Origin of the sequence: Pseudomonas sp. ACN5 (assembly GCF_002303975.1) — a bacterium.
Lineage (GTDB): Bacteria > Pseudomonadota > Gammaproteobacteria > Pseudomonadales > Pseudomonadaceae > Aquipseudomonas > Aquipseudomonas laurylsulfatiphila.
The window spans coordinates 1-56,473 of the sequence record NZ_MRCP01000007.1 but is presented as its reverse complement, the minus strand read 5'-3'; the positions used below and the strand labels follow the sequence as shown (position 1 = coordinate 56,473).

Genomic DNA, 56,473 nt, shown 5'->3' with positions numbered 1-56,473 from the left:
ACGTCGCCATTGTCGTCTTTAGGCTTGAGTTCGGATGGAATCGCATCCTTGGCGTCCTGGAACTGCTTCTGTACGTCCTGATTGGCGCGGGTTTCGCCTGGTGGCAGCGGCGGACGGGATTCGATCAGGCCCAGGGTCGCCTTGCTCAGCCACGAACGGTTGTCGGCTTCGGCCACGGTCGGCACGAACTGGCCGTCTACCAGCGTCGGGTGGTTCGGGTAGTTGAGCTTCAGGGTTTCCAGGCTGGTGGCAGCCAGTTCGTCCAGGTGCAGGCGCTGATAGGCCTCGGTCATCACCGCCAGGCCGTCGCCGACCGAAGGGGTTTCCTGGAAGTTTTCCACCACGTAACGACCGCGGTTTGCCGCCGCGACATAGGCCTGACGGGTCAGGTAGTAGTCGGCTACGTGAATTTCGTAGGCCGCCAGCAGGTTGCGCAGATAGATCATGCGCTGCTTGGCATCCGGTGCGTAACGGCTGTTCGGGAAGCGGCTGGTCAGCTGGGCGAACTCGTTATAGGAGTCGCGGGCGGCGCCCGGGTCACGCTTGGTCATGTCCAGCGGCAGGAAACGCGCCAGCAGGCCGACGTCCTGGTCGAAAGAAGTCAGACCCTTGAGGTAGTAGGCATAATCGACGTTCGGATGCTGTGGGTGCAGACGAATGAAGCGCTCAGCCGCGGACTTGGCCGCTTCCGGCTCGGTGTTCTTGTAGTTGGCGTAGATGAGCTCGAGTTGCGCCTGGTCGGCATAGCGACCGAACGGATAACGCGACTCCAGAGCCTTCAGCTTGGCGATGGCGGAGGTGTAGCTACTGTTGTCCAGGTCATTTTGAGCCTGTTGGTACAGCTCGACTTCACTGAGGTTTTCGTCTACGACTTCCTTCGATGAGCAAGCAGCGGTCAATGCGAGGATGGCGATCAGCAGCAGGTGTTTCACTTGCATGGCGGCTTGCGTCCCTATGACGGCCGCTGTCTTGGGCGTGGCCGTCCTGTTATGATGAGCGCCCCGTTGAAAAGCCTCGGGGCAAAAGACGCCGTATTTAACCACAAGCGCGCAGCCGAAACCAAAGGCTGTGCCGACGCCTAGTCTGAGCATGTCCGATAAAATTGAACTTCGCGCAGAGGTGCCGTCCGAATTGGGCGGCCAACGCCTCGATCAAGTCGCCGCACAATTATTCGCTGAGCACTCGCGCTCGCGCCTTTCCGCCTGGATCAAAGACGGCCGCCTGACTGTGGATGGGGCGGTTATCCGCCCGCGAGACATCGTCCACGGTGGCGCCATCCTTGAGTTGACTGCCGAGCAGGAAGCTCAGGGCGAATGGGTCGCTCAAGACATAGCCCTGGACATCGTCTACGAAGACGACGACATCCTGGTGATCAACAAGCCTGCGGGCCTGGTGGTGCACCCGGCTGCCGGTCATGCCGACGGCACCTTGCTCAACGCCTTGCTGCACCACGTGCCGGACATCATCAATGTGCCCCGCGCCGGTATCGTGCATCGTCTGGACAAGGACACCACCGGTCTGATGGTGGTGGCCAAGACCATTCAGGCGCAGACGCAGCTGGTGACACAGTTGCAGAGTCGCAGCGTCAGCCGGATCTACGAGTGCATCGTGATCGGTGTGGTGACAGCCGGCGGCAAGATCAACGCGCCGATCGGTCGTCACGGCCAGCAACGCCAGCGCATGGCCGTGATGGAAGGTGGCAAGCAAGCCGTCAGCCATTACCGCGTGCTCGAGCGCTTCCGCTCCCACACTCACGTGCGGGTGAAGCTGGAAACCGGTCGTACGCACCAGATTCGCGTGCACATGGCGCACATCAACTACCCGTTGGTCGGAGATCCGGCCTACGGCGGTCGTTTCCGTATTCCGCCGGCCGCCAACCCGACCATGGTCGAGTCGCTGAAGAATTTCCCGCGTCAGGCGCTGCATGCGCGTTTCCTGGAACTGGATCATCCGACCACCGGTAAGCGCATGAGCTGGGAATCGCCGTTGCCGGAAGACTTCGTCTGGCTGTTGACCCTGCTCAAGCAAGACCGCGAGGCGTTCATCGGATGAGTGACTGGCTGATTCCTGACTGGCCCGCGCCGGCCGGGGTCAAAGCCTGTGTGACCACCCGTGCGGGCGGCGTCAGTGTGGCGCCGTTCGACAGCCTCAACCTCGGCGATCACGTCGACGACAGCCCCGAAGCGGTTGCCGAGAATCGCCGTCGTTTGACCGATCATTTCTCCATTCAACCGGCCTGGCTGCAGCAGGTCCACGGCATTGTCGTGGCTCATGCCGATCCGGGGCGGGTGGACATGGCTGATGCCAGCTGGACTTCAACGCCGGGTGTCGCCTGCGCAGCGATGACTGCGGACTGCCTGCCCGCGCTGTTTTGCGACCGTGCCGGTACGCGTGTCGCGGCAGCCCATGCCGGTTGGCGCGGGTTGGCGGCAGGTGTGCTGGAAGCGACTCTCGACAGCCTCAATGTGCCATCCGCCGAAGTACTGGTCTGGCTCGGTCCGGCCATTGGCCCGCAGGCCTTTGAAGTCGGCCCGGAAGTGCGCGAGACCTTCGTTCAGCAGTTGCCGCAAGCCGCTGAGGCTTTTGTGCCGAGTCAGAACCCCGGCAAGTTCATGGCCGACATCTATAGGCTGGCACGTCTGCGGCTCGCGGCTCGCGGTGTCACGGCTGTCTATGGGGGTGGTCTCTGCACCGTAACCGACCCTCGCTTCTTTTCTTACCGCCGCAGTCCTCGCACTGGTCGGTTTGCCTCCTTGGTTTGGCTCGAACGCTAGACTTGTCTGATCTGCATCAACGTCACGACGCTTGAAACTCCCAGAATCGACCACATCTATTGTGGTATCTGGCAGGTTTCTTCATTCAGGATGTTTTATAGGTCCGGCCTGCTCAAAAGGAAGGTGACCCATGCGTATAGACCGTTTAACCAGCAAATTGCAGTTAGCGTTGTCCGATGCCCAATCCCTGGCTGTCGGCCACGATCATCCGGCCATTGAACCGGCGCACTTGATGCAAGCCTTGCTCGAGCAGCAGGGCGGCTCGATCAAGCCCCTGTTGATGCAGGTGGGCTTCGACGTCAATAGCCTGCGTAAAGAGCTGACCAAAGAGCTCGACCAGCTACCTAAAATCCAGAACCCGACCGGCGATGTGAATATGTCGCAGGATCTGGCGCGCCTGCTCAACCAGGCCGATCGTCTGGCCCAGCAGAAAGGCGACCAGTTCATCTCCAGCGAGCTTGTGCTGCTTGCCGCCATGGACGAGAACAGCAAGCTCGGCAAGCTGTTGCTCGGTCAGGGCGTGAGCAAGAAAGCCCTGGAAAACGCGATCAACAACCTGCGTGGTGGTGAGGCCGTCAACGATCCGAACCACGAGGAAGCACGCCAGGCCCTGGACAAGTACACCGTCGACCTGACCAAGCGCGCCGAAGACGGCAAGCTCGATCCGGTGATCGGCCGTGACGATGAAATTCGCCGGACCATCCAGGTGCTGCAACGTCGTACCAAGAACAACCCGGTGCTGATCGGTGAGCCTGGCGTGGGTAAAACCGCCATCGCCGAAGGCCTGGCCCAGCGCATCATCAATGGCGAAGTGCCGGATGGCCTCAAGGGCAAGCGTCTGTTGTCCCTGGACATGGGGGCGCTGATTGCCGGTGCCAAGTATCGTGGTGAGTTCGAAGAGCGCCTGAAATCCCTGCTCAATGAACTGTCGAAGCAGGAAGGGCAGATCATCCTGTTCATCGACGAACTGCACACCATGGTCGGCGCCGGTAAAGGTGAAGGCTCGATGGATGCGGGCAACATGCTCAAGCCGGCCCTGGCCCGCGGTGAGTTGCACTGTGTGGGCGCCACCACGCTGAACGAATACCGCCAATACATAGAGAAGGACGCCGCTCTCGAGCGACGTTTCCAGAAGGTGCTGGTGGACGAGCCGAGCGAAGAAGACACCATCGCCATCCTGCGTGGCCTCAAAGAGCGTTATGAGGTTCACCACAAGGTGGCCATCACTGACGGCGCGATCATTGCGGCGGCCAAGCTCAGTCATCGCTACATCACTGACCGGCAGTTGCCGGACAAGGCCATTGACCTGATCGACGAAGCCGCCAGCCGCATCCGCATGGAGATCGACTCCAAGCCCGAAGTGCTGGACCGTCTGGAGCGTCGCCTGATTCAGCTGAAGGTGGAATCCCAGGCGCTGAAGAAAGAAAGCGACGACGCGGCGAAGAAGCGTCTGGAAAAATTGCAGGAAGAAATCGCTCGTCATGAGCGTGAGTACTCCGATCTCGAAGAAATCTGGAACTCGGAGAAAGCCGAAGTCCAGGGTTCTGCGCAGATCCAGCAGAAAATCGAACAGTCCCGTCAGGAACTGGAGGCAGCCCGCCGCAAAGGCGACCTGAACCGCATGGCCGAGTTGCAGTACGGGGTGATCCCGGATCTGGAGCGCAGCCTGCAAATGGTCGATCAGCATGGCAAAGCCGAAAACCAGTTGCTGCGCAGCAAGGTGACTGAAGAAGAGATCGCCGAAGTCGTGTCGAAGTGGACCGGTATTCCGGTGTCGAAAATGCTCGAAGGCGAGCGCGACAAGCTGATGAAGATGGAAAGCCTGTTGCACCAGCGTGTGATCGGCCAGGATGAAGCGGTGGTGGCCGTTTCCAACGCGGTGCGGCGTTCCCGTGCCGGGTTGTCCGACCCGAATCGCCCGAGCGGCTCGTTCATGTTCCTCGGCCCGACCGGTGTCGGTAAAACCGAGCTGTGCAAGGCGTTGGCCGAATTCCTCTTTGATACCGAAGAGGCGATGGTGCGGATCGACATGTCCGAGTTCATGGAGAAACACTCCGTGGCTCGCCTGATCGGTGCGCCACCGGGCTACGTGGGGTATGAAGAGGGCGGTTACCTGACCGAGGCCGTACGTCGCAAGCCGTATTCGGTGATCCTCATGGACGAAGTCGAGAAGGCGCACCCGGATGTGTTCAACATCTTGCTGCAAGTGCTCGAAGACGGCCGTTTGACCGACAGCCATGGCCGCACGGTGGATTTCAAGAACACCGTGATTGTCATGACCTCCAACCTGGGGTCAGTGCAGATCCAGGAACTGGTTGGTGACCGTGAGGCGCAGCGCGCGGCGGTGATGGATGCGATTTCCAGCCACTTCCGGCCGGAGTTCATCAACCGGGTCGACGAAGTGGTGATTTTCGAGCCGTTGGCGCGGGATCAGATCGCCGGCATTACCGAGATCCAGTTGGGTCGTCTGCGTAGCCGCCTGACCGAGCGCGAGCTGAAGCTTGAGCTCAGCCCTGAAGCCATGGACAAGCTGATCGCGGTCGGTTACGACCCGGTGTACGGCGCACGGCCGCTCAAGCGTGCTATCCAGCGCTGGATCGAGAACCCGCTGGCGCAGCTGATTCTGTCCGGACGGTTCATGCCGGGCGATACCGCTCACGGTGTGGTGGAAAACGACGAAATCGTCTTCGTCTGATCCTTAACGGCAACAAAATCGAAAAGGCCTCGCATAACGAGGCCTTTTTTTCGTTAGGCTGTTGAACTCAAAGGAAAAGGCTTGTAAAGTGCGCCCCGCAGTCAGTCACCCGCCAGGGTTTCCGCTCCCCAAGCAGGAATCCAAAATAAGTTGCAAATCATTAACTTGAAAGCAATTTAGGGGGTTGACAGAGGTGCTGAAGATTGTAGAATAGCGCGCCTCAGACACACGAACGCAGCGATGCGAACGGGTCGAAGAGAACGCAGTAAAGCTTCAAAGTTGTAAATTGAAATGTGTAGTTCCGTGATAGCTCAGTCGGTAGAGCAAATGACTGTTAATCATTGGGTCCCAGGTTCGAGTCCTGGTCACGGAGCCAATTTCAAACCGGGGTATAGCGCAGTCCGGTAGCGCGCCTGCTTTGGGAGCAGGATGTCAGGAGTTCGAATCCCCTTACCCCGACCATATTTGGGTCGTTAGCTCAGTTGGTAGAGCAGTTGGCTTTTAACCAATTGGTCGTAGGTTCGAATCCCACACGACCCACCATTTTTGAAACCAGTTAACGCTGGAATCGAATCTTAAGATCAGACGCCAAAAGCTCTGTTCGCAGAAGGCGCCTTTCAAAGGTGCCTTTTTTTTACCGGGGTATAGCGCAGTCCGGTAGCGCGCCTGCTTTGGGAGCAGGATGTCAGGAGTTCGAATCCCCTTACCCCGACCATATTAAAAATCCTCGTATCGAAAGATACGGGGATTTTTTTTGTCTGCGAGAAACCCGTAACACCGCAAAACCAATGTGGGAGCGGGCTTGCTCGCGAAGGCAGTGTGTCAGTCGACATAAGAGTTGAATGACACGGCCTCTTCGCGAGCAAGCCCGCTCCCACAGGGGGTGTTTTAGTGAAGCTTCAGGCGTGGCTCAGTGCCGCGACCGATCTTGCTGCCCAACATCAGCATCGCCGTACGGAACGGCCCGTACAGCGCCATCTGGTGCATGCGGTACAGCGACACGTAGAACATCCGCGCCAGCCAGCCTTCGAGCATCACGCTGCCGGTGAGGTTGCCCATCAGGTTACCCACAGCCGAAAAACGCGACAGTGAGATCAGCGAGCCGTAGTCGGTGTACTTGTACTCCGGCAGGGGCTTGCCTTCGATGCGCAGCTTCAGCGATTTGGCCAGCAACGAAGCCTGTTGGTGAGCAGCCTGGGCGCGTGGTGGCACATTGCGGTCGCTGCCTGGTTGCGGGCAGGCGGCGCAGTCGCCGAAGGCGAAGATGTTCTCGTCGCGGGTGGTTTGCAGGGTCGGCAGCACTTGCAGCTGATTGATGCGGTTGGTTTCCAGGCCATCGATGTCCTTGAGGAAACCCGGCGCGCGAATCCCCGCGGCCCAGACTTTCAGGCTGGCCTTGATTTCGTTGCCGTCGGCGGTGATCAGGCTGTCGGCCGTCACTTCGCTGACCGCGGCATTGGTCATGACGTTGACCCCGAGTTTCTCCAGGGTTTTATGCACAGGCCCGCCAATCCGCTCCGGCAGCGCCGGCAGTACCCGTGGACCGGCTTCGATCAGGGTGATGTGCATGTTTTCCGGTTTGATCCGGTCCAGGCCATAGGCCGCCAGTTCGTGGGCGGCGTTGTGCAGCTCGGCGGCCAGTTCGACCCCGGTGGCACCGGCGCCGACGATCGCCACGCTGATTTGTTCGACTGCGTCGGTCTGACCGGCGTGTGCGCGCAAATAGTGATTGAGCAGTTGCTGGTGGAAGCGCTCGGCCTGTTTGCGGGTGTCGAGGAACAGGCAGTGTTGCGCTGCGCCCTGGGTGCCGAAATCGTTGGTGGTGCTGCCAACGGAGATCACCAGCGAGTCGTAGGGCACTTCGCGGGCCGGCACCAGTTCCAGACCGGCCTCGTCGTAGGTGGCGGCCAGCTGGATTTTTTTATTCGCGCGATCGAGCCCGCTCATGCGCCCCAGCTGGAACTCGAAGTGGTTCCATTTGGCCTGGGCGACATAGTTGAGTTCGTCTTCGGAAGAGTTCAGGGACCCGGCCGCCACTTCGTGCAACAAGGGTTTCCAGATGTGGGTCAGGTTCGCGTCGACCAGCATCACGCTGGCCGTACCGCGCTTGCCCAGAGTCTTACCCAGACGGGTAGCCAACTCCAGACCGCCGGCGCCGCCGCCGACAATGACAATACGATGGGACATGGGGATAACTCGCAAGGCTAAAAGAAATCGGTGCAATTACCCGAGCGAGCGCAAGGCAGCTCATAGCGTCAGGTAACTGATAAGTCGGCTCAACAGGCCAAGACCAATGGTCACTGCCAATACCAGTACAAGGAGCATCCACGGCCGGAAAGGCCGGCGCTCGACTTGGTGCTGGGACAACTGCAGGTACTCTTCGACATGCTTTTGGTCGTCGGGGTTCAGGCGGCTGGTCATATCGGGCCTCGTCAAAGGTAGACGTTGCTGAATGTGTGGAAGCTACAGTGTTTTTACCCAGGGTTGAACGCAGCATAGCCGCTGTCTGGAACGGGTTCGACGCTGACGATATCGTCCAGGCGAATGATTCCACTTTTTAACACCCGGGCAGTGATTCCGCCATGTCCGCGCACGGCCTGAAAGGTGCCGATGCCCAGGTTGCTTTCAAGGCGCGCGCAGGGTTGGCACCAGCCAGTGGTTTCGAACGTTGCCTGGCCAATCCGGAAGCGGCGGCCCTTGAGGCTGAACAGGTTGATGCCACTGATAACGAGATTGCGCCGCAGATCTTCAGGCCGGACCGGATGATCCTGTGCACGCCCCATCAGCGAACTGATCACCGCCAGGTGCTCCCACTGAATCAGCGTGACCTGCCGCGCATTGCGCACGCCGGGGCGGGCGTGGTCGCCGGTCAGGCCGGCCTCCAGGCGCGCTTCCACGGCATCGAGCTCAAGCATTGTCGAACGTGATTGCGGGCGCACGCCGATCCAGCGTACACGACCTTGTTGTGGCACCTCGGCGATCAGCTCCTGCAGCGGGCTCACAGGCTGATCCCGACGTCAAAGACAATGCTGCGCCCCAGGTTGCTGCGCAAGAAGTCCGGTGCATCCGGGTGGGCGAACAGCACGCGGGCGAATGTCGGCCCGACCAGGGACAGCGAACGCCAGCCCTGGCGCAGGTACTCGGTCGGCGGCGGGAAATGGCTGTTGAGGTCCAGCACTTCGCGTTTGAGGCTGGCGAAGGCAATGATGTCCAGTTCACCCAGATCCATGCCGCGCTCTTTGTAGTTGTGTGCTTTTTTGCGCAAGGTCGGCGCCAATCGCAACAAGAACTCGTTGGCGGGGATGCGTCGTGGCTTGGCCTCGCGGCGTACCAGTTGACTCAGGGAAAACGCGCTGCGTCGGCGCTGCAGTTCGTCGCGCCATTCATCGTTGAGGCGCCGGCCTTCGTCGAGCACGAAGAACACCTCGAAACTGGCATCGCGAAACAACACGTCCGGCGGCTCCCCGGCGGGGGCGAATTCATCGGCGCGATAGGGAATGTTCAAACCTTGCAACAGGCGCTGGCACACCCAACGCTCCCGCTCCCATTTGCGGGCATTGGACAGAAACGCGTTGGCTTGCTCGGCCGCGATGGTCAGCAGGCGTAAATAATCTGAGTCATCCATAGGCCCAAGCTTAGCGTTCAAATGTGATCGCAAAGAAGACAATTTGTCGGAGAGGCTCATAAGCCTTCCGTTCCCATGCCCGTTTCAGGGCCCTGCACAAAACGGATAGTGATCTGCGCGCACTGGCTATTGCCACGTGGCGGGCGGCTCTACCCTCGGCTGTACGGACGTAAGCCGTGTTACCGCCGCTCTAAAAAACAACAACAAGAGATAGATGCCATGCGCAAGATCGACGTACATGAGGTTATCGACAACGCTCGTTTCAACCGCTTTCACTGGATGGTGCTGTTCTGGTGTGCCCTGATCATCATCTTCGACGGTTACGATCTGGTGATCTACGGCGTGGTCTTGCCGATGCTGATGAAAGAGTGGGGGCTCAGTCCTCTGCAAGCCGGTGCACTGGGCAGCTATGCACTGTTCGGCATGATGTTCGGCGCGCTGTTCTTCGGTCCGCTGTCGGACAGGATCGGCCGCAAAAAAGCCATCACGATCTGCGTGATGCTCTTCAGTGGCTTCACCGTGCTCAATGGTTTCGCCCGCAACCCCACCGAGTTCGGCCTCTGTCGCTTCATTGCCGGGCTCGGAATTGGCGGCGTGATGCCTAACGTCGTCGCACTGATGAACGAGTACGCGCCGAAAAAAATCCGCAGCACGCTGGTCGCGATCATGTTCAGCGGTTACTCGGTGGGCGGCATGCTGTCTGCCGGGTTGGGCATTGTGCTGATCCCGAGTTTCGGCTGGCAGTCGGTGTTTTACGTGGCGGTCCTGCCGTTGCTGTTGTTGCCGCTGATCATGTATTTCCTGCCCGAATCGGTGGGCTTCATGTTGCGTCAGGGGCGTCATGAAGAGGCGCGCAATATTCTTCAGCGCATTGATCCGGCCTACGTCGCGCAAACCTCCGATCAACTGCACATGGCCGAGGTAAAAGGCACGGGCACCCCGGTGTTGCAGCTGTTCCGTGAAGGCCGGGCGCTGCGCACGCTGATGCTGTGGCTGGCGTTTTTCTGCTGCCTGTTGATGGTGTACGCGCTGAGTTCCTGGCTGCCGAAACTGATGGCCAACGCCGGTTACAGCCTGGGTTCGAGCCTGTCGTTCCTGCTGGTGTTGAATTTCGGGGCGATCTTCGGTGCGGTCGGTGGCGGGGTGCTGGGCGACAAACTCAATCTGCCGCGGGTGCTGGCGGTGTTTTTCGCCATGGCGGCGGTGTCGATAACCCTGTTGGGCTTCAACAGCCCGATGCCGGTGTTGTACCTGCTGATCGCCATTGCGGGTGCCACCACCATTGGCTCGCAGATTCTCTTGTATGCCTGCGCCGCGCAATTTTATTCCATGACGATTCGTTCTACCGGTCTGGGCTGGGCGTCGGGCATTGGGCGCAACGGGGCCATCGTCGGTCCGCTGCTGGGCGGCGCCTTGCTCGGGATCAGCCTGCCCCTGCAACTGAACTTCATGGCGTTTGCCGTGCCCGGTGCGGTGGCGGCCCTGGCCATGACCGTGTTCGCCATCAGCAGCCGACGCAGCGCTGCAGGTCTGAACCCTGCATTGTCAGCGACCGGTGCCTGAATCATGAAAGCGTTTTTCCAGGACTTCTCGTTGTCAGCCGCTGTGGCTGGATTCATTGCCACGGTGATTTCCTATGCCGGTCCATTGGTGATCATCTTTCAGGCGGCAGAAGCGGCACATCTTTCGCGGGAAATGCTGTCGTCCTGGATCTGGGCGATCTCCATTGGCAGTGCCGTGCTCGGTATCGGTTTGAGCCTGCGCTACCGCGTTCCGGTGATCATCGCCTGGTCGGCACCGGGCTCGGCGTTGCTGGTGACGCTGTTGCCGGACATCTCCATGGCAGAGGCGGTGGGGGCTTATCTGGTCAGCAGTCTGGTCATTTTCCTGGTTGGCATCTCGGGGGCTTTCGACCGGATCATCAGCAAACTGCCCGCTGCCATTGCGGCGGCGATGCTGGCGGGGATCCTGTTCAGTTTCGGCACCGGGTTGTTCGTGTCGATGCAGCACAAGCCGGTGCTGGTCCTGGCGATGTTTGCCTGCTACCTGATCTGCAAGCGAGTGATGCCGCGTTATGCGGTGATGATGGTGCTGCTGGTGGGCTGCTCGATTGCCGCGTTCACCGGTGATTTGCATCGTGAAGCGCTGGTGATCGGCCTGGCCACGCCGGTGTGGATCACGCCCGAGTTCAGCCTGGGCGCGATCCTGAACATCGCCTTGCCGCTGGTGATGGTGGCGCTGACCGGTCAGTTCGTGCCCGGCATGGCGGTGCTGCGCGCCAGCGGTTATCCGACGCCGGCGAGCCCGATCATCGCCAGCAGCGCGCTGGGCACGGCACTGCTGGCGCCCTTTGGTTGCCATGGGCTGAACCTGGCGGCGATCACTGCGGCGATCTGCACCGGTCGCGAAGCCCACGAAGATCCTCGCAAACGCTACGTGGCCGGGGTCGTCGGCGGCCTGTGCTACCTGCTGTTGGGAATCTTCGGCGCCACGCTGGTCTCGCTGTTTTCAGCGTTCCCCAAAGAGTTGATCGCGGCGCTGGCCGGGCTGGCCCTGTTCGCCGCCATTGCTGGCGCGTTGACGGGCGCGATGGCGGTGCCGAGCGATCGTGAAGCCGCGCTGGTGACCTTTCTGGTCACGGCTTCGGGCATGTCGTTGTTCGGTTTGTCCGCGGCATTCTGGGGGCTGATTTTCGGCATGGTCACCCATGTGCTGTTGAGCGTCCGTCGCCCCGTTCCCCGTCGCCAATCCACTGCAACTGAAGTCCTACAACCAGTCGATCAATAACAATAAGAGAAAAACGATGAAACAGATTCTCCCAACAACCGGTTCGGCGTTGTCCCTGGCTGTCGTCTCGAGTTTTTCCACGGGCGCGATGGCGGCGCAAACCGGCTTTGTCGAAGACACCACCGCGACGTTGCAGGCGCGCAATTACTACTTCAGCCGCGACTATTCCGACATCGTCGGCGCCAACCAGCAATCGAAGGCGCAAGAGTGGGCCCAGGGTTTCATCCTCAACGTGAAGTCCGGATACACCCAGGGCACCGTCGGGTTTGGGGTGGACGTCATTGGCTTGCTCGGCCTCAAGCTCGACAGCGCTCCGGACCGGACCAATACCGGTTTGCTGCCGGTGCAGGACGACGGCCGCGCGGCGGACAACTACAGCCGCCTGGAAGGCGCGTTGAAGATGCGCTACTCCAAAACCGAGCTGAAAGTCGGTGAGTTGCAACCCAATCTGCCGGTGTTGGCATTCAGCGATATCCGCCTGCTGCCACCGAGTTATCAGGGCGCAAGCATCACCTCCAGCGAGATCAATGGCTTGACGGTGCAGGGTGGTCACTTGAGTTCAACCAGCCTGCGCAACGAGGCTGGCGACGAAAAGATGCAAGCGATGCTGGGTCACGTGCCGCAGCGCCAGGTCAGCAGTGACGGTTTCAATTTTGCCGGCGCTGATTATGCCTTCAACGACAAGCGCAGCTCGGTCAGCGCCTGGTACGGACAACTGGAAGATATCTACAACCAGCGTTTTCTGGGTTTAAAGCACAGTGAACCGGTGGGTGACTGGACCCTCGGCGCCAACCTCGGTTACTACGATTCGCGCGAGGACGGCAAAAAACTGCTGGGCAACATCGACAACCAGGCGTTCTTCTCGTTGCTGTCGGCCAAGCGTGGCGGTCATACGTTTTACGTCGGCTATCAGGGCATGTTCGGCGACAGCGCGTTTCCACGGGTGTTTGCCAACATCTCGCCGCTGGGCAACGAAGTGCCGACCTACGAGTTCGCCTCCACCGATGAACGTTCCTGGCAGGCGCGCTACGACTATGACTTCGCGGCGCTCGGCGTACCGGGGCTGACCAGTACCGTGCGCTACATCAGCGGCAATAACGTCGATACCGGCAAGGGCTATGAAGGCAAGGATCGCGAGCGTGACCTGGACATCGGCTATGTGTTGCAGAGCGGCAGCCTCAAAGGTCTTGGCATCCGAGTGCGCAACGCGATGGCGCGTTCAAACTACCGCAGTGATATCGACGAGAACCGCTTGATCCTCAGCTATACATGGACCTTGCGGTGAGCCCATTGATCACAGGTTGCTGGTGCAATCACCCATGACGTTATAGGTCACGCGGTGGGTCTGGCCCTGATGATCGACATACTCCATGGTCGCCGGTACAACCCCGCACGCGGTCGCAGTGTCGGACACAGAAACCACCTTGGCGATGTCCAGTGGCTGCGCCGGGTTGTACAGGACTGCGAGCGGCTCGTTGTCAGCGGCCATGGCCGAGCTGGCGATGACGGTCAGCAACAGGCTGATCAACGTTTTCATGTTGGCGTGCTCCGTGTTGTTGGTGATGTTTGAATTTTAGTCTTTGCCACCCACGGATAAAGGGGCGAAAGGTGGATGCAGCCTTACATAAACCGTAACAGTCATCGCCCGAGGGGGGCTTATGGATGTGCTTAACAACTTGCGCGTGTTCATCCGGGTGGTGGATTGCGCCAGTTTCACCGGGGCTGCCGATGCGCTGGATCTGTCGACCGCGCAGGTATCCCGATTGGTGGCGGATCTGGAGGAACATGTACAGGCGCGCCTGCTGCAACGCACCACGCGGCGCTTGAGCCTGACCGACGCCGGCGAGCGCTTCCTGCTGCGCAGCCGGCAAATCGTCGAGGCCATGGATGAGGCGACAGCCGAGGCCCGTGGCGCTCATATCAATCCGGCCGGACGCTTGCGGGTGCACAGCATGAACGGCCTGGGTGTGCTGCTCACGCCGTTGATCGCCCGCTACAGCGAGCTGTATCCCGATGTGGTGTTCGAGCTGACCTTGTCGCAGCTCAATCCCGATCCGCTGGAGGAGGGGCACGATGTGGTGATTTCGATAGCTCCCGAACTGGCCGACTCGCAAAGGGTTGCGCAGGCCGTCGGGCAGATCTACAGCGTGCCCTGTGCCTCCCCGGCTTACTTGCAACGCCGGGGTGTGCCGCGGCAGCCGCAGGCGTTGAACGATCATCAATGCCTGCGCATGCTCGACCCGTTGTACGGCGATCAATGGCTTTTCCAGGACGAGCACGGCGAGCACGCCGTCAGTCCGGCCAAGACCTTTCAGTGCAATGTTGCCGAGTCGATGGTCAAGGCTTCGGAGGCGGGCATGGGCGTCAGCCTGCTGCCGTTCTACACCGCGACGCGGCCCTTGAGTGATGGCACTTTGCTGCGCCTGTTACCTGCATGGCGCCTGCGCGAACGCAATGTGTATGCGCTGTATCCTTCGCGTCATTTTCTCGATGCCAAGGTCCGTACCTGGGTGGACTTTCTCAAGTCTGAGCTGCCGAAGCTGTTCGCCGAACATGACGTGGTGGTGAACGATCCGCGGCATTGGGCTTGAAGTCGAAGGGCAGGTGAGCGGCGGTGTAGACTGAGGGGCCGTTATTCTTCGCCCGGGAGGCGCGCGTAGCCATGATCGGTGCAGAGTTGCTGTCATCGCAAACCCTTGCGGCCGGCTGGCTGATCTATGTGCCGGTGTTGATCTGGGCGATCTGGCGCGCGCCGTGGGTTGAACTGTTTACCGACAGCCGTCGTCAGCATCTGCTGTTTGGAACGGTGTTTGCGCTGTTTCTGTTGTGGCTGGTGCGGCGCGACTTTGATACCGGCGTGTCGTACCACTTCATCGGCATGACAGCGGTGACGCTACTGCTGGACTGGCCGCTGGCGCTGGTTGGCGGGTTGGTTGCACAAACGGGGCTGGTGCTGCTCGGCCGACAGGACCTGGCGGCGGTCGGGGTCAATGGTGCGCTGTTGATTGCGCTGCCGGTGCTGGTCACCGAGTGCTGCGCGATCCTGGTGGAGCGGGCGCAGCCACGAAATCCCTTCGTGTATATCTTCGTCTCCGGATTCTTTGCCGCCGCGCTGTCGGCATTGCTGTGTCTGCTGCTGGCGCTTTGGTTGTTATGGTTCGACGAGCGTTTTGCCATGCCGTACTGGCTGGAAGATTTTGTCGGATATCTATGGCTGATCATTTTTCCCGAAGCGTTTATCAACGGCATGATCGTCAGTGCGCTGGTCGTGTTTTGTCCGGAGTGGCTTGAGACGTTCAACCGCACCCGCTACCTCTCGGCCCCCTGGAAGGACGACGATCCCAAGCCCTGAAATCGTCGACCCGGTGGTTCAGTGGCGCGGGTCGAAGTCACCGCTGAACATCTCGTCCTCGGCATCGGGGGCCACTGGAATCTTGTGTTCTTCGGACGCCCAGGCGCCCAGGTCGATCAGTTTGCAGCGATCGGAGCAGAATGGCCGGAATTTGCTTTCGGCGGTCCATTCCACGGGGGCGCCACAGGTTGGGCATTCGACGGTTGTTGGTTGGCTCATGACTGGCCTCCACGCAAAGTAAGATAAAAGTGATGCAGGCGTTCGACCTCGCTGTGCAGCCAGGCCAGGTCGCGGTCGTTGACCACGACGTCGTCGGCATGACTCACGCGATCCTGGCGGCTGGATTGGGCCTTGAGAATCGCCTGGACCTGCTGCTCGCTGGTCTGGTCACGTTGCAGGGTGCGTTCAATCTGCAATTGTTCCGGGGCATCGATCACCAGCACCCGTTGGGTCATGGCGTACTGGCCGGACTCGATCAGCAGCGGCGATACCAGAATCGCATAAGGTGATTTTGCCAGCGCCAGGTGATGAGCGATTTCCTCGCCGATCAGTGGATGCAGGAGGGCCTCCAGCCAGCGGCGCTCTTCAGGCACTTCGAAGATCAATTTGCGTAGCGCAGCGCGGTCCAGTTGTCCGTCGGCCTGCAACACACCGGGGCCGAAGTGTTCGGCGATTTGTGCCAGTGCCGGGCGGCCGGGTTCAACGACCCAGCGAGCGGCATGATCGGCGTCGACCACATGCACGCCCAGATCGATGAAGTGTTGGGCGGCCGCGCTTTTTCCGCTGCCGATGCCGCCGGTCAGGCCGAGAATCCAGGGTTTTTCCACAGGGGTATTCATTTCAAACCGACAGACTGCCAATAGAAGTCGGTTATTTGACCACCCCAGAGCAACGCAATCCAGCCGGCAATGGCCAGATAGGGACCGAAAGGGATCGGCGTCGAGGTTTTTGCATGGCGCCAGCGCAGCAGCACCAGCCCGATAATGGCACCCACCAGCGAGGACAGCAGGATGGTCAGGGGCAAAATCTGCCAGCCACCCCAGGCGCCCAGCATCGCCAGCAGCTTGAAATCACCGTAGCCCATGCCGTCCTTGCCCGTGACCAGCTTGAACAGCCAGAACACCGACCACAGCAGGCCGTAGCCGGCGACCGCCCCCCAAAGCGCCTCGTGCAACGACACGAACAGGCCGAAACTGTTGACGATCAACCCCAGCCATATCAACGGCAGCACCAGTACGTCCGGCAATATCTGATGTTCGGCGTCGATCAGGCTCATCGCCAGCAACCCCCAGCTCAGGATCAGCATCAGGCCGGCCGGCCAACCGAAGCCGAAGTGCCAGGCAACAAACGCTGACAACAGGCCGCAGGCCAATTCGGTCAACGGATAGCGCGGGCTGATCGCCGCCGCACAGGCTGAACAACGGCCGCGCAAAAACACATAACTGAGCAGCGGGATGTTTTCCCAGACGCGGATTCGGTGTTCGCAGTGCGGGCATTGGGAGTGGGGCAGCAACAGGTTGTAGGTCGGCAACGGCGTTTCGCCAGGCAGCCCGAGAATGTCATGGGCCTGCTCACGCCAGTCGCGTTCGAGCATTTTCGGCAGGCGCCAGATCACGACATTGAGGAAACTGCCGACCAGCAGGCCGGTGATGCCTGCGAGAAGGACAAAGGCCAGCGGAGAGTGAATCAGGATTTCATTCAAGGGCATGTCAGATCGCTGAGCCAAGTTGGAAGATGGGCAGGTACATGGCAACTACCAGTCCACCGACGATAACACCCAGCACCACCATGATGAACGGCTCTATCAGGCTGGTGAGGTTATCGACCATGTTATCGACGCTGTCTTCGTAGAACCCCGCGACTTTGTCGAGCATGGCGTCCAGGGTGCCTGACTCTTCGCCGATGGCCGTCATCTGTATCGCCATGTTCGGAAAGACGCCGCAGGTATGCATGGCGAAATTCAATTGCATGCCGGTCGAAACGTCTTGCCGGATGCGCAACACAGCGCGCTTGAACACGCTATTGCCGGTCGCGCCGGCCACTGATTGTAGGGCCTCCATCAGCGGCACGCCGGCAGCGAAAGTGGTCGACAGTGTGCGGGCGAACCGGGCCACGGCGGACTTGTGCATCAGGGTGCCCACCAGCGGCAGCTTCAGCAGCCAGGTGTCCATCCGGTCACGCAAGGCCGGGGACTTTCCGAGGATGTGGCGCACGCCGAAGGCCATCGTGAGCAGCGCGCCCAGGACCACCCACCACCAGGCCTGCATGAATTGCGACAGTCCAATGACCATCACGGTAAAGGCCGGCAGTTCGGCGCCGAAGCCTTTGAAGACCGACTCGAACTGCGGCACGACATTGACCAGCAGAATCCCGGTGACAATCGCCGCGACGAATACCACCACCAGCGGGTAGGTCATGGCTTTCCTGATCCTGGCCTTGAGGGATTCGCTTTTTTCCTTGTAGGTCGCGACCCGCTCCAGAAGGGTGTCGAGGGCACCGGCCTGTTCGCCGGCATCCACCAGGTTGCAATACAGTTCATCGAAATACCGGGGCTTCTTGCGCAGGGCGGCGGCAAAGCTGCTGCCTGCCGCAACTTCCTGTTTCAGTTCGTCCACCAGCGTGCGCATGGCCGGATTGTCGAAGCCCTCGCCGATGATGTCGAAGGACTGCAACAAAGGCACGCCGGCCTTCATCATCGTCGCCATTTGCCGGGTGAACAGGGCGATGTCCTGGGCCTTGATACGCTTGCCCATGCTGAAAACCGATGGGTTTTTTTTGCTAACCTTGCCCGGACTGATGCCTTGCTTGCGCAGTTTCGCCTTGATCAGCGCCGGGTTTTGAGCGCTGAGTTCGCCGGTCACTTTTGTGCCTTTGCGGTCGATGCCTTCCCATGCATACACGCTGATTTTCGCTGCCTTGACCGCCATGTTCAGTCCTGGGGATTCCGATTGAATTGCTCTTATAGCCTAGTCAAAGGATGAGGCCAAACCCGCCAGGGTGAGGTGACAAAAAACGTCAGATAGTGCTGGTCCTGGTAGGAGGAAAAGGCCTGACGGCTACCAGATCCCTTGCCAACAGGGGCTTCTGGCCTTGGCACAAGCTGTGCTGCCATGGGGCAGGTCATGAGCCTCCGACTCATGCATGGAGCTTGTACATGAACAATCAGAAAGGTTTTACCCTGATCGAATTGCTCGTCGTGGTGGCGATCATCGGGATCCTGGCAACACTGGGCCTGCCGATGTATTCCAAGTACCAGGCCCGGGCCAAGGTCACGGCGGCGCTGGCCGAGCTGACTGCGATGAAAGTGCCGTTCGAGGATGTGATCAATCAGGGGGAAACTCCGACAATTGCCAACGTGGCGCCCGCCGGTGCGGCATCGACCACCCATTGCGCCCTGTCTGTGACGGCTACAACGCCGGAGGGAGCGGGATCAATCGTTTGTACGTTGAACAATGCCCCGGGGGTGGTCCAAGGCAAAACTGTCACCCTGACACGGGACGAAGCCAAAGGCTGGTCGTGCAAGAGCAGTGTTTCCCCGGATTACTTGCCTAAAGGGTGTTCCGGTTCTGCGGCATGAGTTGCTCAATCAATTCCCCCGCTTTTGCGCAATGCTGTTCAGTCAAGCGAGAGTGATCCACTGTAGGAGCGAGCTTGCTCGCGATGGTCGTTAACGATGCCGCGTGTTTACTGACTAAACGCGGCGCTCTTGAGTCCATCGCGAGCAAGCTCGCTCCTACAGAATCCCTAACTGAACAGCATTACGCTTTTGCGGGGTTTTTCCTGTTTGTCGACCGGTCGTCAAAAGCCGCTCATAAAGCTCAGAAATTTCAGCATCTTAGGAACTTTTCATAAACCTGCAACTTGCATGCAGTGTTTGTGCATCTCGTGCATTTTGCATGATTCCGAAAATTAGCTGATTTTATAACTTGTTGATTTATAAGGTTTTATCCTTGGTTTCAAAGTTGGCACAGCGTTCGCAATATCCTTGGTAACCCTGCCGACAAGACACCCGGCAGACTTTCCGAAAAACAGGAGTTACTCGTATGAAGAAGTTCGCTATCACTGCCGCTGCTGCTACCGCGCTGACCCTGACCATGGCCAACGCCGCGTTTGCTCAAACCACCCAGGCAACCCAGTCGCCAATGGTGCTGGCTGCCGGTGAGATGACCGAAGCGAAAGAAGCTACTTCCGATACCTGGATCACCACCAAAGTCAAAGCTGACCTGATGACCGAAAAAGGCATCCCAGGTAGCGACATCAAGGTTGAAACCAACAAAGGTGTGGTATCGCTGTCGTCGACCACCGCCGTGACCGATTCGCAAAAGGAAATGGCTGTGGCCATCACCAAAAAAATCAAAGGCGTCAAGGCGGTCTCCGCTGACGGCCTGAAAGCCGAGTAAGGCAAGACTTCTCGCCTGGACCGGGAGACGGCGCGACAGACGAGCCGAGTCATACGTCTGTTGCAACCTGAGTGTTCATGCGAAGGGCCAAACGGATATTGGCCACCACAGGCCCCGCGCATTTTTGCCGGGGCCTGTTCTATGTGGTGCGCCGTAAACAATTGTGGGAGCGGGCTTGCTCGCGAAGGCTGACTGACATTCAACACATGCGTTGAATGAAAAACCGCTTTCGCGAGCAAGCCCGCTCCCACATTGAATCGTGGTTAATCAATTGCCACGTTTGCTGGTGATCTGCTTCAGCCGATTACCTTCGAACCGCAAGTATTGATACATGCCGCCATTCGGTCCGTAGGTCCATTCCTCGACCTGAAACTCCTCGCGCCGGTCTGCACTGCGCTTGTAACCCAGCAGGTCGCGACTCACCGGTTCACCGCATTTCTGCACCACCTCACTCGATCGATCACCGACGCTGATCAATTGGCTGCCGCAGCGCAGGGTATCGGCCGCCCAGGCCTGGCTGGCGGATAGCGCCAGGACCAGGCTTGCCAGCCGCCGCATCATCACTCGGCATCCAGATGCATCGGTGTCACCACGCGGCCGTCACTTTCCGCTTCGCCCAGATTGGCGTCGATGAAGTACACCCGCTGATCTTCCAGTTTGGCCTTGTCGACCAGGTAATCCTTGATGCTGCTGGCGCGCTCCTGGCCCAGTTGACGCAACAGTACGTCACTGGAGCTCCAGAACTTGATCACCTCGGCGCGCATTTTCGCGGTGCGCTCTTCCTTGCCCAGGTCCTTCCATTCGGCAGGGGGCTGGGTCTTCAGGCGGGTGCGGTAGATACCTTCGAGCAACGGACCTTTTTCCCCATCCGGCACCTCCAGCAACGAAGCCTGGGCCGGGACCTTGTCACCGCGGCGCTGGAGCATTTTGTAGTAGTTGTACTGGTATTCCCGTTCCAGGCGTTGTTCGGCAATCAGCGGGCCATCGCTGCTCTGGGCGGCAGTGCCTTCGATTTCCAGGCGCAGGGCCGGGCGTTCCTTGAGCGCCTTGGACAGTTTGTCCAGGGCGCCTTCGGCGTCCTTGCCCAATTCGCTGGAGCCTGCCGCGAATGAAACGCTGCCCAGGTCTTCCGAGCCGCCACCGTTGACCAGCCCGCCAATGAGTTTGAACGGCGCCGCTGCGGCTTTGACGATCAGGTTGCGCAGGGTCTGCCAGATAATCGGCATGACACTGAACTGAGGGTTGTTCAGATCGCCGGTGACCGGCAGCTCGATGGAGATCTTGCCGTCGACGTCCTTGAGCAAGGCAATGGCCAGTTTCAGCGGCAGGCTCACGGCATCCGGGCTGTCGACTTTTTCACCCAGTTGCAGTTGCTCGACCACCACTTTGTTTTCGGCTTTGAGCTGCCCCTTGGTGATCTGGTAATGCAGGTCGAGATTGAGCCGCCCTTTGCGGATACGGTAGCCGGCGAACTTGCCGGAGTAGGGGGTCAGCGTGGTCAGTTCCACGCGTTTGAAGCTGGTGGCGATGTCGAGGCTGGCCATCGGGTCGAACGGGTTGACCGAGCCCTTGATGGTCACCGGCGCGTAGCGGTCGACCTTGCCCTTGACGTCGACACTGGCCGGTTTCCGCTGGCGGCTGTCGATGGTGCCGATCTGCCCGTTGAGTTGCTGGACGGCGGTGGCGAAGTTCGGGGTCAGGCTGAAGTCGGCGAAGTTGGCCGAACCGTCATTGATGAAAATGCCGCCGATGTGGATGCCAAGAGGTTTTTCGTTGCTTGTCGGTTTGCTCGTTGCCGGTTTTGCCCCGGAGTCCGCCGGTTGCGCAATCAGCAGGTCGTCGATGTTGGTGGTGCGATCATCGTTGATCATGAAACGCGCATAGGGCTGGAACAGGTTGACCTTGTCGATCGACAGGCTGTCCCCATGCTGATAGTTCAGGCCTTCGACCACGACCTGTTGCCACTTGAGGAAGTCGCGGGTTTTCAGGGTGTCCAGGGTATGCAATTGATCGACCTGGGCGCGACCGGTGACGTTGAAGGCCAGGGGCTCGGTGCTTTTCAGGTTGACCGCCAGATCGCTGCCGAGCATGCCGCTGCGCAGTTCCAGGCGAATGAAGGGCGTGATGTAGGACTGGGCAACCCGCAGGTCGATGTCTCTGGTCTGGACCTTCAGCCTGGCGCTGACCGGGGCCAGATTGACCTCGCCGTCGGCCATGATCTTGCCTTGCTTGCCCACACCGGTATCGAGCTTGAGGGTAAAGGGCGAGCCGTTGAGGCTGTCGAAGTTTTGCAGGTCGAGGTTCAGCGGAGCCAGGTCCAGGGCGACGGCAGGCTGTGCCTTGCGGTCAGCCAGATGCACCTTGTAGTCGCGCAGTTGCACATCCTTGAGCAGCACCTGCCAGGGTTTGTCGGGTGCGCCCGGTTCGGGTTTCGGTGAGTCTGCCGCCGCCGGAGTGCTGGCCGGTTCGGCATCCGCCTTGGCTTTGGCGGTGGCTTTTGACGGTTGGCTGGCGAACAGTTTCTGCCAGTCGAGTTGGCCGTCCGGTTCCAGCGCGGCCCAGGTTTCCAGTTTGTGGCTGCGGATCTTGCCGACCACCACCTGCTGTTTGGCCAGGTCCACCGTGGTTTCGCTGACGTCCAGGCGCTCAAGCTTTACCAGCGGCCGGCCATCCGGCGCCTTGATCGCGAAGGGGGCGACAGTGACCGCTACATTGCTCAACAGCAGCTCGGTTTCCTTGGACAGACTGAGTTTGTAGTCGGTGCTGATGCTCATGACGCCGTTTTCGAGGTCCAGTGGCACGGCATCGCGCACATAGGGCCAAAAGGCTTTCATCTTGCCATCAGTGATTTTCAGCTTACCTTCGGAGGCGATCGGGATCAGGCTGAAATTACCCGTCCAGTCGATCTGTCCGCCATTGGGGCCGACGGCCACCAGGGTCATGTCGGCACTGTCATCGGGCAGGGTGCTGAGGTTCTTCAGCTCGAAATCGAGGGTGTCGTAGAGAAACTCGATAGGCTCGCTGGGCCGGGCGTCTACAAAGTGCAGGGCGCCGCCGGCCAGCTTGATGCGCTCGATGCGCAGCGGAAACGGCTTGGCGTTCGGGTCTGCGGGCGTGGGTTCGCTTGCTGGCAGTTTGAACAGCCCGAGCAGATTGAGTTTGCCGTCCTTGCCGAACAGGATTTCGGTCTTGGGCTTGTCCAGTTCGACATCGGACAGGTGCACCGCCTTGGTCCACAGGCTGTCGAGTTGCAGATCGGCGTACAAACGTTCGAAAGCGACCTGCTCCTTGCCGGGCTCGCCGATGTTCAAGCCCCAGAGGGTCAGTTCAAGGCTGAACGGATTGAACTCGATCCGCTGGATCGTGGCGGGGGTGGTGGCGTAGTTGGCCAGTTGCTGGTTGGCAATGCGCAACGCCACACCCGGTAAAATCAGAAAACCCAGCAAGCTGTAGAGAGCCAGAGCAGTCAACAAGGCGCCGATGGCGCGAATCAATCCTTTGTACATGTGCGGCTTCATCTGTCTGAATCGGAGTGCCTTGGAGTATGGCACGCGTTTCCGGTTCCGAAGTGATTGAACTGTCGAGGAAGTTTCAGATTTCTCCCACCGCTGTCAGAGCTGCAGAATCAGGGTTTTCAGCGGTGGTTGCTGATCCATCGACGGGAAATCGGCGCCTGGTTTCATCACGCTCCATTCACGCACCGGCCGCCCGGCCTTCTCCGCACAACGCAAAACCTGCTCGCGCCAGTCGTCCATGCTGACTTTCGCCAGGTTGTTGCAGCAGATCAGCACGCCGTTTTCGGCGGTGGTCAACAAGGCCGGCTTGAGCAGGCTCTGATAGTCGCGCAGCAGGTCGACGGTGCCGAATGCGCTCTTGGCCCAGGCCGGAGGGTCCAGCAGCACCAGATCGTACTGGCGCTGTTCCAGGCGTTGATAGCTCGGCAGTTTTTGCCCGCGGCGCTGGCTGATCGGCAGGCCGGCCAGTTGGCGAATGGCCGGAAAGTAGTCGGACTGGATAAATTCCATGGGCGGCAACTGCGGGTTGAGTTGGCCGTTCTCGCGACCGACCGCCAGGTTGCCCTCGGCGAAGTCCAGGTTGCACACCTCGCGCGCACCGCCGGCGGCGGCACTGAGGCCGACGCCACAGGTGTAGGCGAACAGGTTCAGTACGCTTTTGTTCTTGCTGTGATCCTTGACCCAGCCGCGGGTGTTGCGCAGGTCGAGGAACAGCAGCGGGTCTTGTCCGGCATGGCGGCCACGCACCCGATAGTTCAGGCCCCATTCGTGGCCGACCAGGTCCTGCAGGGCGGCTTCGTCGGCGCGGTAGACGATGTCTTCGCGATCGATGCGCGAGTTGCCGCGGGAGCGGTCGTTGTAGACCAGCAGGGTTTCAAAGCCCAGGTATTGGTTGATCGCTTCGTGCAGTTGCAGCAGCGCCTCGCGCTCCAGCGGCTGGTGGAAGCTCTGTACCAGCAATTGCGGGCCGTAGCGGTCGATGGTCAGGCCACCGGCACCTTCCTGGCTGCCGTGGAACAGGCGATAGCAGTCGGTGCCCTGCTGGTGCAGTTCGGCGAGCAGGTCCTGGCGTTGATCGAGGGCGGCGCGCAGCGCCTGATTCAAGGAAGACATGCTGGGCGCCTTGCAGGAGAGAATTGGGCGCGGGAGTTTAACAGTTACTGAGCTTCAAGCTTCAAGCTTCAAGCTTTGAGCTTGCGGCTCTGAGCATCAGGTCAGTAAACCCATCCTTCGTTTAGCCCGATGCACCGATCCATTACGCACCGCCCAGCGCAGCATTGGCGCGCTGCGGTTGACGCTGGCGCGGATCAGTTTGCGTTGCAGCGGGTTCTGGCTGACGCCGAGCATGTCACTGGCCCAATCCGGCAGCAGATCGATCCCCGCCTGCATCATGAGCCCCCCGAACGGCTTGGCCAAACGACTGGGAGAGGGCGCGCTCAACAACAGGCGCAGCACCTCGCGGCTGCGCTCGTCGCACAGCAGTTGCGGGCGCATGCGCTCAAGGTAGTCGGCAATGGCCTGCCGCGAACGGGGCACATCCCGGGCACCGAGACGCTCGGCGACCAGGGCGATCTCTGCGTAATAGCGATCCTGATCGGCTGGGGACAGATGCGGGTTGCGATAGCGTAAATGCGCGGCGAGGAAGTTGCTGACCTCGGCGACGTGCACCCAGGTCAGCAGATCGGGATCGCTGGCGGCATAGGGGCGTCCATCCGGCGCCGTGCCGGTCACCTGCAAGTGAATGGTGCGAACCTTCTCGATCAACCAGTCGGCGTCTTGCCGCGAACCGAAGGTGGTGCCGGAGATGAACTGCCCGGTGCGGCGCAAGCGACCGAGCATGTCCTCACGAAAATTCGAATGGTCCCAGACCCCGGCCAATGCCAGCGGGTGCAGGGCCTGCAGCATCAGGGCGCTGATGCCACCGATCAGCATGCTGCTGAAATCGCCATGGACTTGCCAGCTCACCGAGTCCGGTCCGAACAGCCCGGGGTCGCCCTTGGGGTTTTCCAGGTCGAGCTTGCCAAGGGACAAACCGGTCAGGCTCATGATCTGGGTTTCGATGCGGGTGCGGATGAATTCCATGGCGACTCTGTAGGAGCGAGCTTGCTCGCGATGGTCGTTAACGGTAACGCGTTTTTCCTGAATACACGCGGCGCGCTTGAGTTCATCGCGAGCAAGCTCGCTCCTACAAAGGCACGTTATTGATTCAGGCGTTTGTCGATCAGGCCCTGCACCACGCTCGGGTCGGCCAGGGTCGAAGTATCGCCCAGGCTGTCCAGTTCATTGCAGGCGATCTTGCGCAGAATGCGCCGCATGATCTTGCCTGAGCGTGTTTTCGGCAAGGCTGGCGCCCACTGGATCAAGTCCGGTTTGGCGAAACTGCCGATTTCCTTGCCGACCAGGGCCAGCAATTCCTGCTTCAGTTCATCGCTGGTTTCGACGCCGTTCATGGGCGTCACGAAGACATAGATGCCCTGGCCCTTGATGTCGTGGGGGTAACCGACCGCAGCGGCCTCGGCGATGCATTCGTGCAGCACCAGGGCGCTTTCCACTTCGGCGGTGCCGATACGGTGGCCGGACACGTTGATTACATCGTCGATGCGCCCGGTGATCCAGTAGTCGCCATCTTCATCGCGCCGCGCGCCATCGCCGGTGAAGTAGTAACCGGGATACGGCTTGAAATAGGTGTCGACCATGCGCTGCGGGTCGCCATAGACGCTACGGATCTGCGCCGGCCAGCTGGATTTTATGGCCAGTACGCCGCTGCCGGCGCCTTTGATTTCCTTGCCTTGCTCGTCGAGCAGCACCGGCTGCACGCCGAACATCGGTTGTGTGGCGCAACCGGGCTTGATTCGTTGGGCGCTGACCAAAGGGCTGAGCATGATGCCGCCGGTTTCGGTCTGCCACCAGGTATCGACGATCGGGCAACGCTCTTCGCCCACCTCATGGAAGTACCACTCCCACGCTTCCGGATTGATCGGTTCGCCGACCGTACCGAGTAGTCTGACGCTGGCGCGGGAGGTTTCCTTCAACGCGGCGGGCCCTTCGCGCATCAACGAGCGCAGGGCCGTCGGGGCGGTGTAGAAAATGTTCACCTTGTGCTTGTCGATCACCTGCCAGAAGCGCGAGGTCGTCGGGTAGCTCGGCACGCCCTCGAAGATCAGCGTGGTCGCGCCGTTGGCCAGCGGACCGTAGACGATGTAGCTGTGGCCAGTGACCCAGCCGACGTCGGCGGTGCACCAGAAAACTTCGCCATCGCGGTAATCGAGCACGTACTTGAAGGTCATCGCCGCTTGCAGCAGGTAGCCGCCGGTGGTGTGCAGCACGCCTTTGGGTTTACCGGTGCTACCGGAGGTGTAGAGGATGAACAGCGGGTCTTCGGCGTCCATCGGCTCGGGCGGGCAATCGGCGCTGGCTTCGCGCAGGGCCTGCTGGTACTTGATGTCCCGTCCTTCGACCCAATTCATCTGTACGTTTCTGCGCTCGACCACCAGCACGGTGCTCACGTTCGGGCAGCTTTGCAGCGCCTTGTCGACGTTCTGCTTGAGTGGCACGGGCCGGCCGCCGCGCACGCCTTCGTCGGCGGTGATCACGGTGCGACAGTCAGCGTCGAGAATGCGGTCGCGCAACGAGTCCGGGGAGAAACCGCCGAACACCACCGAGTGCACTGCGCCGATGCGGGTACAGGCAAGCATGGCGTAGGCTGCCTCGGGAATCATCGGCATGTAGATGCACACGCGGTCGCCTTTTTTCACGCCACGGCTTTTCAGCACGTTGGCCAGGCGGCAGACGTTTTCATGCAGTTGTTTGTAGGTGATCGATGTCGAGTCGGCAGGGTCGTCGCCTTCCCAGATGATGGCGACCTGATCGCCGCGTTTTTCCAGGTGCCGGTCGATGCAGTTGTAGCTGACATTCAATTGCGCACCGGCAAACCAGCTGGCCTCGCCGGTCTTCAGGTTGTAGCGCTGGACGGTTTCCCAGGGCGCGCTCCAGTCGAGAAAACGCGTGGCCTGTTCGGCCCAGAAGGTGCTGGGGTGTTCAATGGATTCGCGGTACAGGCGCTGATAGTCGTCTTGACTCAATTGTGCAGCCCGGCGGACGGCATCGGCTTTGGGGAACTTGCTGATATCGAACATGACGGTTCCTTATTCTTGTTTTGCGACAAAGATAAAGATGCGCCGAGAGGTCAATGGGTTCAAGCCCGCTCCCACACTGGATATTCGTTGCCCACAAAGTTTGTACTCAATACACACTTTGTGGGCAGGCTTCAAATCACCCGCGGTGACGACCGCGGAAGTAGTTGATCAGCCCTTGAGTCGAGGCGTCCTCGGCCGGGGTTTCTTCGCTGCCGACCAGGCGGTTGTAGACACCCTTGCCCAGCTCCTTGCCCAGCTCCACGCCCCACTGGTCGAAGGCATTGATGCCCCAGATCACGCTTTGCACGAAGACTTTGTGTTCGTACATCGCCACCAGTGCGCCGAGGCGACGCGGGCTGATGCGCTCGACCACCAGGGTGTTGCTCGGACGATTGCCCGGGATCACCTTGTGCGGCGCGAGTTTGTGTACGTCGGCTTCGCTCATGCCTTTGTCGCGCAGCTCGGTTTCGGCCTCGGCCAAGGTCTTGCCGAGCATCAGCGCCTGGCTTTGCGACAGACAGTTGGCGTACAGCCACTGGTGGTGGTCGGACACCGGGTTGAAGCTGACGATCGGCACGATGAAGTCCGCCGGAATCAGTTGGGTGCCCTGGTGCAGCAGCTGGTGGTAGGCGTGCTGACCGTTGCAGCCGACACCGCCCCAGATCACCGGCCCGGTGTCGGTGGACACGGGCTTGCCGTCCTGGCGCACGCTTTTGCCGTTGGATTCCATGTCCAGCTGTTGCAGGTGCTTGGTGATGTTACGCAGGTAGTGATCGTATGGCAGGATCGCGTGGCTTTGCGCGCCCCAGAAGTTGCCGTACCACACGCCGAGCAATGCCAGCAGCACCGGCATGTTCTGTTCGAACGGTGCGCTCTGGAAGTGCTGGTCCATGGTGTAGGCACCGGACAGCAGTTCCTTGAAGTTGGACATGCCGATGGCCAGGGCAATCGGCAAGCCGATGGCCGACCACAGCGAGTAGCGGCCACCGACCCAGTCCCACATCGGGAAGATGTTTTCTTCGCGGATACCGAAGGCTACGGCGGCGGCGTTGTTGCTCGATACCGCGATGAAATGGCGATACAGCTCGGCTTCCGAACCCCCCTGGGCCAGATACCAGGCACGGGCGGCCTGGGCGTTTTTCAGGGTTTCGAGGGTATTGAAGGATTTCGACGAAACGATGAACAACGTGGTTTCGGCACGCAGTTTCATGGTCAGTTCGTGGAACTCGCTGCCGTCGATGTTTGCCAGGTAATGGCAACGCACGCCTTTCTGGGCGTAGGACAGCAAGGCTTCGGACACCAGTTCCGGGCCGAGGAACGAGCCACCGATGCCGATGTTCACCACGTCGGTGATCGGCTTCTCGGTGTAGCCGCGCCACAGACCGTCATGGATACGACCCACGAGGTCGGTGATCTGGTTCAGCACCTTGTGCACTTCCGGCATCACGTTGACGCCGTTGACCGACAGCTTGTCGCCAACCGGGCGACGCAGGGCTGTGTGCAGGGCCGGACGGCCTTCAGAGGAGTTGACGATTTCGCCGTCGAACAGCGATTTGATCGCGCCCTTCAGGTCGACTTCGTTGGCCAGGCCCACCAGCAGATTACGGGTCTCGGCGTTGATCAGGTTTTTCGAGTAGTCGAGAAACAGGCCGCAACTGCTGAGGGTGAATTGAGTAAAACGCTGCGGATCGGCATTGAAGGCTTCGCGCATGCTGAAATCCTGCATGGCTTGGCGGTGGTCATTCAACGCTTGCCAGGCGGGCAGAGCGGTAACGTCGTGAGGAGTGCGGTAATACGCCATCGCTGCGGTTTTCCTTTTTACTTGAACGGCCTTTTGAACACTAAAAATCCCGGAGCGCAATGGATGGGCGTTCCGGTCAACTGCGTCGACACGATTTCATGGCGCAGGGCGAATACAGTAAACCCCGCGCAATGATCTGTCTTGACTTTGTCTGACCTGTTTCCGGTACTTTTTTAACATCGAAGTTAGGAATGGTCCGACAAACGGAAGAGACAGGGCTCGGATCAGGCGACCTGGACCGGAATGGCATTGCTGGTGTGGCTCAGTTCATTGCCTGGTGCCATGTAGAGCATGCGCGGCTTGAAGTTGAGCAGTTCGGCTTCGCTGTAATGAGCGTAAGCGCAGATGATCACGCGATCACCGACCTTGGCCTTGTGCGCCGCGGCGCCGTTGACCGAGATCATGCGCGAACCTTCTTCACCACGGATGGCGTAGGTGGTGAAGCGCTCGCCGTTGTCGACGTTGTAGATCTGGATCTGTTCGTACTCGCGGATGCCGGACAGGTCCAGCCATTCACCGTCGATGGCACAGGAGCCTTCGTAATCGAGTACAGCGTGGGTGACTTCGGCGCGATGCAGCTTGGCTTTGAGCATGATGGCGTGCATGAATGTTTCCCAGGTCGGCGGGCAAGTGGCCCGAAGGGTTTGTGGGCGTCAGTAAGGTCTGTATGTGCGCAGCAGAACCCCTGTGGGAGCGAGCCTGCTCGCGATAGCGGTGGATCAGGCAAAACTGTTGTGACTGAACATCCGCTTTCGCGAGCAAGCCCGCTCCCACAGGTTTTTTTTTGTTGTCTAGATTGGCGCGTCGAGGTTCAGATGCAGGTTGTCGATCAACCGCGTCGTACCGAGGAACGCCGCCACCAGAATCACCAGGTCACGATCCTGCGCCGTCGCCGGGCGCAGGGTCAGGGCATGGCGGATTTCCAGATAGTCAGGACGCAGGCCAGCCGTTTCGAGCTGTTTGACCTGCGTGTCGATCAGCGCCGGGTAATCGCGTTCGCCCTGCTTGATCGCCTCGCTGATCGCATTCAGCGTGCGGTAGACCACCGGTGCCACAGCGCGTTGCTCTTCGTTGAGGAAACCGTTGCGCGACGACAGCGCCAGGCCATCGGCCGCCCGTACGGTCGGCTCGCCGATGATCTGGATCGGCATGTTCAGGTCATGTACCAGCGCGCGAATCACCGCCAGTTGCTGGAAGTCCTTCTCGCCAAAGATTGCCAGGTCCGGCTGGACCATGTTGAACAGCTTGCTGACCACCGTCGCCACGCCTTCGAAGTGCCCTGGCCGGCTTGCGCCACACAGGCCTTCGGACAATTGCGGGACACTGACGCGGGTCTGGCCGGTCATGCCGTCGGGATACATCTCCTCGACGGTTGGCGCGAACAGCAGATGACAACCGGCCTGGAGCAGTTTTTCCTGGTCGGCGGCGAGGGTGCGCGGGTACTTGTCGAGGTCTTCGCCAGCACCGAATTGCAGCGGGTTGACGAAGACGCTCGCCACCACGAAGTCCGCCCGTTGGGAGGCCTTGGTCACCAGCGCAACGTGGCCGCTGTGCAGGTTGCCCATGGTCGGCACAAAGGCAATGCGTTTGCCTTCGCTACGGGCACGGGCTACAGCGGCCCGCAGTTCACGTACGGTTTTTACGGTGTTCATGCAGAGAATCCGTGTTCGATTCCAGGGAAAGTCGCCGCCTTGACTTCAGTCACGTAGGCATTCAATGCAGCTTCAATGCTGGTCTGGCCAGTCATGAAGTTCTTCACGAATTTTGGCACGCGGCCGGTAATGGACAGCCCCAGCATGTCGTGCAGAACCAGCACCTGGCCATCGGTGCGATTGCCGGCGCCAATCCCGATCACCGGAATCTTCACCGCTTGGGTGATTTCTTCTGCCAGCTCGCTCGGGACGCATTCGAGCAACAGCATGGCCGCGCCAGCCTGTTCCAGGGCGATCGCGTCGGCACGCATCTGCCGCGCCTGGTTTTCATTGCGACCCTGGACCTTGTAGCCGCCAAGGATGTTCACCGACTGCGGCGTCAGGCCCATGTGCGCGCACACAGGGATGCCGCGCTCGGCCAGCAGGCGGATCGAATCGGCCAGCCACAACGCTCCTTCGACCTTGACCATGTGCGCGCCGGCCTGCATCAACAGGGCGCTGTTGGTCATGGCTTGTTCGGTGGTGGCATAGGCCATGAATGGCAGGTCGGCGAGGATCAGGGCATCGCTGTTACCGCGTTTGACGGCAGCCACGTGGTAAGCCATTTCTGCGGTGGTGACAGGCAAGGTGCTGTCGTGGCCCTGCAAAACCATGCCGAGGGAGTCGCCCACCAGCAGCACTTCGACGCCGGCCTGGTTGCAGGCGTGGGCGAAGGTTGCGTCGTAGCAGGTCAGCATGGTGATTTTTTCACCTTTTTGCTTCAGACCTTGCAGGGTGGTCAGGGTGATGGCTGGCATGAAAAGTTCCTCATTCAGGCGCTGTGGAAACTACTGCGAGTAACGCGCGTGATTCTTCGTTGAATACAGGCGCACGCTCTTACGTCGTGCTTTTAAGGCCTGGATTGCGCCCTTGAACGCCGTGTAGGCGGCAGCGGGACGCCTATAGTCGTGAGGAGAACGAGGGAAGTCAATTGCGTGTGTTACCGCATTGTTACGGGTGGGGTGTTACCGGAGTAACTGATGCGATTCAGCAGCAGATCTTGTGCCCGACACAAAGCCAATGTGGGAGCGGGCTTGCTCGCGAAGGGGGTATCACATTCAACATTGATGTTGACTGATACACCGCTTTCGCGAGCAAGCCCGCTCCCACAGGGGATTTGTGTCACGTCGGGAGCAGGCGTTCCAACCCGACGAACGGGCAGGCTGCGAGTAATTCACTTAGCGTCCGGCCATCGGCCAATCGCAGGTCAGCAGGTGCCAGCTCGGCCAACGGATATAGCACGAAGGCCCGTTCCTGCATGTGGTAGTGGGGAACCTTGAGGCGCGGTTCGTCGATCAGGCGATCACCGAACAGCAAGATGTCGAGGTCCAGCGTACGCGGTCCCCAGCGTTCAAGGCGCTCGCGACCCTGGCCGTTTTCGATGGCCTGCAAGGCATCCAGCAATTCCAGTGGCGCCAGCGTGCTGTCGAGTGCGGCCACCGCATTGGTGTAGCGCGGTTGTCCGGGAAGCAGTGAGTCGCTTTGATAAAACGCAGAAACCCCGACCAGCTCCGATTGCGGCAACTGCGCCAGCGCCTCGACGGCGCTGCGCAATTGTTCGGCAGGGTCAGCCAGATTGCTGCCCATGCCGATGTAGATGCGTTCCATGGATTACTCGCCCGTGGTGCTCGAGGCGCCGGCGGCGCGCTTGCGCTTGGAACCAGGGCTGCGGCGACGCTTGCGCGGGGCGCCGGTGCCTTCTTCCTTGCCGCTGAGGTCGCGGATCATGTCGCGACGCTCGCTTTCATTGGCGTCCTGATAGTCGGTCCACCATTCGCCGAGGCCGTCAGTCTGCTCGCCTGCACTCTCGCGCAACAGCAGGAAGTCATAGCCGGCGCGGAAGCGCGGATTGTCCAGCAACAGATCGGCACGCTTGCCGCTGCGGCGCGGCAGGCGTTCCTGCATGTCCCAGATCTCGCGGATCGGCATGGTGAAGCGTTTCGGAATCGCGATTCGCTGGCACTGTTCGGCAATCAGCTCATGCGCCGCTTCCTGCATCGCTGGAATCGGCGGCATGCCACGCTCCTGCAGGCGCAGGACGCGCGCCGGCAGGGCAGGCCAGAGCAGGGCTGCAAACAGGAACGCCGGGGTGACCGGTTTGTTTTGCTTGATCCGCAGGTCGGTATTGATCAGGGCTTCGCTGATCAGGGTGTGGGTGTAGGTCGGGTTGTATTCCAGTGCTTCGGCGCTGGCCGGGAACAGTGGATCGAACAATTGCAAGTCGACCAGCATTTCAAACGTATCGGCGGCGTGTCCGGAAAGGAACAGCTTGAGCACTTCTTCGAACAGGCGAGCCGACGGGATCTCGCGCAGCATTGGCGCCAGGTCGCGAATGGGCAGGGCACTGTGTTTTTCGATACCGAAGTTCAGCTTGGCGGCGAAACGCACGGCCCGCAGCATGCGTACCGGGTCTTCCTGGTAGCGTTGCTTCGGATCGCCGATCAGGCGGATCAGGTGATTGCGGATGTCGTGTACGCCGTTGGCGTAGTCGAGGATGCGTTCGCTGACCGGATCGTAATACAGGGCATTGATGGTGAAGTCGCGACGTTGCGCGTCTTCTTCCAGGGTGCCATAGACGTTATCGCGCAGGATGCGCCCGCTTTCGTTGCGTGAAGACTGGTTGCTGTCTTCCTCGTCTTCGTTTTGCGGGTGATTGGCGCGGAAGGTCGCGACTTCGATGATTTCGCGACCGAAGTGGATGTGCACCAATTTGAACCGACGCCCGATGATTCGCGCGTTACGGAATTCGGCCCGTACCTGCTCGGGTGTGGCGCTGGTGGCAACGTCGAAATCTTTCGGTGTAATGCCCAGCAACATGTCGCGCACGCAACCGCCCACCAGGTAAGCCTGGTAACCGGCGCTCTGCAGGCGTTCAACGATATTCACCGCGTAGCGGCTGAATTGCGCCTTTTGCAGCGAGTGTTGGCCGCTGTTGAGCACTTCAGGCGTGCTGCGAATGTGTTGCATAGGACGCTTGGGAGAACGGAATGACTGGAACAGCTTCTTCAGCATGGGATGCACTGTTTGAAGGAATATTCGGCCATAACAGAAGAATGACCGCATGATGGGCGGGGATTCTAGCATTTAGTCGGGGGATGGTGTAGGACACAGCAGATATGAACTGTAGGTCCGTAGGAGCGAGCTTGCTCGCGATGGACGTGAACGATGGCGCGTTTAGCCAGATACCCAACTGCGCCTTCAGGTTATTCGCGAGCAAGCTCGCTCCTACAGGTACAGGTACAGGTACAGGTACAGGTACAGGTACAGGTACAGGTACAGGAAGTGGGTGTGGGGATGTGAATCGCAGAAACCACAAGGGGAGCCGAAGCTCCCCAAGAAGTAGTTGCATGCTCTATTTTTATTTTTGGTTTCGGGCTTTTTGTTTTTGTTAAGTGCCCTTGCCATGAAGCTTTCCTTCATGACCCTCCCAATCGGGAGCCAAGAGCAAACGGATTGCTTTGGTCGCTGAATTGCAGTGATCTTTCGATCCAACCAGTACAGGCTCTGTCTTAGGACAGTTTTTGTTGTTCTCGGCCTGGTCGTGGGGCAAGCCCCAAATACAACGCCTCTCCAAAAGAATCAGTTAGCTGCGCCTCTCGCCGTCTTGTTTTTATTGTGCGTGAGTCGATTCGTCTTATTTTTATTGTCTTGTGCATTGCTTGTTATTGTTCTTGTACCAAACATATAGCAGGGTGCGTGCCAACTTTTGCGAAACCCAATAAAACAAGGGGTTAGACCGGTTGCCAGGCATTTAGAAGGCGAAAAAAAGCCGGGGCTTCGTTACCGTAAGCCCCGGCTTCTGTTACGTGAAAAAACTGAGGTAACAGTTTTTTCACAAAGTCACGTGTTACCCGCACATGAGACAGGTGGGGTTCAGCTTTCGCTGGCCACCCCGGTCTTGCGCCGCGGGATGCCCAGGCGCTGGCGGCGTTCCCACAGGCATTTGCGGCTGACCCCGAGTTTGCGGGCCAGTTCGGTTTCAGTCATGTGGTCCTGATGCTCGAGGACGAAATGCTGGAAGTAGTCTTCCAGGGAGAGGTCTTCGGTCGGCTCGTGATTGTTGTTGCTGGCGTTGCCGTTGCCCTGTTGTGGGGGCAGGCCAATGAATTCGTCATCTTCCAGGTCGCTCAGCTCGATGTCGATGCCCAGCAACTCGGCGGAGATTTCCGGGCTTTCGCACAGGATAACGGCGCGCTCGACGGCGTTTTCCAGTTCGCGAACGTTGCCCGGCCAGGAGTAATGACGAATGGCTTGCTCGGCATCCGCGGCGAACTTCAGGTCGGTGCGGTTGATTCGCGCACTTTGCCGTGCCAGGAAGGCGTTGGCGATTTCGTTGACGTCCGCACCCCGTTCGCGCAGGGCTGGCAGCTTCAGCGCAATGACGTGGAGGCGGTAATACAAGTCTTCGCGGAACTGGCCAATTTTCGCCAGGCTCTTGAGGTCACGGTGAGTCGCGGCGATCAGGCGCACATCGACTTTTTGCGACTGCACCGAACCTACGCGACGAATTTCGCCTTCCTGCAATACGCGCAGCAGGCGAGCCTGGGCTTCCAGCGGCAGTTCGCCAATTTCGTCGAGGAACAAGGTACCGCCGTCCGCCGCTTCCACCAGGCCGGCGCGCCCGGCGCTGGCGCCGGTGAATGCGCCTTTTTCGTGGCCGAACAGTTCGGACTCGATCAGGCTTTCCGGAATGGCTGCGCAGTTCACCGAAATCATCGGTGCCTTGGCGCGTCTGGACAGGTTGTGCAGGGCGCGGGCCACCAGTTCTTTACCGGTGCCCGATTCGCCCTGGATCAGCACGTTGGAATCGGTTGGCGCGACTTTGCGGATCTTGCCATACAGGTCCTGCATCGGCGGGCATGAGCCGATAATGCCGATCTCACCGTTGCTGTTGTCGGCACCGGATTTCGCTGCACCGTTGGCGGCTTTGCCGGCAACCGCTTCACCACCGGCTTGTGCCGTTTGTCGGTCACGCAGGATTCGTGCGGCGGCTTGCAGCATTTCGTCGTGGTCGAATGGCTTGGCAATGTAATCCACCGCACCCATTTTCATCGAGTCGACTGCCGAGCGCAGGCTCGCGTAGCTGGTCATGATCAGCACCGGCGTACCTTGGGCGAGCTTGATCAACTCTGTGCCAGGCGCGCCCGGCAAGCGCAGGTCACTGACGATCAGATCGAACGAGGGAATGGTGAAGCGTTCTTGTGCTTCCTGCACTGAACCGGCTTCGCTGACCTGGTACTGGTTACGTTCCAGCAGGCGGCGCAAGGCGGAGCGGATAATGGTTTCGTCTTCGACGATCAAAATGTGCGGCATTGATTCGATACTCTCGACGGTCTCAGTTCACAGCGGACGTCGCTTCGACATGACGCGGCAAGGTAACCCTGATTCGGGTGCCGCGTTGGCTTTGAACATCAGCCGGGCTGTCGATGGTGATTTGTCCATAATGCTCTTCAACGATGGAATAGACCAGTGCAAGGCCCAGACCGGTGCCTTCGCCTGGGTCCTTGGTGGTGAAGAAAGGTTCGAACAATCGGTCCATGATGCTCGACGGAATACCGCTGCCTTCGTCCTCCACGATCAGATCGACCGTGTGTTCGCCGGCTTCGCTCTTGACCCGCACTGCACTGCCGGGAGGCGATGCGTCACGGGCGTTTGAGAGCAGGTTGATCAACACCTGGGCCAGCCGTTGCGGGTCGCCTTCGACCCAGTGCTCGGGGTCGCACAGGTTGTAGAACTGCACTTCGAAATTGCGTCGGTTCAGCGCCAGCAGGCCGATGGCATCCTGAGCCACTTCGGCCAGACAGACGGGCTCGTCGCTGTGCTGATGGCTGCCGGCATGGGCAAAGCTCATCAGCGACTGGACAATGCGCGACACGCGTTTGGTCTGTTCGAGGATCTGCCCGCTGATCTCCTTCAGCTCGCCGTCTTCCTCGCGTTCTTCGCGCAGGTTCTGCGCCAGGCACGCGATACCGGTGATCGGGTTGCCGATTTCATGGGCCACGCCGGCCGCCAGGCGACCAATGCTCGCCAGGCGCTCGGAATGCACCAGTTTGTCCTCGAGCATCTGGGTTTCGGTCAGGTCTTCCACCAGCAACACCAGGCCACTGTTGCCCGGCGCCAGGGGTTCGTCGATCGCCGCTTTGTGCAGGTTCAGCCAGCGTGTCTGGCCGTCGAGGGCCAGGTGCTGCTTGTGCAAGTGCTCGTCCGGCAGATTGATGAAGCCTTGCAGCAGTTCTTTCCACGGATCGGCAATGGTGCTCAGGCGCGAACCGACCACACGCTGTGCGGCGATGCCGGTCAGCTCCTCCATGGCCTTGTTCCACATGAGGATTTCCTGATCTTTCGCCAGCGAACACACGCCCATCGGCAATTCCTGCAGGGTCTGGCGGTGATAGCGACGCAGGGCATCGAGTTCGGCGGCCAGGCCGGTCAGGCGTGAGTGGTAATCCTCGAGGCGGCTTTCGATGAAGTGAATGTCTTCAGTCACGTAGTTTTCGCCACCTGCCTTGTAAGGCAGGAACGTCTCGACCATGTCCTGGGCCACGCTCGGCCCCATCAGGCCGGAGAGGTTGGCTTCGATGCGGTCACGCAAGCGCCGCAGGGCATAGGGTCGGCGTTCGTCGAATGGCAGATAAAGGTCGCGCAGTGCCTGTTCCACTTCTTTCTGCGCCGCTTTTGCCCCCAGCGGTTTTGCAAGCTGCGTGGCGAACTCCTGGGGCGAGGCAGCGTGCAGTTCGCGGCGTTGCGGGCGGCGCACGTTATCCACGGCGCAGGCTTCGGCGGCGCTGGCCTCTTCGGTGCTGGCGTTGGTGAACAGCGAGATCAGGGTGAACATCAGTACGTTGGCCGCCAGTGAGGCAATCGCCGCCATGTGCCAGCTGGTGTCGTCCAGCACGTAGATCATGTTCAGCAGCGGAATGTAGAAGCCCTGCAGGTTACCGACCAGCGGTAACAACATGGTCACCAGCCACACCAGTATCCCCGCCAGCAAGCCGGCGATGAACCCGCGACGGTTGGCGGTCGGCCAGTACAGGACCGAGAGCACGCCCGGCAGGAACTGCAACGTGGCGACGAAAGCGACGATGCCGAGGTTGGCCAGGTCCTGTTCGGCGCCGAGCATCAGGTAGAAGCCGTAGCCAGCCATGATGATCGCGACAATCAGCGCCCGGCGGGTCCACTTCAGCCAGCGGTAGATGTTGCCTTCGGCCGGAGGTTGATACAGCGGCAGCACCAGGTGGTTCAAGGCCATCCCGGACAGCGCCAGCGTGGTGACGATGATCAGACCGCTGGCAGCAGACAGCCCACCGACATAGGCCAGCAGCGCCAGCGCCTTGCTGTTGGCGGCGATGCCGATGCCCAGGGTGAAGTATTCCGGATTGGTGGTGGCGCCCAGTTTCAGGCCGGCCCATAGAATCAGCGGCACCGCCAGGCTCATCAGCAGCAGGAAAAGCGGCAGGCCCCAGCTTGCACTGACCAGCGAGCGCGGGTTGAGGTTTTCGGTGAAGGTCATGTGATACATGTGCGGCATCACGATCGCCGAGGCGAAGAACACCAGCAACAGGGTGCGCCACGGGCCTTCCTGCAAAGGCGTGTGCAGGGCCGCGAGTGCGGTCTGGTTTTGCAGCAGCCAAAGCTCAAGCTGTTGCGGGCCGTCGAACACGCCGTAAAGCGCATACAACCCGACACCGCCGAGGGCGATCAGCTTGATCACCGATTCGAAGGCAATCGCGAACACCAGGCCTTCATGCTTTTCCCGGGTGGCGATGTGGCGGGAGCCGAAGAAAATCGTGAACAGCGTGATCAGTGCGCAGAAACTCAAGGCCACGCGATTTTGTACGGGTTCGCGGGTGAGGATGCCGATGGAGTCGGCGACCGCCTGAATCTGCAGGGCCAGCAACGGCAATACGCCGACCAGCATGAAAATCGTGGTCAGCGCTCCGGCCCAGGTGCTGCGGAAGCGGAAGGCAAACAGATCCGCCAGGGACGACAGTTGATAAGTGCGGGTGATCTTCAGGATCGGATAAAGCAACACCGGCGCCAGCAGAAAGGCCCCGGAAACGCCCAGGTAGCTGGACAGAAAGCCGTAGCCGTACTGATAGGCCAGGCCCACGGTGCCGTAAAACGCCCAGGCACTGGCATAGACGCCCAGTGACAGGGTGTAGGTCAGCGGGTGGCGAATGATCGCCCGGGGAATCATGCCCCGTTCACTGATCCAGGCCACACCGAACAGCACCGCCAGGTACGCGGCGCTGATCAGGATCATCTGGGTCAGGCTAAAGCTCATCGGCATCTTTTTGGCTCTGCAGGATGAAGGTCACGACGATCAGAATCAGCCAGAGCAGATAAGGGCGATACCAGGCGCCAGTGGCGTCGATCCACCAATCCATGATGGCCGGGGAAAACAGGTAAATGCCCACTACCAAAAGCAGGACCAAGCGATAGATGTACATCCCGGCCTCTCTTTTTTTATGTGCGTGCCCGAAAACGTGCGGCGATGGTAACGGATGGGCGCGGCACTGCAAGTGTGATCACAACAGCTGTGCCTCGGGCAGGCTCAGTGTGCGCGGGATCAGCGAGGCATCCCAGTGGGCAATGCCCCAGTTCAGCACTTCCCGTGGTGTGGCATCAATCAGTTCGGTTCCCGGGTTCTGTCCCAGTGCACGCAGCGCCCGCAATAACAGTGGCGTTGCCTGATCCTCGGTCAACGGCGGCGAACGGTAGGATTTACCGAGCTTATGGCCATCAGGCTGAGTAATCAGCGGGATATGCAGATAACGCGGTTGCGGCAGGCCGAGCAGTTCTTGCAGGTACAACTGGCGGGGCGTGGAGTCCAGCAGGTCGGCACCCCGAACGATATCGGTGATGCCCTGCCAGGCATCGTCCAGGACCACGGCCAGTTGATAGGCGTAGAGCCCGTCGCGGCGGCGGATCACGAAATCGCCGACTTCCCGGCCCAGGTGCTGGCGGTACTCGCCCTGCACCCGGTCGAGGAAGTGGTACTCCAGCTCCGGTACGCGCAGGCGGATGGCGGCATCGTCGGCGCCATGGCCGGCATTGCGGCACAGTCCGGGATAAATCCCGTGATACGGTTCCAGCTGTTTGCGCGAGCAGGTGCAGGCATAGGCCAGGCCGTGATTGAACAGGCGATTGAGCACCTCGGCGTAGGCGTCGTGCCGCTCGCTTTGGCGGACAAGGTCGCCATCCCACTCGAAGCCATAGCTTTCCAGGGCCTTGAGAATGGCCGCCTGGGCGCCGGGTTCCTCGCGGGGCGGATCAAGGTCTTCCATGCGCATCAGCCAGCGTCCGCCCACCGAGCGCGCATCAAGGTACGAGGCCAGCGCTGCGACCAGAGAACCGAAATGCAGATGGCCACTGGGCGTGGGGGCAAAGCGCCCGATGTAGGTGGATGAGGCGATGGCAGTCATAAGGGCAGTGTTACTTTTTCCAGGCTTGCGCTAACCACCTTGTGGGAGCGGGCTTGCTCGCGAAGAGGCCATCAGCCTCAACATCAATATAGGCTGACGTACTGCTTTCGCGAGCAAGCCCGCTCCCACAGGTTTGCTGCTGAGGCGAATTTTAGAAACAAAAACGGAGCGTTCGCACGCTCCGTTCTTCGTTCAAGTCGCAATTATTTGCCGACTTGCTTTTCCTTGATTTCCGCCAGGGTCTTGCAGTCGATGCACAGGTCGGCGGTAGGGCGCGCTTCGAGGCGCTTGACGCCGATTTCGATGCCGCAGGATTCACACCAGCCGTACTCTTCGTCTTCGATCAGCTGAAGTGTCTTGTCGATCTTCTTGATCAACTTGCGCTCACGATCGCGGGCACGCAGTTCGAGGGCGAATTCCTCTTCCTGGCTGGCACGGTCTGCCGGATCAGGAAAGTTGGCCGCTTCGTCCTTCATGTGGTCCACGGTCTTGTCGACACCTTCCATCAGCTCTTTTTTCCACTGATTCAGGACCTTGGTGAAGTGCTTGCGCATGGGCTCGCCCATGTACTCTTCGCCAGCTTTCTGAACATAGGGCTCGAAGCCGCTGATTGCCTGGTTTTGCTGCTTTGCTTGGGTGGACATGAAATAGACCGCCTCTACTCTTGTAATCCATCTGCGCAGGATTGCTCCATCACCGGCACCTGCCGGCCCTGCGGCTGCAAGCGGGCGAACTTACCAGATCAACTCGGGCCGCGCTACTCCCGGATGTCGAGCTTGCGGCTCATGGTGCTTGCCAAGGATGACAAACCGTTGTCTGGCGGCTCCGGAACCCTGCTCAACTATTGATTTTAGTCAAACCTTGCGCACACGCTTGAATCGTTTGTGGTCGGGGTTATAAGCCCTCTGACCGCTTTAGGTTCTCGCTCGTTCCTGCGCTTGGGTAGAATCGGTTTTTTTCCCCGTTGAAGGAAGGCCAATGGCTCAGTCCTACAGTGCCCGCAGTCGCGCGATCGAACCCTTTCATGTCATGGCGTTGTTGGCGCGGGCCAATGAATTGCAGGCCGCCGGCCACGATGTGATTCACCTGGAAATCGGCGAGCCGGACTTCACCACCGCCGAACCGATCATCCAGGCCGGCCAGGCAGCGCTGACAGCGGGGAAGACCCGTTACACCGCCGCGCGCGGCATTCCGGAGCTGCGTGAGGCCATTTCGGGCTTTTATCAGCAGCGATATGGCTTGAACATCGACCCACGGCGCATCCTCATAACACCCGGCGGCTCCGGCGCGTTGCTGCTGGCCAGCGCTTTGCTGGTCGACCCCGGCAAGCACTGGCTGCTGGCGGACCCCGGCTACCCCTGTAACCGGCACTTCCTGCGACTGGTCGAAGGCGCGGCGCAATTGGTACCGGTCGGTCCGGAGGTGCGTTATCAATTGACGCCTGGCCTGATCGAGCGTCACTGGGACCACGACAGCGTGGGCGCATTGGTGGCGTCGCCAGCCAATCCGACCGGCACGATCCTGACCCGCGAGGAGCTGGCGAAATTGTCTGTCGCGATCAAGGAGCGCCACGGTCATCTGGTGGTCGACGAGATCTATCACGGCCTGACCTACGGCACCGATGCGGCCAGCGTGCTGGAAGTCGACGACAGTGCCTTCGTGCTGAACAGTTTTTCGAAGTACTTCGGGATGACCGGTTGGCGGTTGGGATGGCTTGTCGCCCCTGACGCTGCCGTCGGTGAGCTGGAAAAGCTCGCCCAGAATCTCTACATCAGTGCTCCAAGCATGGCGCAGCACGCCGCGCTGGCCTGTTTCGAACCGGCAACCATCAGCATTCTCGAAGAGCGTCGCGCCGAATTTGGCCGGCGTCGGGATTACCTGCTGCCGGCCTTGCGTGAATTGGGCTTCGGCATTGCCGTGGAACCGGAAGGGGCATTCTATTTGTACGCCGATATCAGCAAGTTCGGCGGCGATGCCTTCGCGTTCTGTAAACATTTTCTCGAGACCGAGCATGTGGCCTTCACGCCGGGGCTGGATTTCGGGCGTTATCAGGCCGGACATCATGTGCGGTTCGCCTATACGCAAAATCTCGAGCGTTTGCAGGAAGCGGTCGAGCGCATTGCCCGTGGGTTGCGGAGCTGGCAAGGCTGATGCGATTTAATCCCCCCCTCGAAGAAGGTCGCCTGATTCGACGCTACAAGCGTTTTCTCGCCGATATCGAAACCGTTGGCGGCGAGTTGCTGACCATTCACTGCCCGAACACAGGTTCGATGCTCAATTGTCAGGTCGAAGGCGGGCAGGTCTGGTTCAGCCGCTCCAACGACCCGAAACGCAAGTTGCCCGGCACCTGGGAGATCGGCGAAACCCCGCAAGGTCGGCTGTTTTGCGTGAACACCGCCCGTGCCAATGGTTTGGTCGAAGAGGCGCTGCGAGCGGGCGTCATCACGGAATTGAACGGCTTTACCGGGCTCAAGCGCGAAGTGGCTTATGGTCAGGAAAACAGTCGTATCGATTTCCGGCTCGATTACCCCGAAGGGCCTGCCTACGTCGAGGTCAAAAGCGTGACCCTGGGTTTCGACGGTACGGCGGTGGCGGCGTTTCCCGATGCGGTCACACAGCGTGGCGCCAAGCATCTGCGGGAGCTGGCCCACTTGGCCAGGGACGGTATTCGCGCGGTGCAGTTGTACTGTGTTTGCCTGACCGGCATCGAGGCCGTACGCCCGGCGCAGGAAATCGATGCGGCTTATGCGCAGGCCTTGCGTGAGGCTATTGAATGTGGGGTCGAGGTGTTGGCTTACGGTGTGCGGTTGAGCCACGAAGAGATGCTGGTCGACCGGCGTCTGGATGTGTTGCCGGGCGGCTAAAGGCTGATCCAGATCCCTTGTTCGTCCTCGCGACAGGCCACTCTGGTCAAGGCTTGCCCCGCGCACGGGCCGGCGACGCATTCACCGTCTTCGATCAGGAACAGTGCGCCATGGGTGGCGCACTGGATCAGGCTGTTGCTGGGGTCGAGAAACTGGTCGGGATGCCACTCCAAAGCGACGCCCCGGTGCGGGCAGCGATTGATGTAGACATGGACCTGACCGCTGCGGCGCACCGCAAAAAGCTTTTGGCCGTCAATATCGAAACCGCGACTGCTGTCATTGACCAGTTCGGCGCCTGCGCAAAGCAACTTCATCTCTATCCTCAGTCCCGCAGCTCGTGACCGGATTTGTCCGGGCTTGACGGTTAAATGCGATCAAATGGCCGTCTTGCCCGCCGGGGACAAGTGCCTGTCGTCGAGGATACTTGGCCTGACCATTCGATGCCCGGGAAACTGTCAGGCGTCTGACCACCCGCGTTGTGGTGATCGGTATCGCCGGGCCCCGTCAGTACTTTTCCACAGGCAAAAAAAGACCCGGCAAGAGCCGGGTCAAATAACCGTGATTAGCCTGATGAGGAGATAATCTGAGAGTCCGAACCAAGGGCTTTTCAGAAGATCGACCAGTCTCGCGACCAGTTGTGATAATCATATCGATTCTCATTACCAAGTCAACCGCTGTTTTTTGATTTCTTGGCGATTCACCAAAATTACTGCTGCAGGCCCCGTAATCATTGGGTTTCAGGTTGCAAAACTTCGGAAATATTTGTCGGCTCAGTTCTTGTGGCGTGAAGAAATGGCTTCCAGCTGTTTGTTCAACGCTTCCTTGCGCTCGGCCGGGATGTCATTCCAGTGAACGTCCATCAGGGCGCCTTCAATCGCGTACAACAACACCTTGGACGCCCGAAAACCGCGCGTACGCACGGCCCGATAAGCATCCACCGCCCCGAGGCGACGCAAGTCCGACGCGCTATGGATGCCCACGGCATGCAGCCATTGCGCTGACGTCTTGCCAAGATTCTTCAGGTGTTGCAGTTCATCATTCATCAAGCCTCCTTGCGATGGCCGAATGGAGAGCGTGGGCAATCTTCTGAGGAGTGTAGCCATCAGTAGGAAAAGCGTGATTGTTTGCTCGTTTTCGACGCAAAAGCTTCTAAGAGAAAAGTGTTGGCTGGGGGGAAGTTGGCGCGCGCGCAAGGAAGAGGCAGGGGCAATCAGGGATGGCGAGTGAATATCCCCGCAGTCCAGCGCAATGGGGGCACTGGACGTGTCAGTCGGCAACGATGATCAGCGGGTACGGTAGCGCAACCGCGTGCCGAAGTTCATCGACATGAGGATTTCGTCGGCACTCAGTTCCACTGGAAAGTAGGTGCCGGAGATTTGTGCGTGGGCCAGGCTCGCGCCTTCCAGGTTCGCGTTGCGAAAATCGATGCCGCGCAAGTCGGCGGAACGGAAGTAGGCGTCGCTGAAGTCCACACCGTCGGCATTCAGTTCGCGCAGGTCCAGCCCCCGGAAATCGCCACCCACCATGTCGATAGGGCCATCCTTGGGGCGCTCATTGTTGAAGCCTCTGATGTCGTCTTTGTGCAGCAGGGCATAAAGCGGAGTGTCGAGAAGTTTTGGCTGGCTCATGTCGCATCACCTGATGGTTTTATGACGCCAGTATAGTGCCACTGTTTAACAGCCGTGAGGCCAGCGAGGGCCTCACGACTGAAATAGTTTTACAGGCCCGGCAGGCGCTGGCGAATCTGTTCCACAACGGTATCGAGAGTCCCGCTTTCATTGGTCTGGACGCGCTTGCTGCAGAGGATCTCTGCGGGGGTCAGCGCTTCACGGCTGGCTTGTTGGGCTTCGATTACGGCCAGCGTGGCGTCGGACAGGTCCTTTTTGTCGGCCTGGCGTGCGGCCAGCCAGCTTTCGATCACGGCCTGTGGTGCATTGCAGTCGAGGATCAGGAAGGGGGCACCCGTGGCCTCGGCCACCTTCGCCGCACTGTCACGCTGCTCGCGCTTGAGGTAAGTGGCGTCGACCACTACCGGGAAGCCCGCACGCAGAATGACGTCGGCGATTTCGTGCAGGCGGGCGTAGGTCGCCGCGCTGGCGTCGGCACTATAGATACCGGCCTGTACATCATTCTCGACGGTCTGCTCGCCGAACAGGCGCTTGCGCTCGACATCGGAGCGCAGGCGAATCGCGCCCAGGGCTTCGACCAGGCGCATGGCGACATGGCTTTTACCGACAGCGGAAACACCGTGGGTAATGGCCATGAAGCGCGAAGGAATGGTGCTGTAGCTTTCCGCCAGGTTGGCGTAATTGCGGTACTGGCGCAGGGTCGTGGCGCGCTGCACCGCAGTGGCGTCGGCCGGCATGCTGAACAGGGCGACCTTGGCGCGAACCAGGGCGCGGTAGGCTTTATAGAAGTTCAGCAGCTCGAGGCCGCGATAGTCGCCGGTCAGCTCCAGGTACTGGCTGACGAAGCGGCGCGCCAGGCACTTCAGGCCGCGATCTTCCAGGTCCATCGCCAGGAAGCCGGTGTCGGCATAAACGTCGGTAAAACGGAAGGGTTCGTTGAATTCGATGCAGTCGAAGATCACGACCTTGCCGTCGATCACGGTTGCGTTACCCAAGTGGATGTCACCGTGGCATTCACGAATGAAGCCTTCGGCCTTGCGCTGGGCGAGCAGTGGTTTGAGGCGTTCGAAGCTGCTTTCGGCCCAGGCTTGCAGGGCGTCGAGTTGCAACAGGTCGGCTTTATCGCTGAGGAACGGACGGATCTGCTCGAAGTTCTGCCGTACCGGCGCCATGACGCTGTCCGGGGTGCCGGCTTCGTGCTCGGCCGGCACTTTGGGGGCGCTGAGGTGGAAGCGGGCGATTTGCTCGGCCATCTCGTCGATGTGCGCGGTGGTCAATTCGCCATTGGCTTGCAGGGTGCTCAATAGGCCGCTTTGCGGGAACTGGCGCATCTTCAGCAGATATTCGATGGCTGGCCCTTCGCCGCCCAATTGCGGAGCTTCGGCGCTGCCGGTGACGGGCAACACTTCCAGGTACAAATCGTCGGTCAGGCGCTGGTTCAGGCGCAGCTCTTCTGCGCAAAAATGCTCGCGAGCCTCAAGGCCGGTAAAGTCGAGAAAACCGAAGTTGACTGGTTTCTTCACTTTATAAGCGAAGGGGCCGGTGAGAATGACCCAGGAGATATGGGTTTCGATGACCTGGAATCCTTCTACCGGGTGCGGGTAGAGGGCAGGGTTTTGCAGGGCAGCGATCAAGGTCTGGCTCACAGGCGATCCTTCAGAGTCTGGAAAATCAAGGCCGCCATTATGGCTGCAAGTCCGCTTGACGCAAACCTCGGAGCGCTCCTGTTGAGTATGAATAAAGTGCGTATAATCCGCCGCCATGACTCGTACTCGAACTCCCCGCACCCCCAAAAAACCACCCTCCAAGGGCCTGCGCCCGTGGCTGGGCTGGGCCATTAAACTCAGTCTGGTCGGCCTGGTAGTGCTGGCCGGATTCGCCGTTTACCTTGATGCAATCGTCCAGGAGAAGTTCTCCGGCAAGCGCTGGACGATTCCGGCCAAGGTTTACGCACGTCCGCTCGAGCTGTTCGTCGGACAAAAGCTGAGCAGGGATGATTTCCTGACCGAGCTCGATGCCCTGGGCTATCGCCGTGAAAGCGTGGCCAACGGTCCGGGCGCGGCGTCGGTCAGCGGCAATACCGTTGACCTGAACACCCGTGGCTTCCAGTTCTATGAAGGCATGGAGCAAGCGCAACCGGTGCGGGTGCGTTTCTCCGGCGATTACGTGGCCGAGTTGGCGGGGCCCAAAGGCTCGAAACTGTCGGTGGTACGCCTGGAACCGCTGCTGATCGGTGGCCTGTACCCGAAAAACCTCGAAGACCGGATTCTGATCAAGATCGATCAGGTGCCGCCGTATCTGCTGGAAACGCTGGTGGCTGTCGAGGACCGCGATTTTTATCATCACTTCGGTGTTTCGCCGAAGTCGATCGCCCGAGCGATCTGGGTCAACGGTTCATCCGGCCGCATGCGTCAGGGTGGCAGTACCCTGACTCAGCAATTGGTCAAGAACTTCTACCTGACCAACGAGCGCAGCCTGAGCCGCAAGCTCACCGAAGCGATGATGGCGCTGCTGCTTGAGCTGCATTACGACAAACGCGAAATCCTTGAGGCTTACCTCAACGAAGTGTTTGTCGGGCAGGACGGTCAGCGCGCGGTGCACGGTTTCGGTCTGGCCAGCCAGTTTTTCTTCAGCCAGCCGCTGGCCGAACTCAAGCTGCATCAAGTCGCACTGCTGGTGGGGATGGTCAAAGGGCCGTCTTCCTATAACCCGCGTCGTTATCCGGAGCGTGCCCTTGAGCGGCGCAACCTGGTACTCGATGTGCTGCAGGAGCAGGGCGTCGCGACTGCCGAGCAGGTTGAGGCGGCGAAGAAAATGCCGCTGGGCGTGACCAAGCGCGGCAGTCTGGCGGACAGCTCGTTCCCCGGATTCCTCGATCTGGTCAAGCGTCAGTTGCGCGAAGACTATCGCGACGAAGACTTGACCGAGGAAGGCCTGCGCATCTTCACCAGTTTCGACCCGATCCTGCAGATGAAGGCTGAAGCCTCGGTCAACGACACCTTCAAGCGCCTGGCCGGGCGCAAGGGTTCCGATGACGTCGAGGCGGCCATGGTCGTGACCAACCCGGAGACCGGCGAAGTACAGGCCATGATCGGCAGTCGTCAGGCCGGTTTTGCCGGGTTCAATCGGGCACTGGATGCTGTGCGGCCGATCGGCTCGTTGATCAAACCGGCTGTGTACCTGACCGCGCTGGAGAAACCGAGCCAGTACACGTTGACCAGTTGGCTGTCGGACGAATCCTTCTCGGTCAAGGGTGCCGACGGCCAGGTCTGGAAGCCGCAGAACTATGATCGTCGTTCTCACGGTACCGTCTTCCTCTATCAGGGGTTGGCGCATTCCTACAACCTGTCGACCGCGCGTCTCGGCCTGGCGGTCGGTGTGCCGAACGTCCTGAAGACGGTGGAGCGCCTGGGGGTGTCTCGTGAATTCCCGGCCTTCCCGTCGATGTTGCTCGGTGCTGGCGGGATGACGCCCATCGAAGTGGCGACCATGTACCAGACCCTCGCCAACGGTGGCTTCAATACGCCGATGCGCGGGATTCGCAGCGTACTGACCGCCGAAGGCGAGCCGCTCAAGCGTTACCCGTTCCAGATTCAGCAGCGTTTCGATCCGGCCTCCATTTACCTGATCCAGAGCGCCATGCAGCGCGTGATGCGAGAAGGTACCGGCAGCTCGGTTTATAACGTGTTGCCAAGAACACTGACTCTCGCGGGTAAAACCGGCACCAGTAACGACTCGCGAGACAGTTGGTTTGCCGGTTTCAGCCAGGACTTGCTGGCGGTGGTCTGGCTGGGGCGCGACGACAACGGCAAGACGCCATTCACGGGCGCCACCGGGGCCTTGCAGGTCTGGACCAGCTTCATGCGCAAGGCCGACCCGTTGCCGCTGGACATGCCGCAGCCGGATAATATCGTTCAGGCCTGGGTGGATTCGCGAACCGGACAAGGTTCTGACGCCGGTTGCCCCGGTGCCGTGCAGATGCCGTATATTCGCGGCAGCGAACCGCCTCCCGGCGCCGCTTGCGGTGGTGAAAACCCTGCGGAGTCGGTGATGGACTGGGTCAAGGGCTGGATGAATTAAGCAAAGAGGGTTTCAAGTGAACAAGTGGTTGATTCCAGCGGTTGCCGCCGTAGCTTTGCTCAGCGGTTGCTCTACCGTACAGCGTGGTTCGATTCCGGTTGTGGATTCCGGCACCGCGGTGTCCAACAGTGAGCGGATCTCGGCCAATGGCGGCTTCCGCCAAACGACCGTCAAGCGTCCTGTACAAGGTCAGTCGTCCCAGACCCAGGCGATTCCGCAAGGTGACAGCGGCGTCGTGGTGATGGTGCCAGGCGCGGCAACGACTTCAACGCCAATCAGCACCACGCCTATTACCCCGGGGCCGATCACGCCGGGGCCGATTGACACGTCGCCGGTACAATCGGCGCCGATCAACCAGGGCAGCTACAGCATGCCGTCGTCGCCAAGCGGGATTCCGTCGGCCAGTTCGGGCGGGCTCTCTGCCGACGAGCAGCTGGACGGCCCGGTACTGGCTTTGCTGACCACCGCTCAGCAGCAACAGGCGAGCGGTGATCTCAACGGTGCCTCTTCCAGCCTTGAACGCGCCCAGCGCGTTGCTCCGCGTGAACCGCAGGTGCTGTACCGTCTGGCGCAGGTGCGGATGGCGCAAGGCGATGCAGCCCAGGCCGAGCAGTTCGCTCGCCGTGGGCTGACGTTGGCCAATGGGCGTCCGGCCCTTCAGGCCAACTTGTGGGATCTGATTGCCCAGGCACGTGAAAAGCAGGGTGACTCCCAGGGCGCCGCACTGGCGCGCCAGAAGGCCAAGGTAACGCTGTGATGGATGCGCGCTTTCTGAAAATCGCCGATCAACTGTTGTTGATCGAGCGCGAGTTGCGGGTGCAAGGCTGGTGGGATGAAGTCTCGCCATCGGCCGAAGCGCTTTCCAGTGTCGAGCCGTTTTCGGTCGATACACTGGATTTCGAGCAATGGCTGCAATGGATCTTCCTGCCGCGCATGAAGATGATCCTCGAGCAGGATTTGCCGCTACCCAATGCTTCGGGCATTCAGGAAATGGCTGAAATGGTCTTTGCCGGACGCAATGTCCAGGGCAAGGATCGGCAGTTGCAGGTATTGCTCAAAGAGTTTGATCAGTTGATCAGCGCCTCTCGCTGAGTCAGAAGCTGCCAGCGTCCGCTGGCAGTTGTCCACAATCTCTCTCTATTTTGTCGGCTACTGCAGGGTAAGTGCATGCGCGTGCCAATTTTTTGCCAAAAGTTGCGCAATCGAAGCTAACACGGGGCTGATTTACGGGTTTTTTCTTGCGTTCTCATGTGCTTAGTAGAATAAAGCTCATAGACGACTTGACTTGCGAAGGGCGAAACAGAAGAATCCAAAGTCCGCTGTACAGGGACTGCCAGAAGCAGACCCTCTCAGCAGATCATGAGGCGCATATCCGCGTCGACCTGTTACACCCGCAACGCGTTACCTCGCGCTGGGTGGGAAAGCCCCGCAACACTTGGGACGATCCCAATACTTGCTCAGTCAGTGCTGACGTAGTCGGCGACCACCGTCGCTCATGCTCTGCTGAGAAGTAAACCTATTAAGACCCGTCCCATTTTTCGTGGGCGGTATTCTGGCGTTTTAGAGGTGAGCAACGTGGAGCTTTTATCTGGCGGTGAGATGCTCGTCCGCTTTTTGCGCGACGAAGGCGTCAAATATATCTACGGGTACCCGGGTGGTGCTCTTCTTCATGTCTACGATGCCCTGTTCAAAGAACCGGAAGTGACCCACATCCTGGTTCGTCACGAGCAAGCGGCTACCCATATGGCTGACGGCTACGCCCGTGCCACCGGTAAAGCCGGTGTGGTACTGGTGACTTCCGGGCCGGGCGCGACAAACGCCATCACCGGTATTGCCACGGCTTACATGGACTCCATTCCGATGGTGGTCATTTCCGGCCAGGTGCCGAGCACCATGGTTGGCACCGACGCATTCCAGGAAACCGACATGATCGGTATCTCCCGGCCGATCGTGAAACACAGCTTCATGATCAAGCACGCGTCGGAAATCCCGGAAGTCATGAAGAAGGCCTTCTACCTGGCGCAATCCGGTCGTCCTGGTCCGGTCGTTGTCGACATTCCGAAAGACATGACCAACCCGGCCGAGAAGTTCGAATACGTCTTCCCGAAAAAAGCCAAGCTGCGTTCCTACAGCCCGGCTGTTCGCGGTCACTCCGGTCAAATCCGCAAGGCGGCAGAAATGCTTCTGGCGGCCAAGCGTCCTGTGTTGTACTCGGGCGGCGGCGTGATCCTCGGCGGTGGTTCCGCACCACTGACCGAACTGGCGAAGATGCTCAACCTGCCAGTGACCAATACCCTGATGGGCCTCGGTGGCTACCCTGGCACCGACCGTCAGTTCATCGGCATGCTCGGCATGCACGGCAGCTACACCGCCAACCTGGCGATGCACCATGCTGACGTGATCCTCGCTGTCGGCGCGCGTTTCGACGACCGTGTCATCAACGGCGCGTCGAAGTTCTGCCCGAACGCCAAGATCATTCACATCGACATCGACCCGGCTTCGATCTCCAAGACCATCAAGGCCGACGTACCTATCGTGGGTCCGGTCGAGAGTGTCCTGACCGAAATGGTCGCGATCCTCAAGGAAATCGGCGAGACCCCGAACAAGGAGTCCGTTGCCAGCTGGTGGAAGCAAGTCGATGAGTGGCGCGGTGATCGTGGCCTGTTCCCTTATGACAAGGGCGACGGCAGCGTCATCAAGCCGCAGGCCGTGATCGAAACCCTGTGCGAAGTGACCAAGGGCGATGCCTTTGTAGCCTCTGACGTGGGTCAGCACCAGATGTTCGCGGCGCAGTACTACACGTTCAACAAGCCGAACCGCTGGATCAACTCCGGTGGCCTGGGCACCATGGGCTTCGGTTTCCCGGCGGCCATGGGCATCAAGTTGAGCTTCCCGGATGACGACGTCGTTTGCGTCACCGGCGAGGGCAGTATCCAGATGAACATTCAGGAGCTGTCGACCTGCCTGCAATACGGTTTGCCGGTCAAGATCGTCATCCTGAACAACGGTGTACTGGGCATGGTTCGCCAGTGGCAGGACATGAGCTACGGCAGCCGCCACTCTCATTCCTATATGGAATCGTTGCCTGACTTCGTCAAACTGGCAGAGGCCTACGGTCACGTTGGCGTGCGTATCACCGATTCGAAGGACTTGAAGTCGAAGATGGAAGAGGCGTTCGCCATGAAAGATCGCCTGGTGGTGATCGACATTTCGGTCGACACCAGCGAGCACGTCTATCCGATGCAGATCAAAGACGGCTCCATGCGCGATATGTGGCTGAGCAAGACGGAGCGTACTTAATCATGCGGCACATTATTTCCTTGCTTCTGGAAAACGAACCCGGCGCTCTGTCTCGCGTGGTTGGCCTGTTCTCGCAGCGCAACTACAACATCGAAAGCCTGACCGTGGCCCCAACCGAAGACCCGACCCTGTCGCGTCTGACGCTGACCACTGTCGGTCACGATGAAGTCATCGAGCAGATCACCAAGAACCTGAACAAGCTGATCGAAGTGGTAAAACTGGTCGACCTGTCGGAAAGTGCTCACATCGAGCGCGAACTGATGTTGGTCAAGGTCAAGGCCACCGGCGCCCAGCGCGCCGAGATCAAGCGCACTACCGATATTTACCGTGGGCAGATCGTAGATGTCAGCGCCAGCGTGTATACCGTTCAACTGACCGGTACCAGCGACAAGCTCGACAGCTTCATTCAGTCCATCGGCACCGCCTCGATTCTGGAAACCGTCCGTAGCGGCGTGACCGGCATTGCCCGCGGCGACAAAGTACTCAGCATCTAAACCAAATTAGCGAACGGCCTGAACGGCCTGATATAGGGGAAATTCATGAAAGTTTTCTACGATAAAGACTGCGACCTGTCGATCATCCAGGGCAAGAAAGTTGCCATCATCGGTTACGGTTCCCAAGGCCACGCTCAGGCGTGCAACCTGAAAGACTCCGGCGTCGACGTGACTGTTGGCCTGCGTAAAGGTTCGGCTACCGTTGCCAAGGCAGAAGCCCACGGCCTGAAAGTGACCGACGTTGCTTCCGCTGTTGCGGCTGCCGACCTGGTCATGATCCTGACCCCGGACGAGTTCCAGTCCTCCCTGTACAAGAACGAAATCGAGCCGAACATCAAGAAAGGCGCCACCCTGGCCTTCTCCCACGGCTTCGCGATCCACTACAACCAGGTTGTGCCGCGCGCTGACCTCGACGTGATCATGATCGCGCCGAAGGCACCAGGCCACACCGTACGTTCCGAATTCGTGAAGGGCGGCGGTATCCCTGACCTGATCGCTATCTACCAGGACGCCTCGGGCAACGCCAAGAACGTTGCACTGTCCTACGCTGCCGGCGTTGGCGGCGGTCGTACCGGCATCATCGAAACCACTTTCAAGGACGAGACCGAAACCGACCTGTTCGGCGAGCAAGCCGTTCTGTGTGGCGGTACCGTTGAACTGGTAAAAGCCGGTTTCGAAACCCTGGTTGAAGCTGGCTACGCGCCAGAAATGGCCTACTTCGAGTGCCTGCACGAACTGAAGCTGATCGTTGACCTCATGTACGAAGGCGGTATCGCCAACATGAACTACTCGATCTCCAACAACGCCGAATACGGCGAGTACGTGACCGGCCCGGAAGTTATCAACGCCGAGTCCCGTCAGGCCATGCGCAACGCCCTGAAACGTATTCAGGACGGCGAATACGCCAAGATGTTCATCAGCGAAGGCGCTACCGGCTATCCTTCGATGACCGCCAAGCGTCGTAACAACGCCGCTCACGGTATCGAAATCATCGGTGAGCAACTGCGCTCCATGATGCCGTGGATCGGTGCCAACAAGATCGTCGACAAAGCTAAAAACTAAGTCACGCCCTTGTACGAAAAACGCGGCTTAGGCCGCGTTTTTTCGTTTGGGAGATCGGTTCTGGTATAAAGCTGCATCGTTTGCGGCCGAACCGTCGTCCCAGACACCTGTCCAGACTTTCCACCCTGTTGCAAGGTAATGTCCATGAGCGAACGCCCCGAAGAGCCAAACCAGGCTTCTGACGCCGAAAGCCTGCTGCCCATCGATGAACATGTCGAGGAGGGCCATGACGCTGAAGGTCGTAAAGTCCGGCATCGTGGTATCTATCTTCTGCCGAACCTGTTTACCACTGCGAACCTGTTCGCAGGGTTTTACTCCATCATCAACTCGATGAGCGCCCAGGCGGCCCTGAGTGCGGGTGACGCGGTCAATGCGAGCAAGTATTTCGCGTTTGCGGCCATCGCCATCTTCGTTGCGATGGTGCTCGATGGCCTTGATGGTCGCGTGGCCCGTATGACCAATACCCAGAGCGCCTTTGGTGCCGAGTACGACTCGCTGTCGGACATGGTTGCCTTTGGTGTTGCACCGGCATTGCTGGCCTTCGGTTGGGCACTGGGTGACATGGGCAAGGTTGGCTGGATGGTCGCCTTCGTTTATGTCGCGGGTGCGGCGCTGCGTCTCGCACGTTTCAACACTCAGGTCGGTACGGCGGACAAGCGCTACTTTATCGGCCTGGCCAGCCCGGCGGCGGCGGGTGTTGTTGCAGGCATCGTCTGGGCGTTCAGCGATTACGGTATCCAGGGGTCGAAGATGTCCTTCCTGGTTGCGCTGATGGTGGCTGCGGCCGGCATGCTGATGGTCAGCAACATCAAGTACAACAGCTTCAAGGAGCTGGACCTGAAAGGGCGCGTGCCGTTCGTGGCGATTCTCGCGGTGGTGCTGGTGTTTGCCGTGGTGTTCAGTGATCCGCCGCGCATCCTGCTGCTGGTGTTTCTCGCCTATGCAGCCTCCGGTCCGGTTCAATACCTGTTACGTCTTCGCCGTAACAAGAGCGCGTAATTTCCCTCATACTCCGCAGTCTATGGGTGCACCTGTCCTCCAGAGCTGCGGAGTAACCATGCTGATCAAAGTCACCAGAACGTCCGACTGTCATGAGTCGGACGTCACGCCAGAATCCCTCTATCTTTCTCGACGCAATGTGCTCGGTGCCACGGTCGCCGGTTTCGCCCTGGCCAGCCTTCCGCAATGGGCCAGCGCTGGCGATGCTGCGCGTTACCCGGATGTCGAACCCGGCAAGGCGCCTTCCTGGTTCAGCGAAAAACTTCCTGCTACCCAGTGGGGGGCGGTCAACGTCAAGGATGAGGCGATCACGCCGTTCAAGGATGCGACCCACTACAACAACTTCTACGAGTTCGGCACCGACAAGGGTGATCCGGCCGCCAATGCCGGCGCGCTGAAGACTGAGCCGTGGTCGGTGGTCGTGGACGGGGAGGTGGGCAAGCCAGGGCGGTATGCGCTGGAGGACTTCATGAAGCCGTACCAGCTTGAGGAACGAATCTACCGACTGCGTTGCGTGGAAGCCTGGTCGATGGTCATTCCCTGGATCGGCTTTCCCCTCTCGGCGTTACTCAAGGAAGTAGAGCCGACCTCCAAAGCCAGATTCATCCGCTTCGAAACCCTGCAGGATTCCAAAAGCATGCCGGGCCAGCGCTCCGGTTTTGCCTTGATCGACTGGCCCTATATAGAAGGGCTGCGTCTGGATGAGGCGATGAACCCGTTGGCGATTCTTGCGGTAGGCATGTACGGACGTGAGTTGCCGAATCAAAACGGCGCGCCGTTGCGTTTGGTGGTGCCGTGGAAATATGGCTTCAAGAGCATCAAGTCCATCGTGCGCATCAGTCTGGTCAGCGAGCAGCCGAAAACCACCTGGCAGAGTATTGCTCCGGATGAGTATGGCTTTTATGCGAACGTGAATCCCACGGTTGATCATCCTCGCTGGACTCAGGCTCGTGAACGCCGCCTGCCGAGCGGTTTGTTCAAGCCCAATGTGCGCGACACGCAAATGTTCAACGGCTATTCAGAGGAAGTTGCCTCTCTATATACGGGGCTCGACCTGAGGAAGAACTACTGATGCGCTATCCGTTTTGGCGTATCGGTGTCTTTGTCGTGGTACTGGTGTGGCCGCTGCTGTGGTTGTCTCAGGCTTGGGAGGATGTCCTCGGGCCGGATCCGGGCAAGGTACTGGTCGATCGATTGGGGTTGGGGGCGCTTGTTCTGCTGCTCGTGACTTTGAGTATGACGCCTTTGCAGAAGCTCACCGGTTGGCCGGGGTGGATTGTTGTGCGGCGACAGTTGGGGTTGTGGTGTTTTGCCTATGTAGTGCTCCACCTCGGTAGCTATGCCGCATTCATTCTTGGTTTTGACTGGTCGCAATTGGGCGTTGAGTTGCGCAAGCGGCCTTACATTATTGTCGGGGCGCTGGGCTTTCTTGGTTTGCTGGCATTGGCGGTGACGTCCAATCGATACAGTCAGCGGCGATTGCGGGCGAGTTGGAAGAAGTTGCATCGCCTGGCTTACGTCATTCTCGGGCTTGGATTGCTGCATATGCTCTGGATTGTGCGTGCCGACCTCAAGGAGTGGGTGATCTATGCGTCTATAGGTGCGTTGTTGTTAGTGCTGCGGCTACCGCCCGTAGCTCGTCGAATCCCTCGTTTAACGGCTAAAAAGGCCTCTTCTGCCAAATAGGCGTAAATAGGTGTTGACGGCAGATTCTGGAGGCCTATAATTCGCCCCACTTCCGGCGCAGTCGAAACGGAAAACTCCTTGGTAAACAAAGAGTTACGCAGTTTTCGGCAGCAGGTTGCTTCAGGTCATCGAAGCGCCAGGGAAGTTGAAAAAGAGGTG

General features: G+C 59.7%; 51 protein-coding genes and 4 tRNA genes (1 of these 55 cut by a window edge). 25 read left to right on the top strand and 30 right to left on the bottom strand.

The window, feature by feature from the left end:
• Nucleotides 1–938, bottom strand: partial view of an outer membrane protein assembly factor BamD gene (locus tag BSF40_RS14625; protein WP_015096879.1) — the 5' portion only. It extends 85 nt beyond the left edge of the window; the window shows 938 of its 1,023 coding nt (coding positions 1–938); its start codon is at nt 936–938; its stop codon lies beyond the left edge, outside the window.
• 151 nt (nt 939–1,089) lie between these two features.
• On the opposite strand from BSF40_RS14625, the gene rluD reads away from it, so the two are divergent.
• From rluD to BSF40_RS14590, 7 genes are all read left to right on the top strand, one after another.
• Nucleotides 1,090–2,052 (top strand): 23S rRNA pseudouridine(1911/1915/1917) synthase RluD, encoded by a 963-nt coding sequence (rluD, locus tag BSF40_RS14620; RefSeq protein ID WP_007990414.1) that lies wholly within the window; start codon nt 1,090–1,092, stop codon nt 2,050–2,052.
• Entirely contained in the window at nt 2,049–2,774 is a 726-nt protein-coding gene (pgeF, locus tag BSF40_RS14615) for a peptidoglycan editing factor PgeF (RefSeq protein WP_095965640.1), read from the top strand. The genes rluD and pgeF overlap by 4 nt, the downstream gene beginning before the upstream one ends.
• A gap of 130 nt (nt 2,775–2,904) precedes the next feature.
• A complete protein-coding gene (clpB, locus tag BSF40_RS14610) occupies nt 2,905–5,469 on the top strand; it encodes an ATP-dependent chaperone ClpB (protein ID WP_015096877.1) in 2,565 nt (854 codons plus the stop codon).
• Between the two features lie 300 nt (nt 5,470–5,769).
• Nucleotides 5,770–5,845 (top strand) — tRNA-Asn (locus BSF40_RS14605).
• A gap of 9 nt (nt 5,846–5,854) precedes the next feature.
• A tRNA-Pro gene (locus tag BSF40_RS14600) sits at nt 5,855–5,931 on the top strand.
• 5 nt (nt 5,932–5,936) lie between these two features.
• Nucleotides 5,937–6,012, top strand: a tRNA-Lys gene (locus BSF40_RS14595).
• Nucleotides 6,013–6,107: 95 nt separating this feature from the next.
• Nucleotides 6,108–6,184: transfer RNA gene (locus BSF40_RS14590), tRNA-Pro, on the top strand.
• Nucleotides 6,185–6,357: 173 nt separating this feature from the next.
• Here BSF40_RS14590 and BSF40_RS14585 read toward each other — a convergent pair.
• Genes BSF40_RS14585 through BSF40_RS14570 form a run of 4 tightly spaced genes read right to left on the bottom strand, consistent with a single transcriptional unit; the run spans nt 6,358 to nt 9,094 of the window.
• Nucleotides 6,358–7,656, bottom strand: coding sequence for an NAD(P)/FAD-dependent oxidoreductase (locus BSF40_RS14585; protein WP_007970529.1), 1,299 nt, complete (start codon nt 7,654–7,656; stop codon nt 6,358–6,360).
• Nucleotides 7,657–7,716: 60 nt separating this feature from the next.
• The gene (locus BSF40_RS14580; RefSeq protein WP_007970531.1) at nt 7,717–7,890 is read right to left on the bottom strand and encodes a DUF3094 domain-containing protein; all 174 of its coding nucleotides are present in this window, start codon (nt 7,888–7,890) and stop codon (nt 7,717–7,719) included.
• Between the two features lie 53 nt (nt 7,891–7,943).
• The gene (locus BSF40_RS14575; RefSeq protein ID WP_095965639.1) at nt 7,944–8,471 is read right to left on the bottom strand and encodes an MOSC domain-containing protein; all 528 of its coding nucleotides are present in this window, start codon (nt 8,469–8,471) and stop codon (nt 7,944–7,946) included.
• Nucleotides 8,468–9,094, bottom strand: a complete 627-nt coding sequence (locus tag BSF40_RS14570) for a DUF1780 domain-containing protein (protein WP_007970534.1) — start codon at nt 9,092–9,094, stop codon at nt 8,468–8,470. Before BSF40_RS14570 ends, BSF40_RS14575 begins: the two co-directional genes overlap by 4 nt.
• 219 nt (nt 9,095–9,313) lie before the next feature.
• On the opposite strand from BSF40_RS14570, the gene BSF40_RS14565 reads away from it, so the two are divergent.
• Genes BSF40_RS14565 through BSF40_RS14555 form a run of 3 tightly spaced genes read left to right on the top strand, consistent with a single transcriptional unit; the run spans nt 9,314 to nt 13,166 of the window.
• On the top strand, nt 9,314–10,657 hold the full coding sequence (locus BSF40_RS14565; RefSeq protein WP_095965638.1) for an aromatic acid/H+ symport family MFS transporter: 1,344 nt from the start codon (nt 9,314–9,316) through the stop codon (nt 10,655–10,657).
• Nucleotides 10,658–10,660: 3 nt separating this feature from the next.
• Nucleotides 10,661–11,881: a benzoate/H(+) symporter BenE family transporter gene (locus BSF40_RS14560; RefSeq protein WP_095965637.1), complete on the top strand. Its 1,221-nt coding sequence runs from the start codon at nt 10,661–10,663 to the stop codon at nt 11,879–11,881.
• 16 nt (nt 11,882–11,897) lie between these two features.
• Nucleotides 11,898–13,166, top strand: coding sequence for an OprD family porin (locus BSF40_RS14555; RefSeq protein ID WP_095965636.1), 1,269 nt, complete (start codon nt 11,898–11,900; stop codon nt 13,164–13,166).
• Nucleotides 13,167–13,175: 9 nt separating this feature from the next.
• On the opposite strand, the gene BSF40_RS14550 is transcribed toward BSF40_RS14555, so the two are convergent.
• Nucleotides 13,176–13,418 carry a DUF2790 domain-containing protein gene (locus tag BSF40_RS14550; protein ID WP_095965635.1) on the bottom strand — a complete coding sequence of 81 codons (243 nt, stop codon included), beginning with the start codon at nt 13,416–13,418 and terminating at the stop codon, nt 13,176–13,178.
• Between the two features lie 121 nt (nt 13,419–13,539).
• Between BSF40_RS14550 and BSF40_RS14545 the strand changes: the two genes are divergently transcribed.
• Entirely contained in the window at nt 13,540–14,472 is a 933-nt protein-coding gene (locus tag BSF40_RS14545; protein ID WP_095965634.1) for a LysR family transcriptional regulator, read from the top strand.
• Between the two features lie 71 nt (nt 14,473–14,543).
• Nucleotides 14,544–15,233, top strand: coding sequence for an energy-coupling factor ABC transporter permease (locus BSF40_RS14540; protein ID WP_095965633.1), 690 nt, complete (start codon nt 14,544–14,546; stop codon nt 15,231–15,233).
• Nucleotides 15,234–15,251: 18 nt separating this feature from the next.
• Here the strand turns inward: BSF40_RS14540 and yacG are convergent, their stop codons facing one another.
• Genes yacG through BSF40_RS14520 form a run of 4 tightly spaced genes read right to left on the bottom strand, consistent with a single transcriptional unit; the run spans nt 15,252 to nt 18,160 of the window.
• Nucleotides 15,252–15,452 (bottom strand): DNA gyrase inhibitor YacG, encoded by a 201-nt coding sequence (yacG, locus tag BSF40_RS14535; RefSeq protein ID WP_007970539.1) that lies wholly within the window; start codon nt 15,450–15,452, stop codon nt 15,252–15,254.
• Nucleotides 15,449–16,072: a dephospho-CoA kinase gene (coaE, locus tag BSF40_RS14530; RefSeq protein ID WP_095965632.1), complete on the bottom strand. Its 624-nt coding sequence runs from the start codon at nt 16,070–16,072 to the stop codon at nt 15,449–15,451. The genes yacG and coaE overlap by 4 nt, the downstream gene beginning before the upstream one ends.
• Nucleotides 16,069–16,941: an A24 family peptidase gene (locus tag BSF40_RS14525; protein WP_095965631.1), complete on the bottom strand. Its 873-nt coding sequence runs from the start codon at nt 16,939–16,941 to the stop codon at nt 16,069–16,071. The genes coaE and BSF40_RS14525 overlap by 4 nt, the downstream gene beginning before the upstream one ends.
• Before the next feature lies 1 nt (nt 16,942).
• Nucleotides 16,943–18,160 carry a type II secretion system F family protein gene (locus BSF40_RS14520; protein ID WP_095965630.1) on the bottom strand — a complete coding sequence of 406 codons (1,218 nt, stop codon included), beginning with the start codon at nt 18,158–18,160 and terminating at the stop codon, nt 16,943–16,945.
• Nucleotides 18,161–18,387: 227 nt separating this feature from the next.
• Here BSF40_RS14520 and BSF40_RS14515 point away from each other — a divergent pair, with 227 nt between their 5' ends.
• Nucleotides 18,388–18,810 carry a pilin gene (locus BSF40_RS14515; protein ID WP_095965629.1) on the top strand — a complete coding sequence of 141 codons (423 nt, stop codon included), beginning with the start codon at nt 18,388–18,390 and terminating at the stop codon, nt 18,808–18,810.
• A gap of 466 nt (nt 18,811–19,276) precedes the next feature.
• Nucleotides 19,277–19,633 carry a BON domain-containing protein gene (locus BSF40_RS14505; RefSeq protein ID WP_056728649.1) on the top strand — a complete coding sequence of 119 codons (357 nt, stop codon included), beginning with the start codon at nt 19,277–19,279 and terminating at the stop codon, nt 19,631–19,633.
• Between the two features lie 267 nt (nt 19,634–19,900).
• On the opposite strand, the gene BSF40_RS14500 is transcribed toward BSF40_RS14505, so the two are convergent.
• From BSF40_RS14500 to dksA, 16 genes are all read right to left on the bottom strand, one after another.
• On the bottom strand, nt 19,901–20,194 hold the full coding sequence (locus BSF40_RS14500) for a DUF2845 domain-containing protein (protein ID WP_007970547.1): 294 nt from the start codon (nt 20,192–20,194) through the stop codon (nt 19,901–19,903).
• Nucleotides 20,194–23,151: a DUF748 domain-containing protein gene (locus BSF40_RS14495; RefSeq protein WP_095965627.1), complete on the bottom strand. Its 2,958-nt coding sequence runs from the start codon at nt 23,149–23,151 to the stop codon at nt 20,194–20,196. Before BSF40_RS14495 ends, BSF40_RS14500 begins: the two co-directional genes overlap by 1 nt.
• Nucleotides 23,152–23,244: 93 nt before the next feature.
• Entirely contained in the window at nt 23,245–24,261 is a 1,017-nt protein-coding gene (locus BSF40_RS14490) for a class I SAM-dependent rRNA methyltransferase (protein WP_095965626.1), read from the bottom strand.
• A gap of 96 nt (nt 24,262–24,357) precedes the next feature.
• The gene (locus BSF40_RS14485) at nt 24,358–25,230 is read right to left on the bottom strand and encodes an oxygenase MpaB family protein (protein ID WP_095965625.1); all 873 of its coding nucleotides are present in this window, start codon (nt 25,228–25,230) and stop codon (nt 24,358–24,360) included.
• 116 nt (nt 25,231–25,346) lie between these two features.
• Complete coding sequence (gene acs, locus BSF40_RS14480; RefSeq protein ID WP_095965624.1) at nt 25,347–27,284, bottom strand: acetate--CoA ligase; 1,938 nt, start codon at nt 27,282–27,284, stop codon at nt 25,347–25,349.
• A gap of 136 nt (nt 27,285–27,420) precedes the next feature.
• Nucleotides 27,421–29,085 carry a glucose-6-phosphate isomerase gene (gene pgi, locus BSF40_RS14475; RefSeq protein WP_015096864.1) on the bottom strand — a complete coding sequence of 555 codons (1,665 nt, stop codon included), beginning with the start codon at nt 29,083–29,085 and terminating at the stop codon, nt 27,421–27,423.
• Nucleotides 29,086–29,309: 224 nt separating this feature from the next.
• On the bottom strand, nt 29,310–29,690 hold the full coding sequence (gene panD / locus BSF40_RS14470; RefSeq protein WP_003228271.1) for an aspartate 1-decarboxylase: 381 nt from the start codon (nt 29,688–29,690) through the stop codon (nt 29,310–29,312).
• Nucleotides 29,691–29,876: 186 nt separating this feature from the next.
• Nucleotides 29,877–30,737 carry a pantoate--beta-alanine ligase gene (gene panC / locus BSF40_RS14465; protein ID WP_015096863.1) on the bottom strand — a complete coding sequence of 287 codons (861 nt, stop codon included), beginning with the start codon at nt 30,735–30,737 and terminating at the stop codon, nt 29,877–29,879.
• Entirely contained in the window at nt 30,734–31,534 is an 801-nt protein-coding gene (gene panB / locus BSF40_RS14460; RefSeq protein ID WP_095965623.1) for a 3-methyl-2-oxobutanoate hydroxymethyltransferase, read from the bottom strand. Before panB ends, panC begins: the two co-directional genes overlap by 4 nt.
• A gap of 364 nt (nt 31,535–31,898) precedes the next feature.
• On the bottom strand, nt 31,899–32,384 hold the full coding sequence (folK, locus tag BSF40_RS14455) for a 2-amino-4-hydroxy-6-hydroxymethyldihydropteridine diphosphokinase (RefSeq protein WP_095965622.1): 486 nt from the start codon (nt 32,382–32,384) through the stop codon (nt 31,899–31,901).
• Between the two features lie 3 nt (nt 32,385–32,387).
• Nucleotides 32,388–33,788, bottom strand: coding sequence for a polynucleotide adenylyltransferase PcnB (locus BSF40_RS14450; protein WP_172435714.1), 1,401 nt, complete (start codon nt 33,786–33,788; stop codon nt 32,388–32,390).
• A gap of 861 nt (nt 33,789–34,649) precedes the next feature.
• Entirely contained in the window at nt 34,650–36,089 is a 1,440-nt protein-coding gene (locus BSF40_RS14440; protein WP_095965619.1) for a sigma-54 dependent transcriptional regulator, read from the bottom strand.
• A 22-nt stretch (nt 36,090–36,111) separates the two neighbouring features.
• The gene (locus BSF40_RS14435) at nt 36,112–39,066 is read right to left on the bottom strand and encodes a sensor histidine kinase (RefSeq protein ID WP_007971103.1); all 2,955 of its coding nucleotides are present in this window, start codon (nt 39,064–39,066) and stop codon (nt 36,112–36,114) included.
• A complete protein-coding gene (locus BSF40_RS14430; RefSeq protein WP_003176118.1) occupies nt 39,050–39,226 on the bottom strand; it encodes a hypothetical protein in 177 nt (58 codons plus the stop codon). Before BSF40_RS14430 ends, BSF40_RS14435 begins: the two co-directional genes overlap by 17 nt.
• A 78-nt stretch (nt 39,227–39,304) precedes the next feature.
• Nucleotides 39,305–40,201: a tRNA glutamyl-Q(34) synthetase GluQRS gene (gluQRS, locus tag BSF40_RS14425; protein ID WP_095965618.1), complete on the bottom strand. Its 897-nt coding sequence runs from the start codon at nt 40,199–40,201 to the stop codon at nt 39,305–39,307.
• A gap of 203 nt (nt 40,202–40,404) precedes the next feature.
• On the bottom strand, nt 40,405–40,845 hold the full coding sequence (dksA, locus tag BSF40_RS14420; protein ID WP_007971100.1) for an RNA polymerase-binding protein DksA: 441 nt from the start codon (nt 40,843–40,845) through the stop codon (nt 40,405–40,407).
• 334 nt (nt 40,846–41,179) lie between these two features.
• On the opposite strand from dksA, the gene BSF40_RS14415 reads away from it, so the two are divergent.
• Together BSF40_RS14415 and sfsA are read left to right on the top strand one after the other, a co-directional pair.
• A complete protein-coding gene (locus tag BSF40_RS14415) occupies nt 41,180–42,352 on the top strand; it encodes a pyridoxal phosphate-dependent aminotransferase (RefSeq protein WP_095965617.1) in 1,173 nt (390 codons plus the stop codon).
• Nucleotides 42,352–43,065, top strand: a complete 714-nt coding sequence (gene sfsA / locus BSF40_RS14410; RefSeq protein ID WP_095965616.1) for a DNA/RNA nuclease SfsA — start codon at nt 42,352–42,354, stop codon at nt 43,063–43,065. Before BSF40_RS14415 ends, sfsA begins: the two co-directional genes overlap by 1 nt.
• On the opposite strand, the gene BSF40_RS14405 is transcribed toward sfsA, so the two are convergent.
• From BSF40_RS14405 to BSF40_RS14390, 4 genes are all read right to left on the bottom strand, one after another.
• Nucleotides 43,062–43,379 (bottom strand): Rieske (2Fe-2S) protein, encoded by a 318-nt coding sequence (locus BSF40_RS14405; protein WP_015096854.1) that lies wholly within the window; start codon nt 43,377–43,379, stop codon nt 43,062–43,064. The two genes, sfsA and BSF40_RS14405, sit on opposite strands and share 4 nt — an antisense overlap.
• A 456-nt stretch (nt 43,380–43,835) precedes the next feature.
• Nucleotides 43,836–44,108, bottom strand: a complete 273-nt coding sequence (locus BSF40_RS14400; protein WP_007971093.1) for a TfoX/Sxy family protein — start codon at nt 44,106–44,108, stop codon at nt 43,836–43,838.
• A gap of 240 nt (nt 44,109–44,348) precedes the next feature.
• On the bottom strand, nt 44,349–44,693 hold the full coding sequence (locus BSF40_RS14395; protein WP_095965615.1) for a pentapeptide repeat-containing protein: 345 nt from the start codon (nt 44,691–44,693) through the stop codon (nt 44,349–44,351).
• A gap of 89 nt (nt 44,694–44,782) precedes the next feature.
• Nucleotides 44,783–46,339 (bottom strand): bifunctional aminoglycoside phosphotransferase/ATP-binding protein, encoded by a 1,557-nt coding sequence (locus tag BSF40_RS14390; protein WP_095965614.1) that lies wholly within the window; start codon nt 46,337–46,339, stop codon nt 44,783–44,785.
• A 115-nt stretch (nt 46,340–46,454) separates the two neighbouring features.
• On the opposite strand from BSF40_RS14390, the gene mrcB reads away from it, so the two are divergent.
• From mrcB to msrQ, 9 genes are all read left to right on the top strand, one after another.
• Nucleotides 46,455–48,773 (top strand): penicillin-binding protein 1B, encoded by a 2,319-nt coding sequence (gene mrcB, locus BSF40_RS14385; protein WP_095965613.1) that lies wholly within the window; start codon nt 46,455–46,457, stop codon nt 48,771–48,773.
• Nucleotides 48,774–48,789: 16 nt separating this feature from the next.
• Nucleotides 48,790–49,530: a tetratricopeptide repeat protein gene (locus tag BSF40_RS14380; RefSeq protein ID WP_095965612.1), complete on the top strand. Its 741-nt coding sequence runs from the start codon at nt 48,790–48,792 to the stop codon at nt 49,528–49,530.
• Complete coding sequence (locus BSF40_RS14375) at nt 49,530–49,865, top strand: YqcC family protein (protein WP_095965611.1); 336 nt, start codon at nt 49,530–49,532, stop codon at nt 49,863–49,865. The genes BSF40_RS14380 and BSF40_RS14375 overlap by 1 nt, the downstream gene beginning before the upstream one ends.
• 483 nt (nt 49,866–50,348) lie before the next feature.
• The gene (locus tag BSF40_RS14370) at nt 50,349–52,073 is read left to right on the top strand and encodes an acetolactate synthase 3 large subunit (RefSeq protein WP_015096847.1); all 1,725 of its coding nucleotides are present in this window, start codon (nt 50,349–50,351) and stop codon (nt 52,071–52,073) included.
• A gap of 2 nt (nt 52,074–52,075) precedes the next feature.
• Nucleotides 52,076–52,567, top strand: coding sequence for an acetolactate synthase small subunit (ilvN, locus tag BSF40_RS14365; protein ID WP_003176102.1), 492 nt, complete (start codon nt 52,076–52,078; stop codon nt 52,565–52,567).
• Nucleotides 52,568–52,612: 45 nt separating this feature from the next.
• The gene (ilvC, locus tag BSF40_RS14360; protein ID WP_003228216.1) at nt 52,613–53,629 is read left to right on the top strand and encodes a ketol-acid reductoisomerase; all 1,017 of its coding nucleotides are present in this window, start codon (nt 52,613–52,615) and stop codon (nt 53,627–53,629) included.
• A gap of 144 nt (nt 53,630–53,773) precedes the next feature.
• Nucleotides 53,774–54,628 (top strand): CDP-diacylglycerol--serine O-phosphatidyltransferase, encoded by an 855-nt coding sequence (gene pssA / locus BSF40_RS14355; protein WP_015096846.1) that lies wholly within the window; start codon nt 53,774–53,776, stop codon nt 54,626–54,628.
• Between the two features lie 58 nt (nt 54,629–54,686).
• A complete protein-coding gene (gene msrP / locus BSF40_RS14350) occupies nt 54,687–55,700 on the top strand; it encodes a protein-methionine-sulfoxide reductase catalytic subunit MsrP (RefSeq protein ID WP_095965610.1) in 1,014 nt (337 codons plus the stop codon).
• Entirely contained in the window at nt 55,700–56,314 is a 615-nt protein-coding gene (gene msrQ, locus BSF40_RS14345) for a protein-methionine-sulfoxide reductase heme-binding subunit MsrQ (protein WP_095965609.1), read from the top strand. The genes msrP and msrQ overlap by 1 nt, the downstream gene beginning before the upstream one ends.
• The last annotated feature ends 159 nt before the right edge of the window (nt 56,315–56,473 follow it).

Coding starts and splice junctions, on each gene's coding strand:
- BSF40_RS14580 (WP_007970531.1), bottom strand. CDS start 7,890: ATGACCAGCCGCCTGAACCCCGACGACCAAAAGCATGTCGAAGAGTAC.
- BSF40_RS14435 (WP_007971103.1), bottom strand. CDS start 39,066: ATGCCGATGAGCTTTAGCCTGACCCAGATGATCCTGATCAGCGCCGCG.
- msrP (WP_095965610.1), top strand. CDS start 54,687: ATGCTGATCAAAGTCACCAGAACGTCCGACTGTCATGAGTCGGACGTC.
- folK (WP_095965622.1), bottom strand. CDS start 32,384: ATGGAACGCATCTACATCGGCATGGGCAGCAATCTGGCTGACCCTGCC.
- BSF40_RS14560 (WP_095965637.1), top strand. CDS start 10,661: ATGAAAGCGTTTTTCCAGGACTTCTCGTTGTCAGCCGCTGTGGCTGGA.
- BSF40_RS14540 (WP_095965633.1), top strand. CDS start 14,544: ATGATCGGTGCAGAGTTGCTGTCATCGCAAACCCTTGCGGCCGGCTGG.
- pssA (WP_015096846.1), top strand. CDS start 53,774: ATGAGCGAACGCCCCGAAGAGCCAAACCAGGCTTCTGACGCCGAAAGC.
- gluQRS (WP_095965618.1), bottom strand. CDS start 40,201: ATGACTGCCATCGCCTCATCCACCTACATCGGGCGCTTTGCCCCCACG.
- dksA (WP_007971100.1), bottom strand. CDS start 40,845: ATGTCCACCCAAGCAAAGCAGCAAAACCAGGCAATCAGCGGCTTCGAG.
- BSF40_RS14485 (WP_095965625.1), bottom strand. CDS start 25,230: ATGGAATTCATCCGCACCCGCATCGAAACCCAGATCATGAGCCTGACC.
- sfsA (WP_095965616.1), top strand. CDS start 42,352: ATGCGATTTAATCCCCCCCTCGAAGAAGGTCGCCTGATTCGACGCTAC.
- BSF40_RS14500 (WP_007970547.1), bottom strand. CDS start 20,194: ATGATGCGGCGGCTGGCAAGCCTGGTCCTGGCGCTATCCGCCAGCCAG.
- BSF40_RS14415 (WP_095965617.1), top strand. CDS start 41,180: ATGGCTCAGTCCTACAGTGCCCGCAGTCGCGCGATCGAACCCTTTCAT.
- rluD (WP_007990414.1), top strand. CDS start 1,090: ATGTCCGATAAAATTGAACTTCGCGCAGAGGTGCCGTCCGAATTGGGC.
- BSF40_RS14545 (WP_095965634.1), top strand. CDS start 13,540: ATGGATGTGCTTAACAACTTGCGCGTGTTCATCCGGGTGGTGGATTGC.
- panB (WP_095965623.1), bottom strand. CDS start 31,534: ATGCCAGCCATCACCCTGACCACCCTGCAAGGTCTGAAGCAAAAAGGT.
- ilvN (WP_003176102.1), top strand. CDS start 52,076: ATGCGGCACATTATTTCCTTGCTTCTGGAAAACGAACCCGGCGCTCTG.
- BSF40_RS14520 (WP_095965630.1), bottom strand. CDS start 18,160: ATGGCGGTCAAGGCAGCGAAAATCAGCGTGTATGCATGGGAAGGCATC.
- clpB (WP_015096877.1), top strand. CDS start 2,905: ATGCGTATAGACCGTTTAACCAGCAAATTGCAGTTAGCGTTGTCCGAT.
- BSF40_RS14440 (WP_095965619.1), bottom strand. CDS start 36,089: ATGCCGCACATTTTGATCGTCGAAGACGAAACCATTATCCGCTCCGCC.
- coaE (WP_095965632.1), bottom strand. CDS start 16,072: ATGAATACCCCTGTGGAAAAACCCTGGATTCTCGGCCTGACCGGCGGC.
- msrQ (WP_095965609.1), top strand. CDS start 55,700: ATGCGCTATCCGTTTTGGCGTATCGGTGTCTTTGTCGTGGTACTGGTG.
- BSF40_RS14505 (WP_056728649.1), top strand. CDS start 19,277: ATGAAGAAGTTCGCTATCACTGCCGCTGCTGCTACCGCGCTGACCCTG.
- BSF40_RS14405 (WP_015096854.1), bottom strand. CDS start 43,379: ATGAAGTTGCTTTGCGCAGGCGCCGAACTGGTCAATGACAGCAGTCGC.
- BSF40_RS14395 (WP_095965615.1), bottom strand. CDS start 44,693: ATGAGCCAGCCAAAACTTCTCGACACTCCGCTTTATGCCCTGCTGCAC.
- BSF40_RS14495 (WP_095965627.1), bottom strand. CDS start 23,151: ATGAAGCCGCACATGTACAAAGGATTGATTCGCGCCATCGGCGCCTTG.
- BSF40_RS14525 (WP_095965631.1), bottom strand. CDS start 16,941: ATGCCCTTGAATGAAATCCTGATTCACTCTCCGCTGGCCTTTGTCCTT.
- BSF40_RS14515 (WP_095965629.1), top strand. CDS start 18,388: ATGAACAATCAGAAAGGTTTTACCCTGATCGAATTGCTCGTCGTGGTG.
- pgeF (WP_095965640.1), top strand. CDS start 2,049: ATGAGTGACTGGCTGATTCCTGACTGGCCCGCGCCGGCCGGGGTCAAA.
- panD (WP_003228271.1), bottom strand. CDS start 29,690: ATGCACGCCATCATGCTCAAAGCCAAGCTGCATCGCGCCGAAGTCACC.
- BSF40_RS14490 (WP_095965626.1), bottom strand. CDS start 24,261: ATGTCTTCCTTGAATCAGGCGCTGCGCGCCGCCCTCGATCAACGCCAG.
- BSF40_RS14400 (WP_007971093.1), bottom strand. CDS start 44,108: ATGAATGATGAACTGCAACACCTGAAGAATCTTGGCAAGACGTCAGCG.
- BSF40_RS14570 (WP_007970534.1), bottom strand. CDS start 9,094: ATGGATGACTCAGATTATTTACGCCTGCTGACCATCGCGGCCGAGCAA.
- BSF40_RS14450 (WP_172435714.1), bottom strand. CDS start 33,788: ATGCTGAAGAAGCTGTTCCAGTCATTCCGTTCTCCCAAGCGTCCTATG.
- pgi (WP_015096864.1), bottom strand. CDS start 29,085: ATGGCGTATTACCGCACTCCTCACGACGTTACCGCTCTGCCCGCCTGG.
- panC (WP_015096863.1), bottom strand. CDS start 30,737: ATGAACACCGTAAAAACCGTACGTGAACTGCGGGCCGCTGTAGCCCGT.
- yacG (WP_007970539.1), bottom strand. CDS start 15,452: ATGAGCCAACCAACAACCGTCGAATGCCCAACCTGTGGCGCCCCCGTG.
- BSF40_RS14375 (WP_095965611.1), top strand. CDS start 49,530: ATGGATGCGCGCTTTCTGAAAATCGCCGATCAACTGTTGTTGATCGAG.
- BSF40_RS14430 (WP_003176118.1), bottom strand. CDS start 39,226: ATGTACATCTATCGCTTGGTCCTGCTTTTGGTAGTGGGCATTTACCTG.
- BSF40_RS14550 (WP_095965635.1), bottom strand. CDS start 13,418: ATGAAAACGTTGATCAGCCTGTTGCTGACCGTCATCGCCAGCTCGGCC.
- ilvC (WP_003228216.1), top strand. CDS start 52,613: ATGAAAGTTTTCTACGATAAAGACTGCGACCTGTCGATCATCCAGGGC.
- acs (WP_095965624.1), bottom strand. CDS start 27,284: ATGTTCGATATCAGCAAGTTCCCCAAAGCCGATGCCGTCCGCCGGGCT.
- BSF40_RS14555 (WP_095965636.1), top strand. CDS start 11,898: ATGAAACAGATTCTCCCAACAACCGGTTCGGCGTTGTCCCTGGCTGTC.
- BSF40_RS14585 (WP_007970529.1), bottom strand. CDS start 7,656: ATGTCCCATCGTATTGTCATTGTCGGCGGCGGCGCCGGCGGTCTGGAG.
- BSF40_RS14565 (WP_095965638.1), top strand. CDS start 9,314: ATGCGCAAGATCGACGTACATGAGGTTATCGACAACGCTCGTTTCAAC.
- mrcB (WP_095965613.1), top strand. CDS start 46,455: ATGACTCGTACTCGAACTCCCCGCACCCCCAAAAAACCACCCTCCAAG.